Annotated in this window: 52 protein-coding genes and 2 tRNA genes (1 of these 54 running past the window's edge); 29 read left to right on the top strand and 25 right to left on the bottom strand. The window is 64.3% G+C overall.

Features of this window, described 5'->3' with window-relative positions; all coding sequences use genetic code 11:
- Window positions 1-298, bottom strand: partial view of an AfsR/SARP family transcriptional regulator gene (locus L0D16_RS06700; RefSeq protein ID WP_243030772.1) — the start only. Its footprint begins 1,508 nt before the window's first position; only the first 298 of its 1,806 coding nucleotides appear in the window; the start codon lies at window positions 296-298; its stop codon lies beyond the left edge, outside the window.
- Window positions 299-394: 96 nt separating this feature from the next.
- Between L0D16_RS06700 and L0D16_RS06695 the strand changes: the two genes are divergently transcribed.
- The 13 genes from L0D16_RS06695 to L0D16_RS06635 all read left to right on the top strand — a co-directional run bounded on the left by L0D16_RS06695 (window position 395) and on the right by L0D16_RS06635 (window position 14,204).
- Window positions 395-1,189, top strand: a complete 795-nt coding sequence (locus L0D16_RS06695) for a c-type cytochrome (RefSeq protein ID WP_243030771.1) — start codon at window positions 395-397, stop codon at window positions 1,187-1,189.
- A gap of 2 nt (window positions 1,190-1,191) precedes the next feature.
- Window positions 1,192-4,782 carry a nitrate reductase subunit alpha gene (locus L0D16_RS06690; protein ID WP_243030770.1) on the top strand — a complete coding sequence of 1,197 codons (3,591 nt, stop codon included), beginning with the start codon at window positions 1,192-1,194 and terminating at the stop codon, window positions 4,780-4,782.
- 12 nt (window positions 4,783-4,794) lie between these two features.
- Entirely contained in the window at window positions 4,795-6,330 is a 1,536-nt protein-coding gene (gene narH, locus L0D16_RS06685; protein WP_243030769.1) for a nitrate reductase subunit beta, read from the top strand.
- Between the two features lie 9 nt (window positions 6,331-6,339).
- Window positions 6,340-6,852 (top strand): nitrate reductase molybdenum cofactor assembly chaperone, encoded by a 513-nt coding sequence (locus L0D16_RS06680; protein WP_243030768.1) that lies wholly within the window; start codon window positions 6,340-6,342, stop codon window positions 6,850-6,852.
- Window positions 6,853-6,855: 3 nt separating this feature from the next.
- A complete protein-coding gene (gene narI / locus L0D16_RS06675; protein ID WP_243030767.1) occupies window positions 6,856-7,533 on the top strand; it encodes a respiratory nitrate reductase subunit gamma in 678 nt (225 codons plus the stop codon).
- A 3-nt stretch (window positions 7,534-7,536) separates the two neighbouring features.
- Window positions 7,537-8,868: an MFS transporter gene (locus L0D16_RS06670; RefSeq protein WP_243030766.1), complete on the top strand. Its 1,332-nt coding sequence runs from the start codon at window positions 7,537-7,539 to the stop codon at window positions 8,866-8,868.
- Window positions 8,862-10,193, top strand: a complete 1,332-nt coding sequence (locus tag L0D16_RS06665; RefSeq protein ID WP_243030765.1) for an MFS transporter — start codon at window positions 8,862-8,864, stop codon at window positions 10,191-10,193. Before L0D16_RS06670 ends, L0D16_RS06665 begins: the two co-directional genes overlap by 7 nt.
- A 193-nt stretch (window positions 10,194-10,386) precedes the next feature.
- Window positions 10,387-10,605, top strand: a complete 219-nt coding sequence (locus L0D16_RS06660; RefSeq protein ID WP_243030764.1) for a DUF2249 domain-containing protein — start codon at window positions 10,387-10,389, stop codon at window positions 10,603-10,605.
- Window positions 10,578-11,402, top strand: coding sequence for a DUF2249 domain-containing protein (locus L0D16_RS06655; RefSeq protein WP_243030763.1), 825 nt, complete (start codon window positions 10,578-10,580; stop codon window positions 11,400-11,402). Before L0D16_RS06660 ends, L0D16_RS06655 begins: the two co-directional genes overlap by 28 nt.
- Before the next feature lie 12 nt (window positions 11,403-11,414).
- A complete protein-coding gene (locus tag L0D16_RS06650) occupies window positions 11,415-11,852 on the top strand; it encodes a hypothetical protein (RefSeq protein WP_243030762.1) in 438 nt (145 codons plus the stop codon).
- Window positions 11,849-12,697 carry a protoglobin domain-containing protein gene (locus L0D16_RS06645; RefSeq protein ID WP_243030761.1) on the top strand — a complete coding sequence of 283 codons (849 nt, stop codon included), beginning with the start codon at window positions 11,849-11,851 and terminating at the stop codon, window positions 12,695-12,697. Before L0D16_RS06650 ends, L0D16_RS06645 begins: the two co-directional genes overlap by 4 nt.
- Window positions 12,698-12,753: 56 nt before the next feature.
- Window positions 12,754-13,905: a hypothetical protein gene (locus L0D16_RS06640; protein WP_243030760.1), complete on the top strand. Its 1,152-nt coding sequence runs from the start codon at window positions 12,754-12,756 to the stop codon at window positions 13,903-13,905.
- Entirely contained in the window at window positions 13,902-14,204 is a 303-nt protein-coding gene (locus L0D16_RS06635) for a metal-sulfur cluster assembly factor (RefSeq protein ID WP_243030759.1), read from the top strand. The genes L0D16_RS06640 and L0D16_RS06635 overlap by 4 nt, the downstream gene beginning before the upstream one ends.
- A 6-nt stretch (window positions 14,205-14,210) precedes the next feature.
- On the opposite strand, the gene L0D16_RS06630 is transcribed toward L0D16_RS06635, so the two are convergent.
- Genes L0D16_RS06630 through hemE form a run of 6 tightly spaced genes read right to left on the bottom strand, consistent with a single transcriptional unit; the run spans window position 14,211 to window position 26,112 of the window.
- Window positions 14,211-17,900 (bottom strand): PAS domain S-box protein, encoded by a 3,690-nt coding sequence (locus L0D16_RS06630; protein ID WP_243030758.1) that lies wholly within the window; start codon window positions 17,898-17,900, stop codon window positions 14,211-14,213.
- A 9-nt stretch (window positions 17,901-17,909) separates the two neighbouring features.
- On the bottom strand, window positions 17,910-20,477 hold the full coding sequence (locus L0D16_RS06625) for a bifunctional diguanylate cyclase/phosphodiesterase (protein ID WP_243030757.1): 2,568 nt from the start codon (window positions 20,475-20,477) through the stop codon (window positions 17,910-17,912).
- A gap of 39 nt (window positions 20,478-20,516) precedes the next feature.
- On the bottom strand, window positions 20,517-22,757 hold the full coding sequence (locus L0D16_RS06620; RefSeq protein WP_243030756.1) for a diguanylate cyclase: 2,241 nt from the start codon (window positions 22,755-22,757) through the stop codon (window positions 20,517-20,519).
- A 36-nt stretch (window positions 22,758-22,793) separates the two neighbouring features.
- Complete coding sequence (gene hemG / locus L0D16_RS06615; protein WP_243030755.1) at window positions 22,794-24,149, bottom strand: protoporphyrinogen oxidase; 1,356 nt, start codon at window positions 24,147-24,149, stop codon at window positions 22,794-22,796.
- Window positions 24,137-25,090 carry a ferrochelatase gene (hemH, locus tag L0D16_RS06610; RefSeq protein ID WP_243030754.1) on the bottom strand — a complete coding sequence of 318 codons (954 nt, stop codon included), beginning with the start codon at window positions 25,088-25,090 and terminating at the stop codon, window positions 24,137-24,139. The genes hemG and hemH overlap by 13 nt, the downstream gene beginning before the upstream one ends.
- Window positions 25,087-26,112, bottom strand: coding sequence for a uroporphyrinogen decarboxylase (gene hemE, locus L0D16_RS06605; RefSeq protein ID WP_243030783.1), 1,026 nt, complete (start codon window positions 26,110-26,112; stop codon window positions 25,087-25,089). Before hemE ends, hemH begins: the two co-directional genes overlap by 4 nt.
- Before the next feature lie 13 nt (window positions 26,113-26,125).
- Here hemE and L0D16_RS06600 point away from each other — a divergent pair, with 13 nt between their 5' ends.
- The gene (locus L0D16_RS06600) at window positions 26,126-27,061 is read left to right on the top strand and encodes a peptidylprolyl isomerase (protein WP_243030753.1); all 936 of its coding nucleotides are present in this window, start codon (window positions 26,126-26,128) and stop codon (window positions 27,059-27,061) included.
- Here the strand turns inward: L0D16_RS06600 and L0D16_RS06595 are convergent.
- From L0D16_RS06595 to L0D16_RS06580, 4 genes are all read right to left on the bottom strand, one after another.
- A complete protein-coding gene (locus L0D16_RS06595) occupies window positions 27,056-27,904 on the bottom strand; it encodes a carbon-nitrogen hydrolase family protein (protein WP_243030752.1) in 849 nt (282 codons plus the stop codon). The two genes, L0D16_RS06600 and L0D16_RS06595, sit on opposite strands and share 6 nt — an antisense overlap.
- A gap of 9 nt (window positions 27,905-27,913) precedes the next feature.
- Window positions 27,914-28,675, bottom strand: coding sequence for a sulfite exporter TauE/SafE family protein (locus L0D16_RS06590; protein ID WP_243030751.1), 762 nt, complete (start codon window positions 28,673-28,675; stop codon window positions 27,914-27,916).
- Window positions 28,672-29,331 (bottom strand): rhodanese-like domain-containing protein, encoded by a 660-nt coding sequence (locus L0D16_RS06585; RefSeq protein WP_243030750.1) that lies wholly within the window; start codon window positions 29,329-29,331, stop codon window positions 28,672-28,674. The genes L0D16_RS06590 and L0D16_RS06585 overlap by 4 nt, the downstream gene beginning before the upstream one ends.
- A 62-nt stretch (window positions 29,332-29,393) precedes the next feature.
- Window positions 29,394-30,830: an MBL fold metallo-hydrolase gene (locus L0D16_RS06580; protein WP_243030749.1), complete on the bottom strand. Its 1,437-nt coding sequence runs from the start codon at window positions 30,828-30,830 to the stop codon at window positions 29,394-29,396.
- Window positions 30,831-30,996: 166 nt separating this feature from the next.
- On the opposite strand from L0D16_RS06580, the gene pdo reads away from it, so the two are divergent.
- From pdo to L0D16_RS06565, 3 genes are read left to right on the top strand one after another with little or no spacing between them, the layout of a single operon-like run.
- Window positions 30,997-31,686: a protein disulfide oxidoreductase gene (gene pdo, locus L0D16_RS06575; RefSeq protein WP_243030748.1), complete on the top strand. Its 690-nt coding sequence runs from the start codon at window positions 30,997-30,999 to the stop codon at window positions 31,684-31,686.
- A gap of 1 nt (window position 31,687) precedes the next feature.
- Entirely contained in the window at window positions 31,688-32,062 is a 375-nt protein-coding gene (locus L0D16_RS06570; RefSeq protein ID WP_243030746.1) for a rhodanese-like domain-containing protein, read from the top strand.
- Window positions 32,063-32,854, top strand: coding sequence for a TlpA disulfide reductase family protein (locus L0D16_RS06565; protein WP_243030744.1), 792 nt, complete (start codon window positions 32,063-32,065; stop codon window positions 32,852-32,854).
- On the opposite strand, the gene L0D16_RS06560 is transcribed toward L0D16_RS06565, so the two are convergent.
- The 5 genes from L0D16_RS06560 to L0D16_RS06540 all read right to left on the bottom strand — a co-directional run bounded on the left by L0D16_RS06560 (window position 32,851) and on the right by L0D16_RS06540 (window position 38,659).
- Window positions 32,851-34,227, bottom strand: coding sequence for a SpoVR family protein (locus tag L0D16_RS06560; protein ID WP_243030742.1), 1,377 nt, complete (start codon window positions 34,225-34,227; stop codon window positions 32,851-32,853). The genes L0D16_RS06565 and L0D16_RS06560 overlap by 4 nt on opposite strands.
- 3 nt (window positions 34,228-34,230) lie before the next feature.
- Complete coding sequence (locus L0D16_RS06555; protein ID WP_243030740.1) at window positions 34,231-35,274, bottom strand: DUF444 family protein; 1,044 nt, start codon at window positions 35,272-35,274, stop codon at window positions 34,231-34,233.
- The gene (locus L0D16_RS06550) at window positions 35,271-37,283 is read right to left on the bottom strand and encodes a PrkA family serine protein kinase (RefSeq protein WP_243030738.1); all 2,013 of its coding nucleotides are present in this window, start codon (window positions 37,281-37,283) and stop codon (window positions 35,271-35,273) included. Before L0D16_RS06550 ends, L0D16_RS06555 begins: the two co-directional genes overlap by 4 nt.
- A gap of 123 nt (window positions 37,284-37,406) precedes the next feature.
- Complete coding sequence (locus L0D16_RS06545; protein WP_243030737.1) at window positions 37,407-37,976, bottom strand: CPBP family intramembrane glutamic endopeptidase; 570 nt, start codon at window positions 37,974-37,976, stop codon at window positions 37,407-37,409.
- Window positions 37,973-38,659, bottom strand: a complete 687-nt coding sequence (locus L0D16_RS06540; protein WP_243030735.1) for a metallophosphoesterase — start codon at window positions 38,657-38,659, stop codon at window positions 37,973-37,975. The genes L0D16_RS06545 and L0D16_RS06540 overlap by 4 nt, the downstream gene beginning before the upstream one ends.
- Before the next feature lie 17 nt (window positions 38,660-38,676).
- On the opposite strand from L0D16_RS06540, the gene L0D16_RS06535 reads away from it, so the two are divergent.
- The 6 genes from L0D16_RS06535 (at window position 38,677) to L0D16_RS06510 (ending at window position 42,468) form a co-directional block, all read left to right on the top strand.
- Window positions 38,677-39,117: a regulatory protein RecX gene (locus L0D16_RS06535; RefSeq protein ID WP_243030733.1), complete on the top strand. Its 441-nt coding sequence runs from the start codon at window positions 38,677-38,679 to the stop codon at window positions 39,115-39,117.
- Window positions 39,118-39,126: 9 nt separating this feature from the next.
- Window positions 39,127-39,564: a type II toxin-antitoxin system RatA family toxin gene (locus L0D16_RS06530; protein ID WP_243030732.1), complete on the top strand. Its 438-nt coding sequence runs from the start codon at window positions 39,127-39,129 to the stop codon at window positions 39,562-39,564.
- Between the two features lie 91 nt (window positions 39,565-39,655).
- Complete coding sequence (locus L0D16_RS06525) at window positions 39,656-39,928, top strand: stage V sporulation protein S (protein WP_014515944.1); 273 nt, start codon at window positions 39,656-39,658, stop codon at window positions 39,926-39,928.
- A complete protein-coding gene (locus L0D16_RS06520) occupies window positions 39,925-41,124 on the top strand; it encodes an RsmB/NOP family class I SAM-dependent RNA methyltransferase (protein WP_243030730.1) in 1,200 nt (399 codons plus the stop codon). Before L0D16_RS06525 ends, L0D16_RS06520 begins: the two co-directional genes overlap by 4 nt.
- A complete protein-coding gene (gene proC / locus L0D16_RS06515) occupies window positions 41,121-41,906 on the top strand; it encodes a pyrroline-5-carboxylate reductase (protein WP_243030729.1) in 786 nt (261 codons plus the stop codon). Before L0D16_RS06520 ends, proC begins: the two co-directional genes overlap by 4 nt.
- Before the next feature lie 7 nt (window positions 41,907-41,913).
- Complete coding sequence (locus L0D16_RS06510; protein ID WP_243030727.1) at window positions 41,914-42,468, top strand: hypothetical protein; 555 nt, start codon at window positions 41,914-41,916, stop codon at window positions 42,466-42,468.
- On the opposite strand, the gene L0D16_RS06505 is transcribed toward L0D16_RS06510, so the two are convergent.
- From L0D16_RS06505 to rpsB, 8 genes are all read right to left on the bottom strand, one after another.
- Window positions 42,465-43,094, bottom strand: coding sequence for a glycosyltransferase family 2 protein (locus L0D16_RS06505; protein WP_243030726.1), 630 nt, complete (start codon window positions 43,092-43,094; stop codon window positions 42,465-42,467). The genes L0D16_RS06510 and L0D16_RS06505 overlap by 4 nt on opposite strands.
- Window positions 43,095-44,105: a M50 family metallopeptidase gene (locus L0D16_RS06500; RefSeq protein ID WP_243030725.1), complete on the bottom strand. Its 1,011-nt coding sequence runs from the start codon at window positions 44,103-44,105 to the stop codon at window positions 43,095-43,097.
- Window positions 44,102-45,205, bottom strand: coding sequence for a 1-deoxy-D-xylulose-5-phosphate reductoisomerase (dxr, locus tag L0D16_RS06495; RefSeq protein WP_243030723.1), 1,104 nt, complete (start codon window positions 45,203-45,205; stop codon window positions 44,102-44,104). Before dxr ends, L0D16_RS06500 begins: the two co-directional genes overlap by 4 nt.
- Entirely contained in the window at window positions 45,202-46,032 is an 831-nt protein-coding gene (locus L0D16_RS06490; protein ID WP_243030722.1) for a phosphatidate cytidylyltransferase, read from the bottom strand. The genes dxr and L0D16_RS06490 overlap by 4 nt, the downstream gene beginning before the upstream one ends.
- A gap of 90 nt (window positions 46,033-46,122) precedes the next feature.
- Entirely contained in the window at window positions 46,123-46,680 is a 558-nt protein-coding gene (gene frr, locus L0D16_RS06485; RefSeq protein WP_114313410.1) for a ribosome recycling factor, read from the bottom strand.
- 10 nt (window positions 46,681-46,690) lie between these two features.
- Window positions 46,691-47,395, bottom strand: a complete 705-nt coding sequence (gene pyrH, locus L0D16_RS06480; RefSeq protein ID WP_243030720.1) for a UMP kinase — start codon at window positions 47,393-47,395, stop codon at window positions 46,691-46,693.
- 55 nt (window positions 47,396-47,450) lie between these two features.
- Window positions 47,451-48,041, bottom strand: coding sequence for a translation elongation factor Ts (gene tsf, locus L0D16_RS06475; RefSeq protein ID WP_114313408.1), 591 nt, complete (start codon window positions 48,039-48,041; stop codon window positions 47,451-47,453).
- Window positions 48,038-48,826: a 30S ribosomal protein S2 gene (rpsB, locus tag L0D16_RS06470; protein WP_243030718.1), complete on the bottom strand. Its 789-nt coding sequence runs from the start codon at window positions 48,824-48,826 to the stop codon at window positions 48,038-48,040. Before rpsB ends, tsf begins: the two co-directional genes overlap by 4 nt.
- 164 nt (window positions 48,827-48,990) lie before the next feature.
- Here rpsB and L0D16_RS06465 point away from each other — a divergent pair.
- Together L0D16_RS06465 and L0D16_RS06460 are read left to right on the top strand one after the other, a co-directional pair.
- Window positions 48,991-49,065, top strand: a tRNA-Ala gene (locus L0D16_RS06465).
- A gap of 148 nt (window positions 49,066-49,213) precedes the next feature.
- Window positions 49,214-50,461: a Gfo/Idh/MocA family protein gene (locus tag L0D16_RS06460; RefSeq protein ID WP_243030717.1), complete on the top strand. Its 1,248-nt coding sequence runs from the start codon at window positions 49,214-49,216 to the stop codon at window positions 50,459-50,461.
- Between the two features lie 15 nt (window positions 50,462-50,476).
- On the opposite strand, the gene L0D16_RS06455 is transcribed toward L0D16_RS06460, so the two are convergent.
- Window positions 50,477-50,570, bottom strand: a tRNA-Ser gene (locus L0D16_RS06455).
- Window positions 50,571-50,626: 56 nt separating this feature from the next.
- Here L0D16_RS06455 and L0D16_RS06450 point away from each other — a divergent pair.
- From L0D16_RS06450 to L0D16_RS06435, 4 genes are read left to right on the top strand one after another with little or no spacing between them, the layout of a single operon-like run.
- Complete coding sequence (locus L0D16_RS06450) at window positions 50,627-53,113, top strand: CBS domain-containing protein (RefSeq protein WP_243030716.1); 2,487 nt, start codon at window positions 50,627-50,629, stop codon at window positions 53,111-53,113.
- The gene (locus L0D16_RS06445; protein WP_243030714.1) at window positions 53,088-53,693 is read left to right on the top strand and encodes a zinc metalloprotease; all 606 of its coding nucleotides are present in this window, start codon (window positions 53,088-53,090) and stop codon (window positions 53,691-53,693) included. The genes L0D16_RS06450 and L0D16_RS06445 overlap by 26 nt, the downstream gene beginning before the upstream one ends.
- Window positions 53,690-54,349, top strand: a complete 660-nt coding sequence (locus L0D16_RS06440; RefSeq protein WP_243030713.1) for a site-2 protease family protein — start codon at window positions 53,690-53,692, stop codon at window positions 54,347-54,349. The genes L0D16_RS06445 and L0D16_RS06440 overlap by 4 nt, the downstream gene beginning before the upstream one ends.
- A 9-nt stretch (window positions 54,350-54,358) precedes the next feature.
- Window positions 54,359-54,595, top strand: coding sequence for a hypothetical protein (locus L0D16_RS06435; protein ID WP_243030712.1), 237 nt, complete (start codon window positions 54,359-54,361; stop codon window positions 54,593-54,595).
- The last annotated feature ends 64 nt before the right edge of the window (window positions 54,596-54,659 follow it).

Below are 54,659 nucleotides of genomic sequence, written 5' to 3'. Positions count from 1 at the left end.
GGTCCGGGGGTTCGGCCCGTTCGGGGTAAAGCTCCACCAAAAAGCTCCCTGCTTCCCGGTATCCCTGGCAACGGAGGCGTCGGCCCTTGACCAACAAGGGGGTACTGGCCCGGTAGGCGCCCCGCCTAAGCTCCCGCTGCACCGGGCAGCGGGGACAAAGAGGGCGGCCGAAGGGATCCTGTCCCTGGACCAAGAGGGCGCAGGGGAGGCCGCTTCCCTCCAGGCCTAGGGAGGGGTCGGCCTCGAGGACCGTGGCCACCCCTTTAGGGTCCAGCCGCAACCGGGCTAAGGGCTTCATCCCTTTTCAGGATACGGGGTTTCTTTTAGGACGAATGTCCCGGGAAGTGCCAGTGGGCGCCAGGTCCTCCCTCCAGACTGAAAACCGGAGGTGAGGATGAAGGGCAAAAGGTTCTTTCCCCTGGCCTTGCTCCTGGCCCTATCCGTGGCCCTGGCCCAAGATGGGAAGGCCCTTTACGGCCAGTACTGCGCCGCTTGCCATGGGCCTGAGGCGCAGGGCATCCCCGGGGCCATTCCCCCTTTAGCGGGGAACCCACGGGTACAGGAGGAGGCCTACGTGGTGAAGGCGGTGCGGGAGGGGATTTCTGGTCCCCTGGAGGTAGGGGGGGTGAGCTATAGCGGGGTCATGCCCCCCATGCCCCAGGTCTCCGAGGCCCAGGCCCGGGCCATCGCCCAGTATCTAAAGGGTTTATCCGGTGCCCAAGCTGAGGCTCCAGCGCCCGCGCCTCAGGTCCAAGGGGATCCTGCCTTAGGCCGGGCCCTGTACCTAGGTCAGAAAGCCTTGCAGAATGGCGGGGCCCCCTGCCAGGCCTGCCACACGGTGGCGGGGGTGGGCTTCCTCGGCGGGGGGTCCTTGGGCAGGGACCTCACGGATGCCGCTAAGCGCCTAGGAGGCGAGGCCGGGCTCAGCGCCCTTTTGCAGAACCCCGCTTTCCCCGTGATGCGGGAGGCCTACAAGGGTAGGCCCCTTACCGAGGCTGAGGCGGCGGCTTTGGCCGCGTTCTTGGTGCAGGTTTCCAATGAGGTTCCAAGGCCCGCTTCCCTGTATCTGGGCCGGTATTTGGTGGCCGGCATGGTGTTCCTCTCCATCCTTCTCCTTTACCAGGCCATCCTTTGGCAGCTCCGTCCCAAAAGCCTGGCGGAGCGCATCCAAAGCCAGCTTAGGAGGTAGACATGAGGGACTGGATCAAGGAAATAGAAAGCCCGGCGGAAAGGAAGTGGGAGGAGTTCTACCGTAACCGCTTCCAGCACGACAAGCGGGTGCGCACCACCCACGGGGTGAACTGCACCGGCTCTTGCTCCTGGGAGGTCTACGTCAAGGACGGCGTGGTCACCTGGGAGCTTCAGGCCACGGACTACCCCAGCCTCGAGGCCGGCCTTCCCCCCTACGAGCCCCGGGGTTGCCAGCGGGGCATCAGCTTCAGCTGGTACCTCTATAGCCCCATCCGGGTGAAGTACCCCTACGCTAAGGGGGCCCTTTTGGACCTATACCGGGAGGCCAAGAAGCGCTACCCCGACCCGGTGGCCGCCTGGGAGGCCATCCAGAGCGACCCTCATAAGCGTAAGCGCTACCAGAAGGCCAGGGGCAAGGGGGGTTTTAGGCGGGCCAGCTGGGATGAGGTCCTGGAGCTCATTGCTGCCGCCGTGGTCTCCACGGTGAAGCGCTATGGGCCGGACAGGGTCATCGGTTTCTCCCCCATCCCCGCCATGAGCCAGATCTCCTACGCTGCCGGCAGCCGCTTCCTCTCCCTTTTGGGCGGCGTGCCCATGAGCTTTTACGACTGGTACTGCGACCTGCCCAACGCCTCCCCCGAGATCTGGGGGGAGCAGACCGACGTCCACGAGTCCGCCGACTGGTACAACGCCCGTTTCATCGCGGTGATGGGCTCCAACCTCAACATGACCCGCACCCCCGACACCCATTTCATCTCTGAGGTGCGGCACGCCGGGGCCAAGCTCACCGTCTTCAGCCCCGACTTTTCCCAGGTTTCCAAGTACGCTGACTGGTGGATTCCCATTAACCCGGGTCAGGATGGAGCCTTCTGGATGGCGGTGAACCACGTGATCCTCAAGGAATACTACGCCGAGCGGGAGGTGCCCTATTTCCTGGACTACCTGAAGCGCTACACTGATGCCCCCCTTCTGATTGAGATTCGGGATGGGCGCCCTGGGCGGTACCTTCGGGCCAACCGCCTCGCGGACTACGCCGAGGAGGAAAACGGGGACTTCAAGCTCCTCCTCTGGGATGAGGATAAGGGTCCCAGGATGCCTGGGGGTACCATTGGCTTCCGCTGGCAGAAGGAGAAGGGCAAGTGGAACCTGAAGCTGGAAGACCCCAGGACCGGCGAGCCCTTAAACCCCCGCCTGAGCCTCCTGGGGGCGGAGGACGAGGTCCTTCTTCTGGAGTTTGACGACTTCGCCTCCGACCGGAAGCTTAAGCGGGGTGTACCGGTTAAGTACGTGGTCACCAAGGAGGGGGAAAGGGTGGCGGTGGCCACGGTCTTTGACCTCCTCATGGCCCAGTTCGGGGTGGGGCGGGGTTTGCCTGGGGACTATCCCAAGGGCTACGAGGACGATCTTCCGTACACCCCCGCCTGGCAGGAGAAGTGGACCGGGATTCACCGGGATACCCTCCTCAAGTACGCCCGTTCCTGGGCGGATAACGGCCTCAAGACCCGGGGGAAAAACCTCATCATCATTGGGGCGGGCATCAACCACTGGTACCACAACAACCTCCTCTACCGGGCGGGGATCGTGGCCCTCATGCTCACGGGAAGCGTGGGGGTGAACGGTGGGGGCCTCGCCCACTACGTGGGCCAGGAGAAGCTGGCCAACCAGGCCTCTTGGGGTCCCATCGCCTTTGCCACCGACTGGGGCTACCCCCCTAGGCAGCAGAACACCCCTAGCTTCCACTACGTCCACTCCGACCAGTGGCGCTACGAGCGGGGCTTTTCCGCCTACGACAAGACGGCGGCGGGTCTAACGGACCACACCATAGACCACCAGGTGCGGGCGGTGCGCAAGGGGTGGCTCCCCTTCTTCCCCCAGTTCAACAAAAGCCCCTTGGAGGTGGTCAAGGAGGCGGAGGCCAAAGGGGCCAAGACCGAGGCGGAGATCGTCCAGCATGTGGTGGAGGCCCTTAAGCGGGGGGAGCTGAGGTTTGCCGTGGAGGATCCCGACGCTCCCGAGAACTGGCCTAGGGTCTGGTTCATCTGGCGGGGGAACGCCATCGGCACCAGCGCTAAGGGGCACGAGTACTTCCTGAAGCACTACCTGGGTACCCACACCAACACCATTGCCGAGGAGAAGGCCGAGGGACAGGTCCAGGAGGTGGTCTACCGCAAGCCGGCCCCCGAGGGGAAGCTGGATCTGGTGGTGGACCTCAACTTCCGCATGGACACCAGTGCCCTCTACTCCGATATCGTCCTTCCCGCCGCCACCTGGTACGAGAAGGACGACATCAACACCACCGATCTCCACACCTTCATCAACCCCCTGCAGGCGGCTGTGCCCCCTGCCTGGGAGTCCAAGCCGGACTGGGAGATCTTTAAGGCCATCGCCAAGAAGGTTTCCGAACTGGCCCGGGTCCACCTGCCCATCCCGGTGAAGGACATTGTGATGATTCCCTTGCAGCACGACACCCCGGACGAGCTGGCCCAGGCCGAGGACCGGGACTGGAAAAAGGGCGAGGTGGAGCCCATCCCCGGCAAGACCATGCCCAAGTTCCGGGTGGTGGAGCGGGACTACACCCAGCTTTACGAGAAGATGGTGACCCTAGGGCCGGTGGTGGAAAAGGTGGGAGTGGGGATGCACGGGCTTACCATCCCGGTGGAGGACTTCTATAAGGAGTTGGCGGAACGCCAGCCCAGGGTTTTCCAAGGGGAGAAGCGGCCCAGCCTCGAGGAGGCCCGCCAGGTGGCCGAGGCTATCCTCCTCCTGGACCCAGTTTCCAACGGGGAGTTGGCCTACCGGGCTTTCTTGGACGAGGAGAAGAAGACCGGGGTCAGGCTCACCGACCTGGCCGAGGGTAACCGCCACGTGCGCATTTCCTTTAAGGACATCGTGGCCCAGCCCCGCCGCCAGCTCACCACCCCCACCTGGAGCGCCGTCATCAACCAGGGCCGGGCCTATAGCCCCTACACCCTAAACGTGGAGCGCCTCATCCCCTGGCGCACCCTCACCGGCCGGCAACACTTCTACCTGGACCACCCCAACTACCTGGCCTTTGGGGAACACCTTCCCACCTACAAACCCCGGCCGGACGTCCATATGCTCCAGGAGACGGAGAGGAGCCTCAAGGAGGCTCAGGGCAAGCTCCTCAACTACATCACCCCCCACGGGAAGTGGTCCATCCACTCCACCTACTCGGAAAACCACCGCATGATGACCCTTTCCCGGGGTGGGTACCCGGTCTGGCTCAACGATAAGGATGCCGCGGAACTGGGCATTAGGGACAATGACTGGGTGGAGCTTTTCAACGACAACGGGGTCTTCGTGCAAAGGGCCATCGTCTCCGCCCGGATTCCCAAGGGAACGGTTTTCGTTTATCACGCCACCGAGCGCACGGTGGGCATTCCTAAAAGCCCCTTAAGGGGCAAGCGGGCCGGCATGAACAACTCCATCACCCGTGCCCGCCTCAAGCCCGTGCTGATGTCGGGCGGCTACGCCCAGTTCACCTACGCCTTCAACTACTGGGGGCCGGTGGGGGTGAACCGGGACACCTGGGTCTTCGTGCGCAAGCTGGAGCGGCCCCCAGAGTGGTAAAGGAGGAACGCCATGAAGGTTAGAACCCACATGTCCATGCTCTTCCACTTGGACAAGTGCATCGGTTGCCACACCTGCTCCATCGCCTGCAAGAACATCTGGACCGACCGCAAGGGCGCGGAGTACATGTGGTGGAACAATGTGGAAACCCGGCCTGGTGCCGGCTATCCCACGGGCTGGGAGGACCAGGACCGCTTCAAGGGGGGTTGGGAGTATAAGGACGGCCACCTGGACCTTCGCCTGCACTCCCGCACCCAGGGGCTTTTCCGCCTCTTCTTCAACCCCGCCTTGCCTTCCATAGACGACTACTACGATCCCTACACCTTCCGTTATAGCGACCTCTTCACCAGCCCAGAAGGGGAGGACCAGCCCACGGCGGTTCCCGTTTCCATGATCACCGGGGAGGTGATGACCCCCGCCTCCGGTCCCAACTGGGACGATGACCTGGGGGGAAGCCCCCTTTACGCCCAAAACGACCCCAACCTGAAGGGTTTGGACCCCGGGGTGCGCGCCCAGCTTTCCGAGATCGAGGGGGTGGTCTTCCAGTACCTGCCCCGCATCTGCAACCACTGCCTGAACCCGGGTTGCGTGGCCGCCTGCCCCACGGGGGCCATCTACAAGCGGGCGGAGGACGGGGTGGTGCTGGTCAACGAGAACAAGTGCAAGGCCTGGCGGATGTGCGTGGCCGCCTGTCCTTACAAGAAGGTCTACTACAACTGGGCCACCGGGAAGAGCGAGAAGTGCATCCTCTGCTTCCCTCGGCTGGAAACTGGTCAGGCCCCGGCCTGCGCCCACTCCTGCGTGGGGCGGATCCGCTACATGGGGGTCCTCCTCTACGATGCCGACCGCATTCCCGAGGCGGCCATGGTGCCCGACGACCAGCTTGTGGAGTCCCAGCTTGGGATCATCCTAGACCCCTTTGACCCCGAGGTCATCGCTGCCGCCAAGGCCGAAGGGATTGACGACGGCTGGATCAAGGCTGCCCAGAACTCCCCCATCTACAAGTTCGTGAAGGTCTGGCGGCTCGCCTTCCCCTTGCACCCTGAGTACCGGACCCTGGCCATGATGTTCTACGTCCCGCCCCTTTCCCCGGTGGTGTCCACCCTGGAGAAGGCCTTGAGGGCCAGTCAGGGGAAAGAGGGGCTGGTGCGGCTGGACATTCCGGAAACCGACTTGGACTTTGAGGTCTACGAAAGCCTAGAAAGGGCCCGTATGCCGGTAAAGTACCTGGCCAACCTCTTCACCGCCGGCAACGAAAGCCTGGTCGTGCCCGCCCTTAAGAAGATGCTGGCGGTGCGCATCCTGAAAAGACAGGAGAGCCTGGAGGGGGGCGTGACGGAAAAGGCCCTGAGGGTCTTGCAGGATGCTGGGCTCACCCTCGAGGAGGCCGAAGCCATCTACCGCCTCACCACCCTGCCCACCCTGGAGGAGCGCTTCGTGCTGCCCCCTTACCACCGGGAGATGGCGGCAGAGGTGTGGAAGGACCCCCTGGCCCACAAAGGGGAGACGGGCTTCGGCTATATCCAGCCGCCCTTGAGGGGGGAGTAGGAGGAAGCCATGGGCAAGGCCACCCTTCTGGAAACCCTGGCCCTGGCCTTGGACTACCCCATGCCGGGCCGCTTGGAGGAGCTTTGGCGGCGCTGGATCGCCTGCCCCAGGGGCCAGGCCAAGCAGAAACTGGAGCGCTTTTTGCGCCAAGTGGAGGAGCTTTCCTTAGGGGAGTGGGAGGAGCTTTACACCCGCACCCTGGACCTCACCCCCACCACCGCCCCCTATGTGGGCTTTGCCGTCTATGGGGAAAGCTACCAGCGGGGGGAACTGTTGGCGGCTTTGGTGCGGGCCTACCGGGAGATCTCCTTGGACCCGGGAAGCGAGCTTCCCGACCACCTGGCCAATGTGCTTCGCTACCTGGCCCGGTGTGAAAACCCCCTTCCCGAGCTTTTGGAGATCCTGCCCAAGGCCCTTAGCGAGATGCACAAGACCCTTAAGACCCTGGATGCCAAGAACCCTTATCTCCTGGTCCTCGAGGGGGTCCAGGAGGCTTTGCAGGGGGATTTGGCGAGGAGGTGAAGGATGAACTGGAACACCCTTCTCTTTGGCGTCTTCCCCTACATCGCCCTCACCTTGGCGGTGGTGGTCACCGCCTACCGCATGGCCTATAGGCCCTTTTCCGTTTCCGCCCAGTCCAGCCAGCTTCTGGAGCAGAAGCGCCTCTTCTATGGCTCCATCGCCATGCACTGGGGGCTGGTTCTGGTGCTTCTTGGCCATTTGCTGGCCCTTCTCATCCCCAAGGGGCTTCTCCTTTGGAACGCGGTGCCCTTAAGGCTCTACCTTTTGGAGATCACCGGGCTTGGCCTAGGGCTTTGGGCCTTGGTGGGGACCTGGGTGCTTCTTACCCGCAGGCTTTCCGTGGCCCGGGTGCGGGCGGCTTCCACCTCCATGGATTACCTGGTCTTGGTGGTAATCCTCGTGTCTGCCCTTTCCGGGGTCCTCACCGCCCTTCTTTACCGCTTTGGCAGCTACTGGTTTCCCGCGGTCATGACCCCTTACCTCTGGTCCATCTTTACCCTGCAACCCAGGCCGGAACTCATCGCCGACCTTCCCTTTTGGACCCAGCTGCACGTCTTTAACTTCTGGGTCTTCCTGGCGGTCTTCCCCTTCTCCCGGTTGGTGCACATCATTACCGTTCCCCTGGGCTACGTCCTTAGGCCCTGGCAGATCGTCATCTGGGTGCGCAAGTTGGCGAGGTGACCCATGGTCCATGATCCCGACCAGCTGGAAAAGGAACGGCCCGCTCGCCTGCGGGTGCTTTGGCTCTCCACCATCGGCTTCACCGTGATGTTTGCGGTCTGGCTGATGTTTGGGGTGCTGGGAGTGCCCATCCGCAAGGAGTTTGGCCTCACGGACGTGCAGCTTTCCTGGCTCTCGGCCGTAGCCATTCTGAATGGCTCCCTGTGGCGGCTTTTCGCCGGCATCCTCACCGACCGGTATGGGGGGCGGCTGGTTTTCACCCTTATGCTCTTCTTCACCGCCATTCCCGCCTACCTGGTTTCCCGAGCGGGAAGCTACGAGGAGCTTCTCCTCTACGCCTTTCTGGTGGGCTTTGCCGGCAACTCCTTTAGCGTGGGCATCGCCTGGAACTCCGCCTGGTTCCCCAAGGACCAGCAGGGCTTCGCCTTGGGCCTCTTCGGGGCGGGGAACGTGGGGGCCAGCGTCACCAAGTTCATCGGCCCTGCCCTCATTGCCAGCGTGCCCACAGCGGGCTACCTGGGAGGCTTGATCCCCGGGGGTTGGCGCTTCATTCCCTTCCTCTATGCGGTGCTTTTGGTGCTGATGGGGTTGGTCATGTGGTTCGCCACCCCCAGGCAGGATAAGCGCCCGGGGCAGGGAAGGCCCTTCTTGGAGATGCTGGCGCCCCTTAAACACATACGGGTGTGGCGCTTCAGCCTCTATTACGTGGTGGTCTTTGGGGCCTATGTGGCCTTAAGCGCCTGGCTTCCCAAGTACTACGTGGATGTCTTTAGCTTACCCTTGCACGAAGCCGCTCTCCTTACCGCCCTTTTCATTTTCCCCGCAAGCCTCCTAAGGCCCCTTGGGGGCTACCTTTCCGACCGTTATGGGGCCCGGCGGGTCATGTACTGGACCTTTGGCATCATCGGACTGGCCTCGGGGATCCTCATGATGCCCGAGGGGCATATCGTTCTTTACACCAAGCAGGGAACAAAGGAGGTCATGCAGTTCACCATGAACGTCTGGCTCTTCACCGCTTTGGTCTTCCTGATCGGTGTGGGAATGGGGGTCGGCAAGGCGGCGGTCTACAAGCACATCCCCACCTACTTCCCCAAGGACGTGGGGGCGGTGGGGGGCCTGGTGGGGATGCTGGGGGCCTTGGGGGGCTTCTTCCTGCCGCCCCTGTTCGCCTACGCCCAGGCCTGGACGGGCCTACCCCAGATGACCTTCTTTGTGCTTTTCCTGCTCACGGCCATCAGCTTCCTGTGGATGCACATCACCGTGCTGCAACTTCTGCAACAAGAGGCCAAGCACCTGAAGAACGAGTTTGAGCTGAAAGGAGACCGCCCATGCTGAAGACCCACAAGGGCACCTGGATTCCCGAATGGAACCCCGAGGATCCCAAGCGCTGGGATTCCGCCTTAGCCTGGCGCACCCTCTGGATCACCACCTTTAACCTCACCCTGGCCTTCATCACCTGGTTCGTGGTGAGCGCCCTGGTGGTGCGCCTGCCCAAGGTGGGCTTTGAGCTTTCCACCCTCCAGCTCTTTTGGCTTACGGCCATGCCGGGGCTTGCGGGGGGTACCTTGCGCATCATCTGGACCTTTTTGCCCCCCATCCTGGGCACCCGTCATTTGGTGACCTTTTCTACCCTCCTCCTCCTGATCCCCCTTTTGGGCTGGAGCTTCGCGGTGCAAAACCCCCAGACCCCCTACTGGATCCTTCTCCTTTTGGCCTTTTTGGCGGGGATCGGCGGGGGGAACTTTTCCGGTTTCATGCCCTCCACCAGCTACTTCTTCCCCAAGCGGCTCCAGGGGACGGCCCTGGGGTTGCAGGCGGGGATCGGCAACTTTGGCGTGTCCGTGGTCCAGTTCGTGACCCCCTGGGTCATCGGCTTCGCCCTCTTTGGCTCCCTTTTAGGTGAGCCCCAGACCTTTGCCCCCAAGCCCGGGGTGTCCCAGCCCATCTGGCTTCAGAACGCCACTTTCCTCTGGGTGCCCTTTGTGCTGGCGGGGTCTTTGCTTGCGTGGGTGTACTTAAGAAGCGTTCCGGTCCGGGCTAACCTCCGCGAGCAGTTTGACATCTTCCGCGACAAGCACACCTGGATCATGACCAGCCTCTACATCATGACCTTCGGCTCCTTCTCCGGGTTTTCCGCCATCTTTCCCCTTTTGATCCGGGAGGTCTACGGGAAGTTTGAAGGGGCCCCGGATCCCTTGAAGTACGCCTTTCTGGGCCCACTGGTGGGCTCTTTGGCCCGAATTATCGCCGGCCCCATCTCGGACCGCTTCGGTGGGGCTGTCGTAACCCAGGTTTCCGCCATCGGCATCTTCTTTTCCGCCCTGTTGGTTACCCTTTTCACCCGGCCCACCTCTTTGGACCAGTTTCCTTTCTTTGTCTTGGCCATGCTTCTGGTTTTCTTCTTTAGCGGGGTGGGAAATGCCAGCACCTTCAAGCAGATGCCCATGATCTTCCCGCCCCGGCAGGCGGGAGGGGTTATCGGTTGGACGGCGGCCATCGCCGCCTATGGGCCTTTTATCTTCTCCACCCTGGCCGGTTACACCCAGAAGGCCACCGGGAGCTTCACCGCCTTCTTCTATGGCCTCATGGTCTTCTACGCCTTGAACCTCTTCCTTAACTGGTACTACTACGCCCGCAAGGGGGCGGAGAAGCCCTGCTGATGCCACCCCACCCTGGCCCTGCCAGGGTGGGGGTCCCGATAAGGCTTTGCCGCAAGGTCTACCTCAGAGTGGTCGGAAAGTAAGCCAGAGCGAGGATCGGCTAGAGAAAGCTCCCGGGCAAGGGCGTCTTGGCCCGGGTATTCCCTTGACCCAGGTCATGGCAGGGAAGGGAGAGGCAGGCGAGGCTTAAAGCATGGAGCTGGATGTGCGCACGCTACCCCCGCGGGAACGGCACCCCAGGATTTTTGCCCTTTTTGACAGCCTAAGGCCTGGGGAGGGTTTTGTCCTGATCAACGACCATGACCCTAAGCCCCTTTACTACCAGCTTCTGGCGGAAAGGCCGGGGCAGGTGGACTGGGCGTACCTGGAGGAGGGCCCGGAGGTATGGCGGGTGAGGATCGGCAAGAGGTAGTCCGGCCCGAGATGAAGGTGGCCGAGGTCTTGAGGCGTTGGCCAGAGCTCCTTCCGGTTCTGGTGGAGGCAAGCCCGGCCTTCCAAAAGCTCAGGAACCCCATCCTGCGCAAGACCATGCCCAACCTGGTCACCGTGGCCCAGGCGGCCAGGATGGGGGGGTTAGAGCCGGAGGAGCTGGTGGCCCGGTTAAACCGGGCCCTAGGGGTGGAGGCCAGGCCAGAAGTGCTGGAGGCCAAGGATGTGGAAAGCCTCCTTGGCACCCCACCTCCTTCCTGGGTTTCCGCTCCCGTGGGATTTCGGTTGGATGTGCGGCCCATCCTGGAACAGGGTGGGGAGCCCTTCCAGGCCATCATGACGGCGGCCCAGGAGGCAAAGCCCGGGGAGAGGCTGGTTTTGGAGGTGCTTTTCGAGCCCATTCCCCTTTACAGGGTCCTGGGGAAGCAAGGCTTTTTGGCTTGGTGCGAACGGCTTGGGGAAAAGCACTACCGGGTCCACTTTTACCGCCAGGAGGGGGGTGAGGGCTGGGAGACGCTTCCCGGCCCTACCTCCTTAAGCGAGGCCGATTGGGCAAGCTATCAGGCGGAGGTCTACATTGAGGAGAACCTCGAGCCCCCCTTGCCCATGATGCGGGTGCTGGAGGCCCTCGCCCAGCTAAAGCCGGGGGAGAAGCTTCTGGTCCACCACGTGCGCCGCCCCGTGCACCTCCTGGCCCGCCTCGAGGAGGAAGGGCACGCCTACTTGCTCAAGGACCTGGGCCCGGGGCAGGTGAAGATCCTGATCCGAAAAGGGGGATAGGCCCCAAGGCCCATGGGCTTCTGGCACTTCCTCTTCGTTCGGGCGGCACTCCTGTACCTCATCTACACCGCCCTCTTGGGGACGCTCTTCTACTTCTTCCCAGGGCTGGTGGGGCCCTTCAGGCCCTCCCACGTGCACGCTGGGCTGGTGGGCTTCTTCCTGCAGATGGTCATGGGGGTAGCTTATTGGATGATGCCGAGGCCCGGGGGCTTGAGGCAGGAGGCCCTTGAGGCCCTCACCTTCTTCCTCCTCAACGCAGGCCTCCTTCTTAGGCTGGTCCTAGAACCCCTCCACCTGCTGGGCCAGGAGGGACTGCGCCCTTGGCTTGGGCTTTCCGCTTTCTTTCAGCTTCTCGCCACCTTGGTCTTTGCCTTGGCCATGCGTAGGCGGGTGGTCACGGGGGATATGCTGAGGAAAATGCGCGAGGAGAGGGAAAGGAGGGGAGGATGAAGCCAGCGGTTACCTTTTCCGAGGTGGAGGTCCTCATCCTGGACCTGCCGCCTCTGCCCGAGGAGGTCTTGGCTGACCTGCTGGCCTTCGGCGGGTTGGGGGAGGAGGAGAAGAAGGCTATGCGCCTGGATGCGGAGAGGCTTCTCGAGGGCGCCGCTTCCTTTGTGGCCGGGGTCTACGACCACCTCAGCCGCCATCCCGGCACCGCCCGGGCCCTGGGATGGGAGGGGAGGGTTAGGGAAGAGGAACTCTACCTAAGGCGGGCCTTTTTCGCCACCTGGCTGGCGCGTACCATCGGGGTGGACACCTCGGTGGAGTTCGCCCGGGAGGTGTACCGGGCGGGGCTCTGGCACGGGGGCTTGGGCCCCAAGGAGGCTCTGATTCCCCCTGAATACGTGGGCCTTTCCTTCGCCCAGGTAGGGCGCTATGTGGCGGAAAGGGTGCGGGATGTGCGTCCCTGGCTGGTTTACCTCGCCGCCCAGGAGGAGGTGATGCGCAAAGGATTTGACGCTGCCTCGGCCCTGAGGGAGGGTAAGACGGCGGTGCGCTTTCAGGCTTTGGGCCTGGCCCACCCCGCCTTGCCCAGGCCCCTTTCCTTGCGGGCGGGAAGCGTGGGAGAGGCGCTCTTCAAGGCTTTCGCCGTGAACCCCGTCCTCAGGGACCTGGCCCTGGAGGCCCTGGCCGCCGAGGAGGAGGCGGGGCTTTGGTTGGAACCCAAGACCCTCTGGCGTCTTCGGCCTCGTTGGACGGTCCTCCTCAACGGCCGGGATGTGCGCTACCTCGAGGGCCTGGCCACCCCGTTGCGGGAGGGGGACCTCCTCACCCTTCTGCCCCCGGGCCGCTGAGGGGGCATTGACCTGGGTCATGGCCAATCCCCAGGGGGTGGCTCAGGATTAAGCCGATGTGGGTGACCGCCCATAACCGTGTGATCCCCCTCTCCATCCCCGCCGGCTTTGTCTTCTTGGGGGAGGGGTTCTTCTTGGTGTCCGGCTTCCTCCTGGCCCTTCACCCCGAGGCCCTTTCCTTACCCCGGCATCCTTGGGGTTTGGCCCTAGCCCACCTCTTCCTTTTGGGCTTCGGGGTGGGGGTACTCCTTGGGGCCATGCATCAGCTTTTGCCCGTGGTCCTCGAGGCGCCCCTTTACCGCCCGGAGTGGGGGTATCCGGTGATGGCCCTTTGGGGGCTTGGGATCGCCTTGCTGGCCTGGGGCTTTGCCCAGGCTCCTTCCCTGGTGCCTGCCGGCGGGGCCTTGGTGCTTTTGGCCCTCTTCCTTTTTGCCTACCACGCCTACCTCACCTTCCGCCAGGCTCCCCGCTGGAACCGGGTGGCCACCGCCTTGGCCTGGGTGGTCTTTTACCTGATCCTCACCCCACTCTTGGGGCTTTTGCAGGCCCTTTCCCAGCGCTATGGCTTCTACGACCCGGAAAGGCTTGCTTGGCACCTCCTGGCGGGCTTAGGTGGGGTTTTCCTCCTTTCCATCCTGGGGGTAGGGTACAAACTTGTGTCCATGTTCACGCTCACCCATGGTGTGGACGAGCGCATCCTGGGGCTCTTTCTTTTGGCCGCCAACCTGGGGCTTCTGGGTCTGGCCATGGGGGAGAGGTTGGGCTATCTCCTCCTCCTTCTGGCCTATGCCCTCGCCCTCTACGACACCTGGCGCATCCTCAGAAACCGCATGAAGAAGGCCCTGGATATCGGGGTGCGGCACTACCTCCTGGGCCTCTTCTTCCTGGGCCTGGCCCTCCTGGCCCTGCCCTTTGACCCTGTCTGGGCTGCCCTTTGGTTCGCCTTGGGCTTCGTGGGGCTGGTGGTAACGGGAATGCTCTACAAGATCCTGCCCTTTTTGGTCTGGACCCACCGGTATGCTCCCAAGGCAGGAAAGGAGAAGGTCCCCATGCTCAAGGAGATGCTGCCCGAGAAGGCGGGGTATCTGGCGGGGGGGCTTCTGGCCCTAGGGGCCTTGCTTATTCCCTTCCTGCCTTGGGCGGGGTGGGTCTACTTCATGGGGGTTTTCCCCCATGCCTATGCCCTGGTGGAGGTGATGCGGCGATGAACCCGTTGGAGGAACAGGCTTGGAACCTATTGCGGACGGTTTACGACCCGGAGCTGGGCTTGGACGTGGTGAACCTGGGGCTCATCTACGAGCTCAAGGTGGAGCCGCCCAGGGCCTACGTGCGCATGACCCTGACCACCCCAGGCTGCCCCTTGCACGACAGCATGGGGGATGCGGTGCGCCAGGCCCTAAGCCGGCTTCCTGGGGTGGAGGCGGTGGAGGTAGAGCTCACCTTTGAACCCCCCTGGACTCCCGACCGCCTTTCCCCGGAAGCCAGGCAACTCTTGGGCTGGGTTTGATCCTGCTCAGGAGGTGAGGCCTTCGCTTTCCTCTATGGCCCGCAAGAAGGCTTCCATCACCACGGGATCAAACTGCCGGCCTGCTTGCTCTTGGAGGTAGGCCAGGGCCCTTTCCTTGGGCCAGGCCTTCCGGTACGGACGGTCGGAGGTGAGGGCGTCGTAAACGTCCACCACGGCGAAGATGCGGGCGGAAAGGGGTATTTCCAGGCCCTTTAGCCCCCTGGGGTAGCCCGAGCCATCCCAGCGCTCGTGGTGGGCGTAGGGAATCTCCAGGGCCTTCTTTAGGAAGGGGATGCCGGAAAGCCACTCGTAAGCGTAAACGGGATGCTTTTTCATGATGGCCCACTCCTCCTCGGTGAGGGGGCCAGGCTTGAGAAGAACGCTGTCAGGGATGGCAATCTTGCCCACGTCGTGTAGGATGGCCCCGCGCCGGATGTGCTCTATATCCTCCTCGGGTACCCCCAGCACCCGGGCCAGGCGTAGGGTGAGTTCCGTGACCCGCTCGGTGTGGCCAGCGGTCTCCTGGTCCCGGAGCTCCACCGCCTTGGCCCAGCCCCAAAGGGTTAGGTCGTAGGCGGCTTCCAACTCCCGCTGGCTTCTTAGGAGCTCCTGGAAGGTGAGGGCGTTGTCCAGGGCCACGGCACCTTGGGATACCAGGGATTCCAGAAACTCTTCGTCTTCGGGGGAGAGGTTCCAGGGCTTGCGGGTGAAGGCCGCAAGAACCCCAAGGAGCCGTCCTTTGGCGAAGAGGGGGTAGACCTTTTCCGCCACCAGATCCTCCTTGAAGGTGAACTCGGGCTCGGCCCCAGGGTCTTGGGTGAGATCGGGGACGAAGACCACCTCTCCTGTGAGGGCGGCCTTGCCCAGGTGGCCCTGGCCCAGGAGAATGCGGCGGGGAATGGCCCGCTTGGGGGTATAGAACCCCCTTAGGCCCCGGAGCTCCAGGGCCTTTTCCTTGGGGTCGTATAGGAAAAGGGCTGCGGCATCCAGGGGAAGGCGCATCACCTGGTTGAAGAAGACCTCCAGGGTGGGCTCCAGTTCCAGGGAAGCGGCGATGGCCTGGTCCACGGCCCGCAAGGCCTCTAGTTGTTCCACCCGCCGCGCCAACTTGCGCCGAAGGCTGGCCCGGCGGACGGCGTTGCCTATGGCCTCGACCAGAAAGAGGATCCGGTCCACTTCAGAAGCCGTGGGTGTGCGGGGATGGGGCCAAGCCACGGTGAGGGCGCCCACCGGCTCTTTCCCTGCCAAAAGGGGGGCCACCACCCCGCTCCACCCCTCGGGGACCAAGGGCTTGGCCCCAAGGCGCACCCTTGGATCCCCTTTTAGGTCCAGGCTTACCACCACCTCACCCCGGAAGGCCCTAGCCACCAGCCCTTCTTCCTGCAGGGTTTCGGGAGTAGGGATTTCCTTAAGCCAGCCCCGGCTCGCCGCTTCCTCCAGGTGCCCCGTTTCGGCGTCGTAAAGGAGGATGCTGCCCACCGGGGCCTCGAGGGCTTTGAGGCATGTATCCAGAGCGGCCTCCATCATCTCCTTCAACTGCTCGCTTTGTCGGAGGGCCACGCTAACCTGGGCGAAGGCCTCCAGGGCCAGTTCCCGTTCCTTGGCCTCGGTGATGTCCAATCCCACGCCCAAGACGGCGGGTTTACCGCCGATCTCCACCCGGGCGGCGGAGTAGTCCAGCCAACGCATCTCCCCCTCCTTGGTGAGGATGCGGAAGGTGTAGCGGCTGGGAGGGGTTCCCCCGCGGATCCGGGCCAGGCCCCGCCCCCGGACCAGCGCCCGGTCGGCGGGGTGGACGAACTCCCAGATAGGGCGGTTGTTAAGCTCCTCCCGGGTGTAGCCGGTGAGGCGCAGGACTTCTTCGTTGGCAAAGGTGAGACGCTCTTCCTGCCACAAAAGGATCAAGGCGGGTGCGGTTTCCGCCAGGGTACGGAAGAGGGCCTCCGACTCCCTTAAGGCTCTTTCCCGGGCTTTTTCCTGGGTGATGTCCCGCTTGATGGCGATGAAGTAGCGGACCTCACCCGCTTCCCGTACCGGGGTTATGGTCATGTACTCGGTATAAAGGGTGCCGTCCTTACGGCGGTTGACGATTTCTCCTTCCCATACCCTTCCCGAGAGAATGGTATCCCAAAGGTCTTGGTAGAACGCTTGGTCCTGGACACCGGACTTCAGGATGCGGGGGTTTTTGCCCAAGGCCTCCTCCGCAGGGTATCCGGTAAGGCGGCTGAAGGCGGGGTTCACCCACGCGATACGCCCTGTGCGATCCGTGAGGACCACGCCCTCGTGGGCGGCCTCCAGGGCATTTTGAAGGAGGCGCATGGTGGCTTCGGTCTGGAGCTTCTCGGTTACATCCAGGGCCACCACCAACACGGCGGATCGGTGGTTGTAGGTGAGGGTATGGGAAAAGATTTCCACTTGGATTTCCCGTCCGTCCCTGAGGCGGTGGATCCAGGGACCGGAGTGCTTTAGGGGTGGCCTGGGGTTCCTGAGCTCCTGTAAGAGCCGGGGACGTTCCCCTTCCGGGCGGATATCCAAGATGGTTATACTTAGGAACTCTTCCCGGGTATACCCGTACTTTTCCACCGCCGCTTGGTTGACCTCTAAAAAACGAAGGGTTTCCAGATCGTAGACCCACATGGGCAGGGGATGGGCCTGGAAGAGAACGCGGAAGCGTTCCTCTTGGGCCTCGAGGGCCCGCTGTGCCTCTATTTCTTGGGTTATGTCCCGGGTATACCCGGTGAGGCTCTGGGTTTCGCTATCATACACTAGGTTGTGCTCAAGCCACAGCCAACGGCTTTGGCCGTTGTCGTCCAAGCGGAATCGGAAGACCACTTTCTGAACGGCGGCCGGCTCGGCAATAGCCTTGTGGAAGGCTTTTTCCAAAGCGTCCAGGTCCTCGGGGTGAACGTGCTTTAGGTAAAGCCCAGGATCCCTCAGGAAGGCCTCCAGGGGGTATCCGGAGCGTTTGGCTTGGGGTCCCAAGTAGAGGATCGGGGCGCGGAGCAGGTCTGCATCCGGGGTTGCTTGTACCTGCCAGGGTATCCCGGGAAGGGTTTCCAGCAGGTTCTGAAAGAGGTGGCGCTGGGCCTCCAGCGCTTGTTTCAGCCAGACCTCCTCGGTTTCGTCCCGCACATTCAGGACAATTCCCTGAACAGAAAGGTCATGCAGGAGGTTTTTGCCCCAGACCCGTACCCAGCGCACCTCACCCTTTGGATCCAGAATGCGCAGGCTGTACTCTTGGGTGGCTCCGGGGTGGCGGAGGAGGTCCTCCAGGGCGGCCTCGGCGTAGAAGCGGTCCTCGGGGTGAACAAAGGAAAGTATGGTAATGCGCTCTCTGGTGTACCCCAGGGGATCGTAGCCCAGGACGTGGTCTACGTTGGGGGAAACGTAGCGGATATACCCTTCGGGGTCCACAATGTAGATGAGTTCACGGCTGTTTTCCACTAAGGTGCGGAACCGTTTTTCTGAGGCCTCGAGGGCCTTTTGGCTAGTTCGCTCCGTGATCTGTAGCCCTTTGGCCAGGAGGTAAATCAGCAGGGAGGACAAGACCACATAAAGTCCCCCCTGGAGGAAGTGCCAGTGGATATAGCCAGAGGGGTTCTGGCTACGGAGCAGGAGGATCCAGTCGCTACCCAGAACCCACAGGAGGGAGAAAAGACCGTAGAGAAGTGCGACTTCTCGGGGGCTTAGCTTCACGTGCGACCATTATATCCGGCGGGGCTTGCCAAGAAGGTATCCTTGACCCAAGGGGAAACCCAGACCTCTCAGATACGCCAGCACCGCATCGTTTTCTATCCCCTCGGCCACCGCCTGTAGGCTTAGGGCCTGGGCCAGGGCCAGGACCGCCGCTATAAGGCGGGCCGTGGGGCTTTGGGGGTCGGGAGGGTTTCCCAGCCGCTGAGTGAAGGCCTGACCCAGCTTCAGCCCGTCTACAGGAAGCTCCGCTAGCCGTTCTAGGCTGGAGTAGCCCGAGCCAAAGTCGTCCAGGAAGATACCCACCCCCAGTTCCCTGAGGGCCTGGAGGGCCCGGGTGGCATCCCGCCCCCGCTCGTCGGGGATCAGGGAGTTTTCGGTGATCTCCAGGGCCAGGTTTTCGGGTGGACAGGCGGTTTCCTCCAGGATCTCCGCTACCTGGTAGGAGTAGGAGGGGTTCAAAAGCTCCTGGGGGCTTACGTTCACATGCACCGTAAGGCCGTGGAGGGGTTGCTCCTGGCAGGCACGGCGCAGGACCCAGCGGCCTAGTTCCGGCATAAGGCGGTGATGTTCGGCAATGGGGATGAGCTCGGAAGGAGGGGCGTGCTGCCAGCGCAAGAGGGCCTCGAGGGCCACCTCTTTTCCGCTGTGCAGATCCACGATGGGTTGATAGACCAGCCAAAGCCCTTTACCCTGCTCCAGGTCCTTTCTTAAGGCCTCGATTAGGTGGGTTTCCCGTCGCAGGGCTTCTTGCAGATGGGGTTCAAAGAAGGCTAAGCGGTCCTTTCCTTCCCCCTTGGCCCGGTATAGGGCCAGGTCCGCGCGAGCAAGAAGTTCCCCGGGTGAGAGTCCCTCTTCCCCCAGGGCGATACCCAGGGAGGTGGAAAGGCGGTAGACCCGCTCCCCCACGGGGCAGGGCATGCGGGCTACCTGCAAAAGCCTTTCCGCCACGGCAATAACCTCCCCCGAACCCTTGATGCCGCTGAGGAGCACCAAGAACTCATCCCCCCCTTGCCGGGCCACCAGGTCCCGAGGACGGAGGGCGGCCCGGAAGCGGGCGGCCATCACCCTCAGCACCTCGTCCCCGGTGGCATGCCCATCCAGGTCGTTCACCAACTTGAGCCCATCCAGGTCCAGGTACAGGACGGCGATGTTCTGGGCCTCCTTGCGCAGGGCCTGGGCCAGCTTCTCTAGGAAGAAAAGGCGGTTGGGGAGGCCCGTTAGGGGGTCGTGGTAGGCCAGGTGCTGGATTCGCCCCTCCAGCTCCATGCGGCGCAGGAGCAGACCCAGCTGGCTGGCGAAGGCCTGGGCCACTTCCAGGTCAAAAGGGGAAAAGGCGTCTTCTCGCTCAAAGTTATCCAGGTACAAGAAGGCCTTGCGTTCCCCGGCCAGGTACACGGGGACGGAGAGGATGGCCTGGATCTCCCGCACCCTGCCCGCTTCCTCCAGTATCTTGCGCCTTTTTTCATCCAGCCGGGCATTGAAGCGCTCCAGGTCCCGCCAGGTGAAAACTTGGGCTTCCCGGTGGCCGGTAAGGGAAAGGGGTTCCTCCGGGCGCAGGCATACTTGCCGCAGGGCATTCAGGTGGTACCCTTTGGCGGCCACGAAATGGTAGCAGCCGTCCTCCTTGAGCACGGTGACGCTTCCCGCCTGGGCGGCGGGGAGGGTTTCCAGGGCGGCGTCGAGGATCAGCCCAAAGATAGACTCGGAAAGCCCCTCGGCCATAAGGGTTTCGTAAACCTGCAGGAGGTTTTTGCGAAACAGGCTCCAGCGGGCCTCCCGGATTTCCGCTTCCTTCCGGTCCGTTACGTCCAACCCCAGGGCCAAGACCTCCAGTACCTCCTCTCCCGGTCCCGGTACCGCCAGCAGGGTCCACTCCACCACCCGGCCATCTTGGGAAAGGTGGGCGTGGGGGCGGTTCGGGGCCTTCAGGGCTTCGGCCACAGGGAGGGAGGGCCCTTGGGGAAAGGCCCTTTGCAAGGCAGGGTTGGCGTAAAGGAGGCGGCCTTCCTTGTCCAACCGGGCCAGGTAGAAGGGGGAAGACTCCAGCAGGGTTTCCAGCCAACGGTCCCTTTCCCAAAGCTCCAGGATCCGGGCCAGGGCCTCGGCCACCGTGCGCAAGGAAGCTTCCTCCTCCGGGGTGAAGACCCTATCCCGCTGGCAGTCGTCCACCCCCAAAAACCCCCAAAGCTTTCCCTCTACCCAGATGGGTACCACCAGGAGGCTTTGGATATCCTGGGCCTCCAAAAGGGGCCGCTCCTCCTTGGGGAAGGAGGCCACAGGTCCCGCCACAGCCCGGCCTTCCAGGAAAAGGTCCAACCAGCGGCCATAGCCCGCTTCCCGCATGGGAAGGTTTTGCAGTAGAGGGTTTTGCAGCTGGGGGGTGGTGCCCGATTCCGCCCACTCCGCAAGCTGGCTGGTGTACCAGGTGCCCTGGCGCTCCTCGAGGCGGAAGAGGTAGGCCCGGTGGACCTTTAGGACCCGGCCCGTTCGTTCCAGGGATTGGGGCAGGCCCTCGAGGCCCAGGCGCAAGAGGGGAAGAAGCGCTTGGGAAAGGTCTGGACTCCAGATGGCGTCCATGGTTAGGTCTGGTCCAGTATACTCCCTAACGGGGAGGCTTCAAGCAAACAGGACCAATCCCCGGGCCTTGGCCTCGTACATGCGGGTGTCGGCGGCGGAAAGGAGGGCGTCCGGGGTATGGCCGTCTTCCGGGTAGCTGGCCACCCCGATGTTCACCCCCAGGCAGAGCCCGTCAAAGCAAAGGCCCCGGATGGCTTTGGCGTAACGAAGGACGGCGCTTACGGCACCCCCTTTGGGGGTATGGGGAAAGATGGCCGCGAACTCATCCCCGCCCCAGCGGAAAAGGCGGTCCCCGTTGCGCCTTTCCCCTTCCAGGGCCTCAGCTACCTTGATAAGGGCCAGGTCCCCCACGGCATGCCCAAGCCGGTCGTTTACCGCCTTGAACCCTGTTAGGTCTAAGACAGCGAGGGAAAGGGGATGGCCGTAGCGCTCGGCCCGTTTGAGCTCTTCCTGGAGGAAGCGCTCAAAAGCCCGGCGGTTGCCCAGGCCCGTAAGGGGGTCGGTGAGGGCGGCTTCCTCCAGGAGCTTGCGGGTGCGGCTTTCGTGGAGCAGGGTGGCCAGGGGGGCGGCGAAAAAGTGGGCAGCCTCCAAAGAGTCTTCGCCGAAGGCCTGGGGATCGTGGAGGTTATCCAGGTTCAAATAGGCCAAGACCTCCCCTTTGTAGGGGATCGGCAGGCACAGGTTGGCCTGGATCTCCTGGACCCGGCCAGCGGTGTCCATAATCTCCGGCGGGGCGGTTTCGTGGCTGATGGCGGCAATGGGCTCGTGTTCTAGACTAAGGATGCGGGGCTCCCCCTTTTGGGCCTTCTCGGGGCCCAGGCGGTACCAAAGGAGCTGCTCCTCCTGGCTGAAGGCCACGGTTCTCAGGCCCTCCAAGCGGTATCCGAAAGCCGCCTTGTAATGGTAGGCCCCGTTTTCCCAGACCAAGAGGCTTCCAGCCTCTGCCCCTGGGACCTGGCGGATCGCCTCCAGCAGGATACGCCCGTAAAGCTCTTCCAGGGGCTTCTCTAAAAGCTCTAGGAAGAGCCGGTTCACCCCTTCATGGCGGGCCTTTTCCGCAAGGCGCTCTAGCCCAAGGCCCAAGGTGCGGCTGGCCAGGAGGAGGAGCTCCACCTCAGCCCTTCGCCATAAGCGCGCTTCCTTTTGCCCTACCACCATCACCCGACGGCTCCGAGGGGCCTTGGGGGAGGGAATGGGCAAGGCGGCCAGGGTGTGCCAGCCAAGGGCCTTAAGGGGGGGTATGGCCTGGGCCTCCTCGGCATAGCGGGCGGTAAAGAGCGGGCTTTGCCCACGGTATACCTCCCAGGCCAGACCCTGCCCGTAGGGGAGGCCCTTTCTTAGAACCTCTAGGAGGGTGGGTTCCTCTACACCCCGGTAAGCCAGGGCCACCATGCGCTCGCCCTGCACCTCCCAAAGGGTACCGGCCTCCAGGTGGAGGGCCTCCAGGAGGAGGGCCAAGGCTTTTTCCGCCGCTTCCCTCAGGATGGTAGCGCTTTGCAGGCGTAGGGAGAGCTCGGCCAGAAGCCTTCGTTCCTCCAGGTCGGCAAGCCGGTCCAACTGGAGGCTTACCGCCTGGGCAAAGCGGGTAAGCCCCTCCACTTCCTCCGGGGTGAAGGGGGCAGGGCGCTCCAGGTTGAGGATGGCCACCACCTCGCCCCGCTGCCAAAGGGGCAGGGCCAGTTCCGAGAGGACGTTTAAGCCGGGGGCGGGGATGTAACCGGGCTCCTGGCGCACGTCGGGCACGTGAACCGGCTGGGCTTCCTGTAGGGCGCGGCCCAGGACTCCGCTGGCCGGGACCTCCTCAAGGGCCAAGGGGGGGATGCTGGAAAGAAGGCGGAAGCCGCGCTCTACGGGTACCCAGACCCCCACGTGCCCACCTTCGCCCAAGGCGGCCAGGCGCTCGGGGAGGGAGGCGAGGAGGATTTCCCGGTTTGCCGCCTGGGGCAGGGCCTCGAGGGCCTCGGTAAGGAGCCTTTGGCCCTTAGCTAGAGCCTTGGCCCGGCGGTGGGCCCTTCTCAGGCTTTCCCCAATGCTGTGGGCAAGCCAGGCGGAAAGGAGGAGAAGGGCCAGGGCCATGATGTTGAAGCCGGGAAAGAGGAGGAGAACCCCAGCCGAGAAGAGGGCCGCCAGCAATCCCCAAGCGAGCCCGTGGAGGCTGGCGGTGGCGGCGGTGAAGATCATGAACCAGGGGAGGATGTAGGGATCGGAGTAGCCCAAAAACCCTGCCAATAGGCCTATGAGAAGGGAGCCTAGGGCGAGGGCGGGGTAGGGCAAAACCATGTTTGGCCTATCCTAATCGGGCCACCCCTCCTTTGCCTAGGGGGTGGGGGTGAGGGCGAGGTAGCCCAAGGCCCGCCCAGCGGCCTTTCTCCCTGAGCGCACCACCTCGGGGAGGCCCACCCCTTCCAGGTAGTTCCCCGCCAGAAAGAGCCCCGGGGCTTTAAGGAGGGCCAGGTCTAGCCTTTCCATGCGCTCCAGGTGGCCTACCCGGTAGGCGGGCATGCCCTCGGGGAAGCGGAAGGCAAAGGTGCGCTCTGGCCTTACCTCCTGGCCCAGGAAGCGGCGGAGGTCCTCCAGGGCCACCTTGGCCAGCTCGCCTTCCGAGAGCCGGGCCACCTCCCCGGAGAAGTAGGCCCGCACCAAGGACCAGCCCTCGGGGGCCCTTCCCGGCCACTTCCCGTGGGTCCAGGTGAAGCCCCTTGCCCGGTACCCTTCCCCCTGGGCGATGAGGAGCCCGTGCCCCTCCACGGGCAAGGCCTCGGAAAAGGCCAGGCTCACGGTGGCCGCAGGGGTGTGGGGAATACCCTTGAGAAGCGCGGTGGCCTCGGGAAGAAAGGGCCTTAAAAGCTGGGCGGCCACCGGGGCAGGGGTGGCCAGAATCACCGCCTCCGCTTCCCAGGTGCCCCTAGGGGTATGGAGGCGGTAGCGGCTCCCCAGGGGCTCCAGGGCCAGGACAGGGGTACCCAGGAGGGTCTTCTCTACCACCTCCTCCTTTAGCCTCTGGGTCAGGGCGGAAAGCCCCTCCTGGAAGGAGAAGAAGAGGCTTCCCCCCTCGCGGCTTCCCCGGGCCTTTTGGGTGCGCATGGCCCCCAGGATGAGGCTGCGGTGCCTTCTTTCCAGCTCCAGAAGCTGGGGGAAAGCGGCCTTCAGGGAAAGCTCGTCCGGCTCCCCCCCGTAGATGCCCCCCGCCAAGGGGGCCACCAGGGCGGCAAAGACCTCGGGACCCAGCCTTCTCTCCACAAACTCCCTGAGGCTCTCGTCTTCCTTGCTCCCCCGGGGGAGGAAGAGATCGTAGAGGGCCCTAAGCTTCCCGGAAAAGGAGAGGAGGGAGGTGCGGGCTAGGCCCTTGAGGTTGCCGGGGACGATTTGCAGAAGCCCCTCGGGGAGGGGATGGGCCTTTCCCCGGCGCAGGATGTAGGCCGCAGGCTTGGCAGGAAGGGTGCCGATGGGGGTTAGGCCGAAGCGTTCCCCCAGTTCCAGCACCTCCTTTTTGTAGCGCACGCTGGCATCGGGGCCCCCTTCCACCAAAAACCCTTCCCCCTTGTGGGTGCGCACCTTCCCTCCCAGGCGGAGGCTGGCCTCAAAGAGCCGGAAGTCCACCCCGGCCTCCTTCACGGCCAAGGCGGCGGAAAGCCCCGCCCATCCTCCCCCTACCACAGCTACTTGAGCCACGCCGCCTCCACCAGGTCCTTGAGCACCTGGATATAGTCCAAGTCGGCGTTGAGGCTCCGGGCCCTGAGGAGCCTTAGGCCCACCTCCTGGGCGGTGGCTTGGGCCTCGAGGTCCAGGTCGTAGTAGACCTCCAGATGGTCGGCGGGGAAGCCCACCGCCTGCACCACCACCTCTTCAAAGCCCTCTTCCCTTAGGGCCCTCAGGTGCTCGTTGATGTCGGGGCCCAGCCAAGGTTCGGGGGTCCGCCCCGCCGACTGGTAGGCCACGCTATACCGGGGGAGGGCCAGCCTTTTGGCGATGAGCTCCGCCGTCCTTTCCACTTGGCGCGGGTAGGGGTCGCCCCGTTCCACGGCGGCGAGGGGGATGGAATGGGCGGTGAAGACGTAGGCCGCCTTCCTGGGCTCCCGTAGCCTCCAGATGGCCTCCTCCAGCCTTCTGGCATAGGCGGCGATGAGGCCGGGGTGGGCCTCGTAGCTTTGCACCCAGACCACCTCTATGGGCTCAGGGAGGGCCTTGAGGGCCTGGTCCACCTTTTCCTGGTACTCGGCCACGCTTCTCAGGGAGTAGTGGGGAGCGGCCACGATGGCCACCGCCCGCCGCACCCCATCCTCGTGCATGGCGGCCAAGGCCTCTCCGATGGAAGGGTGCCAGTGCTTGGTGCCCACGTAGACCCGGGCGGGGCCCTGGGGGGTACGGGGGCCAAAGGGGCCGAGAAGGCGCTTGGGATAGACGGGGGCCTCGAGGTTCAAAAGCGCCTGGAGCCTTATGGCCTGCACCAGGGTGATCTCGTTCAGGGGGCTCTTGCCAATGGCGGCGTAACGTTCTTCCAGTTCCTTGATGAGCTCTTCCGAGGGGCGCCTTCCCCGGCGGATGTCGGTGTAATAGGGCTCAATCTCTTCCGGGGTATAGGGGGTGCCGTAGGCCATGAGGAGTACGTTCATGCTTCCGCCTCCTTTAGGAGTTCTACCACGTAGCGCACGTGGTCCACGGGGGTCTGGGGCAGAATGCCGTGGCCCAGGTTGAAGATATGCCCTGCTCTGCCGGCGTTTTCCTCCAGGATGCGCCTCACCTCCCGCCGGATCACTTCCTTAGGGGCGAAGAGGACCACGGGGTCCAGGTTACCCTGGACGGGGGTTTCCCCCAAGACCTCCCGGGCCCAGGGAAGGGGGGTGTGGTGGTCCAGGCCGAGCACATCCCCGCCCGCTTCCCGCATGTCCTCCAGTAGGCCCATGGTCCCCACCCCGAAATGGATCACCGGCACCCCTAGGGGCTTTAGCTCCTGGAAGAGCCGTTCCATGTGGGGCTTCACGTACCGGCGGTAGTCCGAAGGGGAAAGGGCCCCTACCCAGGAGTCAAAGACCTGGAGGAGGTCGGCCCCCGCCTCCACCTGGGCCTTCAGGTACCTGGCCATGGCCTCGGTGAGCTTTGCCAGGAGGCGGTGCCAGAGGGCCTCTTCCCGGTACATGAAGGTCTTCACCTCCCGGAAGTGGCGGCTGGGCCCGCCTTCTATGAGGTAGCTGGCCAAGGTGAAGGGCGCCCCGGCGAAACCGATTAGGGGAACCCTCAGGTCCTTTTTTAGAATACGGATGGTGTCCAGCACAAAGGGCACGGCCTCTTCCGGTTCCAAGGGCCTTAAGGCCTCCACCCCCCTTTCGTTGCGGATGGGGTTAGGGATCACCGGGCCCTTGCCCTCCACCAGGTCCAGCTCCACCCCCATGCCGTAGAGGGGGGTGGTGATGTCGGCGAAGAGGATGGCGGCGTCCACCCCCAGCTGCCGCACGGGCAAGAGGGTGACCTCAGCGCAGACCTCGGGGTTTTGCACGATCTCCGGGAGGGAGTAGCGCTTGCGGATCTCCTGGTATTCCTTTTGGTAACGGCCCGCCTGGCGCATGAACCACACGGGGGGCCTAGGGGTGGGCTCCCCGCGAGCGGCCTTGAGGATGAGGTCGTTCACGCCCTCCATGCTAGCATGGGGCATGCGCCTTCTTTTTTCCCGCAACCCCTTGTGGGGGCTTTTCCTTCTGGCCCTGGGCCTTCTGGCCTTTGCTCAAGAGGATCCGGTGGTGGCCCAGGTGGGGTCCGAAAGCCTCACGAGAAGCCAGTTTGAGCTACGCTTTGGCCTCTTCGCCAAAGGCGCCCTTCGCCAACTGGGCCTTCCCGACAACCAGGACACCCGGGCCCTTCTGGCCCAGTACCGGGCCCCTTACTTGGAGGCCTTGGCGGAGGAACGGGCTCTTCTGCAGGTGGCCCGGAAAAGGGGGTTTTGGCCAAAGGAGGAAGCGGTGGCCAAGAAGGTCTGGGAACTCTCCGAGGCCTTTCCTTCCCAGGAGGCCCTGCTCCAGGCGCTTTTGCAAGCCGGGATACCCGACCTGGATGCCTACCGCCTCTTGCTTTCTGAGGCCATGGCCCTCGAGGCCCTGGAGGCCCATTACCGGCAAGCCCTAAGGGTGTCTCCCGCCGCCCTAAAGGCCCTTTGGCTCCTTTCCCCGGAGTACCGCCACCCCACCCTTTACTGCGCCCGGCACATTTTGGTGCCTACCCTGGAGGCAGCCAAGGAAGTGTTCGCCCGCCTGGCGAAGGGGGAGGCCTTTGCCCAGGTGGCCCAGGAGGTTTCCCAGGACCCGGGCTCCAAGGAGGCGGGTGGGGACCTGGGATGCGAGCCGAAAGGCACCTATATTCCCGCCTTTGAAAAGGCCCTTCTCGGCCTCAAGCCGGGGGAGGTTTCCCCTCCCGTGGGTACGGAGTTCGGCTTCCACGTGATCCTTTTGGAAAAGACGGTGCCGCCTGGACGCTACCCCTTGGAGGAGGTGGCGGAGGAGATCGCCCAGGGGGTGAAGGACCTGGCATGGGAACGGCTGGCCAAGGCTTTGATCCGCCCTTATCCCATCACCCTTTTCCCCGAGCGTCTATAGGACCAGGAGAAGGGATTCATCCCCACGGGGGGCCTTGGCCAGGACCAGGGCCTCCCCAGGGGCATAGATGCCGCTTTGCCCCTCAAAGCTTAGGCCCAGGATTGTTCCGTTCAGCATGGGGTTAAGGAGGAGCCTTAGGTTCTCGCGGTCCCTTAGCCGTTCCCTGGCGGAGGCGAGCCACACCTCGCCCTCTTTCCTGGACCTATCCCAAGGCCAAGGCCTTTCCCAGGGGGCGGGGTTGGCGGAGGGTTGCAGGAGGATTTCCGCCCCCAGGGCATCCAGGCGGGCCAGGTGATTTTCAAAAAATCCGTCCAGACAGATTAGGACTCCCACCCGGCCCGCTTGGGTTTGGACCAGGTGGGGCCCGAAGCTTCCGCGCCTAAGCCAGCGCTCCGGGGGGGTAAGCTCCATCTTAGGCACCTGGGCCAGAAGGCGGCCATGGGGATTGAAGAAGAGGGCCAGGTTCTGGAAGAAAGGGCTCCTGGCGAAGCGCCCTCGGGCCAGCTCCTCCTCGTAAGGCGGGGAAAGGAGGGTGCCGGAGAGGAGGTAGGTACCGAAGGCCCTGGCGGCCTCGGCCATGGTCCGGTGAAAGACCTCGTAGGCCTTCCGCGCCCGTTTCCAGGGGGATAGGGGAGAGCGGAGGAGCTCCCGGGGGTGGAAATCCCCTCCCAGGTGGAGGAGCAGGGGAAGCCCGAAAAGCTCGGGGAAGGCGGACAGGCGGGGGGAGGGGGTGCCCTGTAAGGGCCTTAAGAGGGAAAAGACCCGTTTGCGAAAGGCTTCTTCCGTGCGGTAGTGCTCCGGCCTGGTTTCCGCTTGGATGGCCAGGAGGGTGCGGAAGGGCACCCCTTTAGTCTAATGTCCCTGGACCAGGTTCTGGCCCAGGATGAAAACCCCCATGACCACCAGGAAAAGGGCGAAGCCCCGCCTCAGGCTCTCCTGGGGCAGGCGCACGGCAAGCCGCCCACCCCAAAAACTCCCCAGGGTGCCCACGGCGATGAAGAGAAGGGCCACGGGGTAGTCCACCCCTAGGCCGTACTGGGGCAGGAGGTGCAGGTACTTGTAGAAGCCGGTGAAGGATTTAAGGGCGATGATGAGAAGGCTTGTGCCCACCGCCAGGTGCATGGGAAGCCCCCCCAGGAGGACCAAGGCGGGGACGATGAGAAACCCTCCCCCCACGCCTACAAATCCGGTAAGGGCTCCCACGGCTAGGCCATCCAGGACCACCTTCCAGGCTTTGCGGGAGGCCCTTTTGGCCGAGGATAAGGGGGTGGGCCGGGCCATGGAGTAGGCGGCTAGGAGCATCACCATGGCGAAGGTGAGAAGCTGCACCTCCCCGGAGACGAAGCGGGAAAGCCAGGCTCCCAGGTAGGTGCCCGCCATGCCCGGAAGGCCAAAGAAGAGCACGTTGCGCCAATCCACAAGACCCCTGAGGGCGTAGGGGATCGCCCCCAAAAGGGCGATCCCCCCCACGATGAGGAGGCTTTCGGCGATGGCCTGTTTGGGAGGTTCGCCCAGGAGGTAGACCAAGACGGGCACCGTGAGGATGGACCCCCCCGAACCCAAAAGACCCAAGGAAAGCCCTATGAGAAGGGCTCCGATCAGGGCGAGGATCATCGCTCCACCGGGAGGCCTGCTCCCATCCAGGCGTAGGTGCCGCCCTCGAGGTTGAACACCTTGTCCCCCGGGAAGCCCTGACCTACCAGGAAGTCCGCCGCCACCCCCGAGCGGTTGCCGGAGTTGCAGACCAGGAGGATGGGCCGGTCCTGGGGAAGCTCGGCCAGGCGTTGCGGCAGGGAGGAGAGGGGAATGTTGATGGCCCCGGGCACATGCCCTTCCGCGTACTCCCAAGGCTCCCGGACATCCACCACCAGGGCCTCCTGCAAGAGTTTTTCCGCCTCATGGGGGCCTACTTCCTGGTAGGGGGTGGCGGCGTAGCCCACCTCCACCGGGGTGGTGTCCACGGGAAGGCCTGAGCGGTACCAGTGAACAATCCCCCCTTCTAAGTTGTAGATGTTCCCGTAACCTTGGGCGGAAAGCCAGGCGGCCGCTTGCCAAGAGCGGTTTCCCGTGCGGCAGTAGAGGACCACAGGCCGGTCCTTGGGGATCTCCCCATAGCGGGCCATGAACTCGGAAAGGGGGAGGAGGCCCGCCCCCGGGATCCGGGCCTGGGCGTACTCCTCCACCTCCCGCACGTCTATGAAGGGCACACCTTGGTCGTAAAGCTCTTTGGCATCTTCTGGGCTTAGGTCCTTGACTTGCGCTTCGTACATGGTTGGCCTCCCCTAGATGCCCTGGGGAACCGGGGTATGGCCCCAGCTCCCCAGCGGGCTACTCACGCTTGGACCAGCTCTTCCCCCTTCACCACCGGGAAGCCCGCCTCCTGCCAGGCCTTGATCCCCCCGGTGAGGTTGAGGGCGTTCTTAAAGCCATGGGACAAGAGGGCGCTGATGGCGGTGCTGGAGCGGTCCCCGCCCACACAGTGAACGATGAGGGGCTTGTCCTGGGGAAGCTTGTCCAGGTGGGCCAGGACGCGGCCCGCGTGGATGTTCATGGCCCCGGGGATGTGCCCGGCCAGGTACTCGTCCCGGCCCCGCACGTCCAGGATCACCGCCTCGCCCTTTTGCCAGAAGGCATGGGCCTCCTTGGCGGTAATCTGGGGCACGGTTTCCAGTTCCCCGTCGGCGTAGCCCTCGAGGCCCGGTATGTACCCCACCACCTCGTCCAGGCCGATGCGGATCAGGGCCCGGGTCAGGGCCTCCACCTCGGAAGGGTGGGCCAGGAGGATGAGGGGCCGCTCATAGGGCAGAAGCCACCCCGCCCAGGTGGAGAAGTTCTTGCCCGCAGGGATGTTGATGGCCCCCCGGAGGTGCCCGCCCGCAAAGGCGAACTTGTCCCGGGTGTCCACCAGAATAGCCCCCTCTGCCAGGTAGCGCTCAAACTGCGCCTTGGTGAGGCGGCCCGGGTGAGGGATGCCCCCCAGGATGGGCATGCCATCCCGGTTGAGCCGCTTCATCTCCTTGAAGTAGGTGGGGGCCTCCGGCTGGCCTTCCAGCAGAGCCTTGACAAAGCCTTCCTCGTCGTTTCGGTCCAGGTACCCCGCCCACCAGGCGTACCGCCTTTCGTAGCCCACGGTGGTGGCGGGAAGGGCCCCCAGGGCCTTGCCGCAGGCGGAACCCGCCCCGTGCCCGGGCCAGACCTGGACGTGGTCGGGAAGGGTCAGGAACTTCTCCTTGAGGCTTTGGAACATGCGCTTGGCCCCGGGCAAAGCGGTGCCCTTGATGCCTGCGGCTTCCTCTAGAAGGTCCGGCCGGCCAATGTCCCCCACAAAGACGAAGTCCCCGGTGAGGAAAAGGAGAGGCTCATCGGTGACGGCCCCATCGGCCACCAGGAAGGAGATGTGCTCCGGGGTGTGGCCAGGGGTGTGCACGGCCTTGACCCGAATATTCCCCACCTTAAACTCGTCCCCATCCTTGAGGAGGACGTAGCTGAAGCCCTCCAACCCCTGGTACTTCCAGTTCTCATCCACCTCGTCGGAAAGGTAGAGGGTGGCTCCCGTGGCCTTGGCCAGTTCCCTGGCCCCCGAGAGGTAGTCGGCGTGGATGTGGGTCTCGGCCACGGCCACGATGCGCATGCCGAAGCTCTGGGCCATCTCCAGGTAGGTGTCAATGTCCCGCTTGGGGTCCACCACCAAGGCCTCCCCCGTGGCGGCGCAACCGAGGAAGTAGCTCATCTGGGCTAGACCTTCTTCGTAGACTTGGCGGAAAACCATGCTTCACCTCCAGATAGGGACATCTGCCCCCACGGTCCGCAGTATACCCATGTGGGGTATATGGGTCAAGCGGGGGGATGGAGATAATGGGCACATTCTCCTGGCGTCCCTTCTTTGCTATAGTGGTGAAAGGATGTACCCCGATAGGGGTATCCGGGAGGATACGATGGCGCTACTGGGACCCAAGGAACAGGAGATTGTACGCGAGCGGCTTGCCAACCTAGAGCGGGACGTGGAGCTGGTGCTTTTCACCGATACCTCCACCCTGATCGCCCCGGGGAAGGAGCCCTGCCTCTACTGCAAGGAGACCAAGCAGCTTCTGGAGGAACTGGCGGGTCTCTCCCCTAGGCTGCACCTGGTGGTCTACGACCTGGCCACCCCGGAGGGGAAGGAGAAGGCCAAGGAATACCGGGTGGAGGCTCCCCCTACCCTGATCCTGCGGGAGAAGGGTTCAGAGGCCATCAACCTGCGCTACCGGGGGATTCCGGCAGGGTATGAGTTCGCCAGCCTCCTCGAGGACATTGAGATGCTGGGCCGCGATGGCCACGGCCTGCCGGAGAACGTGGTCCAGGAGCTTAACAACCTCCCCGAGGAAGTGGTGCTCCAGGTCTTCGTCACCCCCACCTGCCCCTACTGCCCCCAGGCGGTGCGCACCGCCCACCGCATGGCCTACGCTTCCCCCAAGGTGTGGGGCGAGATGATCGAGGCCAACGAGTTCCCCGAGCTCTCCAGCCGCTACCACATCCACGGCGTTCCCGACACCATCGTGAACCACGGCAAGGAAAGGGTTCTTGGGGCCCAGCCCCTTTCCCAGTTCCTGCAGGCCATCCGCAAGGCGGTGGGGGTGAGCGCCTAGCATGACCCGGCGCGCGCTCATAGGTCTTTTCGCCCTCTGGGCTCTGGCCGCCTGTGGGCCCAAGGGGAGCTACACCAATGTGGGTCCCGAGGAGCTCTACCAGGCGGTGGAGAGGGGGGCGGTGATCGTGGACGTACGTACCCCCCAGGAGTTCGCTGGGGGGCACGTGCCCGGGGCCATCAACCTGCCCGTGGAGGCCATCGCCCAGTGGGGGGACACCCTGCCCAAGGACAAGCCCGTGTACCTCTATTGCCGTAGCGGCAACCGCAGCCGCCAAGCGGCGGAATACTTGAAGCGGAAGGGGTACACCAACCTCTACAACCTGGAGGGAGGGGTTTTGGCCATTGAAAGGGCGGGCTTCCCCTTGGTTCGCTAGATGGATGCTTTCCAGATCGGGCCTTTTGCCATCCCCTGGGCCAGGTTTCAGGTCTTCCTGGCCCTTTTGGCCATGGTGCTCCTGGCGGAGGCCTGGGCCCGGAAGGTGGACCGCAGGCTTGGCCCTTGGGCCTATAACGCCATCCTCCTGGGCTTTGTGGGGGCGCGGCTGGGTTTCGTCATGGAAAACGCCTCGGTATTTGCTCGGGATCCCCTTTCCGCCCTTTACATCTGGCAAGGGGGGTTTAGCCCCGTGTGGGGTATCCTGGCTGCGGGAGGGTACACGCTGATGGCACTGCCCAAAAACCTTTGGCGGTATGCCCTGTTCTCCGCGTTGGCGGCGGGCTTGGTCTTCGGGGTTTTCCTGGTGCAGAGGCGAGGGGGGGAGGAGGTGCGGCTGCCCTCGGTGACCCTGGCCACCCTCGGGGGTACCCCGGTCAGCCTCCAGGATTTCCGCGGGAAGCCCTTGGTCTTAAACCTTTGGGCCACCTGGTGCCCCCCTTGCCGGCGGGAGCTTCCCATGATGGTGCGCCTGAGCCAGGAAAATCCCGAGGTGCGCTTCGCCTTCGTGAGCCAAGGGGAGGGGCCAGCGGTGGTGCGGAGCTTTTTGGAGGAGCAGAAGCTGGCCCCCGAATGGGTCCTTTTGGACCCGGAAACCCAGCTTTCCCAGGCCCTGAAGACCCAGGGCCTCCCCACCACCTTCTTCTTTGACCGGGAAGGGCGGCTGGTGGCCCGGCACATGGGGGAGCTTTCCGAGGCCTTGCTTCTGGGGTACCTTAGGGTTTTGCGCTAAGCCCCTGCCGAGAGCAAGGCCTCCTTGCCTTCCACCACCGTTTTCAGGTGCACGGGCCGGCCCCAGAGGCGGTGCAGGTTCTCCAGCACCGCCTTGGTCTTTTTGAGGTCCAGCCCCACCCCCTCGTAGGCGTGTTCCAGAAGGAGCTCCCCGCGATTCCCATAGTTGGCATCCACCAGCTCCACGATGGGGTAGCCGGCGTTGGTGAGGCGGAAGAGGAGGGCCTGTTTGGCCTCGGCGAACCGGGGGAGGTCCTCAGGGGAGATTAGCCTCTGCCTTAAGGCGAACTCCGGGGTCAAGAAGCTATCCAAAAAGCCCAGGTCCGTGTGGATGGTGCGCACCTGAAAGAGTTTTTTCAGGCCTTCCCCGGTGGGCCTCTCGTAGGTGAGCCGTTCCCCTAGGGGCAGGGCCTCGTACTCCGGGCCGAACCGCCCCTTGTCCCAGCGGTCCTCCACTTCCTTGAGGAGCAGGTAGCCCAGGCGGTAGGGGTTAAGCCCCTGGGGGGCCAGAAGCCCCGCCTGGAGCTCGGCGAACTCCAGGGCCTCCGCCGGGGAGAGGAGGGGGAGGAGAAGCCGGGTGTGCCAGTAGGTGGCCCAGCCTTCGTTCAGGATCTTGGTGGCGGCTTGGGGAACGTAGTACAGGCTCTCCTCCCGGATGATCTCCAGGATGCCTTTCTGCCAAGGGGCCAGGGGGGCGTGCCGGGCCAGGAAGCCCAGGATATCCCGGGTGGGCCGGGGAGGGAGAGGGGAGGGGCTTGCCCCCTCCTCGGCCTCCTTGGGGGGCTCGGGTGGGGGGTTCACGTAGGGGTCCAGGTAGGGGCGTACCCGCAGGCGGTCGGGGGGTCTTTCCTTGGGGGAGGCGTCCTCTTCCCTTTGGATGTAAAGGGCTTGGGGGTCGATGAGGTTTTCCAGGGAGAGGGCCAGGTCCAAGAACTCCTCCACGCTTCTCGCCCCGTGCCGCTCCATAGCCTTTTCCACAAAGGCCGCATGGTGAGCCATCTCCTCATGCATATCCTTGGGGATGGGCTTGAAGGCCAGGTTGTTCTGGAAAAAGTCCGCGTGGGCGTAGACGTGGGCCATGACCAGCTTTTGGGCGAGGAGGGTGTTCCCCCTCAGGAGGTAGGCCCGTACGGGGTGGGTGTTCACCACCAGCTCGTAGATGCGCCCAAGCCCATAACGGTAGGTTTCCCGGTAGCGCAAATACTCGCTGCCGAAGCGCCAGTGAGGGTAGCGCCGGGGAAACCCCCCGTAGGCGGCCAGCATGGCCATCTCCTCCGGGCCCACCTCTTCAAAGAGGACCGGGGGAAAGGAGAGGCCTTCGGCCAAAGCGCGCTCCCGTAAGCGTTCGGCCCAGCGGCGAAGCTCCTTGCGCATCCTCTACCCTCCCAAAAGCCGCCTCAGGGCCAGGGGTAGGTCCTCCTTCCCCCGCACCTCGGTGGCGGCCAGCCCTTCCTCCTCGCCCAAGGTCTCCTTCAGGTCCTCGAGGAAATGCCCTTGGCCGTAAGGTCCTTGCACCTGGGCGTAGCCGTATAGGGCCAGGGTGGGAAGGAGGCGCCTTAGGGCCTCGAGGGCCACCGCGGTATCCCCTTGCCAGTTTTCCCCATCGGAGAAGTGGTAGAGGTAGCGGTTGTAAAAGGCCTCGGGGTAGGGTTTCAGGATCTCCTCCGCCAGGAGGAGGGCGCTGGAAAGCCTCGTTCCCCCTCCTTCCCGGGCGCGGAAGAACTCTTCCTCGCTCACCTCCCAGGCCTCGGCGTCGTGCAGGAGGTAGCGCCTTTCCAACCGGGGGAAGTGGCGCTTGATCCACAGGGTGATCCAGAAGGAGAGGGTCTTCACCAGCCTAAGCTCCTCCTCCCGCATGCTCCCCGAGACATCCAAGGCGAAAAGGACTACCGCCTGGGCGTGGGGGCGGGGCTTGGTCTTGGGGGCCTTGTAGCGGAGGTCCTCCCGCTCGGGGACCAGGAGGGGTTCCTCCGGGCGGTATTCCCCGGTGATGAGGGCCCGCTTGAGGCTTTCCTTAAGGGTGCGGCGTACGTGGCGTAGGCCCCTAGGGCCTTTGCGGGCAATGGTGGTGTAGCGGAAGGCCTCCTCGGTAACCTCCCCCTCCCCCTTGGGCCTGAGCCGGGGAAGCCTTAGGGCCTCGCCCATGAGGTCCAAAAACTCCTCCAGCTCCAGCTCGGCCACGGGCACGTGCCCCCCGGGGCCCAGGCTCTCTGTCCCTGGGCCCCCAAGGCCCAGGCCTTCCCCCAGGGGCTCCCCGTAGACGATCTTGGGGAGCTCCAGCTGGGGCAGGGGAATGGAGACCAGGCGGCCTTCCACCTGGCCGAAGAGCTCCTCCCGGGTCAGAAACTCCCGCGCCCTTTTCTTTACCTCCCCGCGCACGATCTCCTTAAAGCGCAGGAGGTCGCGCTCAATGGGCCTCATCGTTCGCTCCGGGCAAAGATGGAGGCGGCGAACTCCAGAACCCCGCTGGCGCAGTGCTCACAGTAGCCGTGGTCGCGGATGAGGCGGGCCTTGACCACGTCGATCTTGGCCTGGGTTTCCGGGTCCACCACCCCCGAGACCAGGGCGGAAAGGCGGATGGTGTCCTTCTGGTCGTCAAAGAGCTTGAGCTCCAGAGCCCGGCGTAGCCGGTCGTTGTCCTTGTAGGTGAACTGCCTCCCTTCCAGGGCTAAGGCGCCGATGTAGTTCATGATCTCCCGACGGAAGTCGTCCTTGCGGGACTCGGGGATCTCGATCCGCTCCTCAATGGAGCGCATGAGCCTCTCGTTGGGGGGTTCGGGGGCGCCGGTGTAGGGGTTTTTCACCTTCTCCCCCAGGACGTAGGCCTTCACGTGGTCAATGTAGTTGTGGAAGAGGCGGTTTAAGGCCTCCTCGTCGGCGGCGATGGCCCTTTGCACCTCGTTTTTCACGATCTCCGCGTACTCCGCCTTTACCTCCTGCAAGAGGGCCTTGTACCGCTCCTTGGTCTTCTCGTCGGAGATGAGGGAGTGGTGCTTGAGGCCCTCCTCCAGCTCGTTCATCACCATGAAGGGGTTGATGCAGGGCTCCTCCGAGGTGACCAGGACGTTGGAGATCTTGTCCTGGATGTACCGGGGGCTGATGCCTTCCAGGCCCTCCCGCTTGGCCTCGGCCATGAGTTCCCGCACCGCCTCCTCCGTCCAGCCGGGAAGGAGCCTGCCGTCGTAGAGCTTCAGCTTTTGCATCAGGGTAAGCCCCGCCCGCTTGGGGGGTTCCAGCCGGGTGAGGACCGCCCAGGTGGCGGCCATCTCCAGGGTGTGGGGGGCGATGTGCTTGGCCCTGACCTTGCTGAAGTCCCGGCGGTAGATCTTCACCTCGTCGGAAACCCGCAGGATGTAGGGGACGTCTATTTTGATGGTGCGGTCCCTCAGGGCCTCCATGTACTCGTTGGCCTGGAGCTTTCGGTATTCAGGCTCATTGGTGTGCCCAAGGATGATCTCGTCTATATCCGTCTGGGCAAACTTCTTGGATTTGATCTTGTGCTCCTGGCTGGCGGTGAGGAGGTCGTAGAGGAAGGCCACGTCCAGCTTGAGGATCTCTATGAACTCCACCAGGCCCCGGTTGGCGATGTTGAGCTCCCCGTCAAAGTTGAAGGCCCGAGGGTCGGAGTCGGAGCCGTAGATGGCCACCTTGCGGTAGTTGATGTCCCCGGTGAGCTCGGTGGAGTCCTGGTTCTTCTCGTCCTTGGGCTGGAAGGTGCCGATGCCGATGCGGTCCTTCTCGGAGAGGACCAGGCGCTTGACCACGACCTCCTCCTCCAAGACCGCCGCCAAATCCCCCCCGTGCCGGGCTAAGGCCTCCCGCATCTGGAAGCGGCAGACCGGGCAGAGGTCCCCTTCCACCTCGAGGGGATAGGGGTAGTCGGGGTGGAGGTGCCTTAGCTCCCCTAAAAACTCCTCCCGGAGCTCCCTGGGCAGGAGGTGAAGGGGTTCCTCGTGCATGGGGCAGGGGAGGGGGCCTTCGGGGGTTTTCCAGTAAAAGGTGAAAAGCTTGCCCTCCTCCCTGCGGCTATAGGCCTCGAGGCCCTTCTTGAGAAGCCGGGCGATGGTGCTTTTGGCCGAGCCCACGGGCCCGTGCAGGAGGAGGATCCGCCTTTCCGGCCCCAGGCGGTGGGCGGCGGCCTTTATGGTGGCCACCAGGCGCATGAGGGGTTTATCCAGCCCAAAGATGGCGTCCTTGCCCTCCTCAAAGGGGTCGTCAAAGAAGCGGTAGTGGAGAAGCCTCTCCTTGAAGAGGGTGTACTCCTCCACCCCCTGGGCCAGGATCATGTCGTGGACCCGCTGGAAGCTGGTCCTGAGGGGCTTGGGGTCCTGCTTTAGGAGGCTTAGGTAATCGGCGAAGGAGCCTTCCCAGCTAAGAGCCCGGTAGGCCTCGAGGTCTTGACGGCGGCGGATGCGCTCCAGTTCGTTCATGGACGCCCTCCTCCATAGGGGCCTAGGAATGGGTTTTCATAGCTTTGCCTCTATTGTAGCAGGTTTTGCGCCAAGAGTGTGGTGCTGGTTCTAGCGAAGAGGGGGATCTTGCGCTAAAGTTTTTTAGGTTCGCGATATCTCGTAGAATCCCCGGGCGTTATGGAGGAAATGGGCCAGGATGCCGGGGAGGAGGCTTCCCGTGAGGAGGTAGGCTAGCCCAAACAACACCCCGGCAAGCCCGGTATAAAGGGGATAGGCAAAGGCCCGCTTGGGGGCGGGATGCAGGAGGGCGAAGACCAGGGCCTGAAGGAAGACCCCCCATGGCCCCAGCCAGGCTACGAGGAGGCTTTGCAGGAGGCCCCGGAAGAAGACCTCCTCCGCTACCCCCGAGAGGAGGGCCAGGAGGAGCAAGAGGGAAGGATCTGCCCCTGCCTGGCGTAGGGCTTGGCCCAAGGTGCGGTGGAGCCTTTCCGCTTCCGGGAAGGAGGAGGGGAAAAGCCGGCGGAAGGCTTCTTCCAAAAGGGCCAGGGCTAGGAGAAGGCCCAGGGCTAAGGCTAGCCCCCCTAGGCTCCCTTGGCCAAAGGGCAGCCCCAAAAGGAGCATGCCCGAGGCCCCAACGAGGAGAAGGAGCCCTTGGAGGATAAAGAGGAGGCCCAGAGGTGCGGGAAGCCAGGACCCAGGCCACCTTTTCATTCCACCTCCAGGACCAGCTTGGGCCGGAAGCCCAGGGCGTCGGCGGCCACCAGGTGGAGGGGGATGCCCTGGTACTCCTGGGGAAGCTTTTCCGGATCCGCCCCGTGTAGGTGGCCGTAGACGATGGCCTGGGGCCGGGCCTGGGCAGCCAGCTCCAAAAGGGGGGTGGCCTCTCCCTTAGGGCCAAAGGGGGGGAAGTGAAAGGCCACCACCAGCTGGCGGTAGGGCTTGCCCTTCAGATCCTGCAAGGAGAGCTTAAGCCTTTCCACCTCTCGGGCGAAGATCCTTTCGTCCTCCGGGGTAGGGGGCGGGTACTGCCAGCCCCTAGTGCCCGCCACCCCCACCCCTTCCAACACCAGGGCGTCGTGTTGTAGGGCATACATACCCTGGGGCAGGACCGCCCTTAAGCGGCTTATGGAGGGCCACCAGTAGTCGTGGTTGCCCTTTAGAAGCACTTTTTTCCCCGGTAAGGCGGCCAGGTCTAGAAGGTCGGGTAAGGCCTCCCCTAGGCGCATGGCCCAGGAGATATCCCCGGGTACGATCACCAGGTCTTCCGGGCCCACCACCTCCCGCCAGCCCCGAAAGAAGGCCTCCGGGTGGCCCTGCCAGCTTTGCCCGAAGATGGTCATGGGCTTGGGGTGGAGGCGGGAGAGGTGGGGATCGGCGATGGCGAAGACCCGCATGGGCCATAGCGTACCCTATGGGTATGGAAAAGGCGGAGGCTATGGCCTACGCCCTCAGGCTCTTGGCCAGGCAGGCCTTGAGCCGGGCCCGCTTGCGGGAGAAGCTTCGGGACCGCTTTCCCGAAGGGGAGGTGGAAGGGGTCCTGGCCCGCCTCGAGGCCATGGGCTACCTGGATGACCGGGCCTTTGCGGAGGCCTTTGTGGCCAGTAGGCGGAAGTACGGTCCCCATAAGCTCCGCCACCTCCTAAGGGCCCAGGGGGTGGCGGAGGAGGTGGTGGAGGAAGTCCTTAGCGCCTATGGGGAAGAGGAGAACCTGGAGGCGGCCCTAAAGGTCCTCCGCCGCTACCCCCGCCGCCAGGACAAGGCCAAGGCGGTGCGCTTCCTCCAGGGCCGGGGTTTCCCCCTTTCCGTGGCCTTGGAGGCCTACCGGCTTGTCATGGAGGAGGAAACGGGGTAAAAAGAGCCCATGCCCGAGGTGCGTGCGGAACGCTTCATCCAGGCCCCGCCGGAAAAGGTCTATGCCCTGGCCAAGGACCTAGAGGGCCTTAAGCCCTACCTCAAGGAGGTGGAAAGCCTCAAGGTCCTTTCCCAAGAGGGAAACCGCACCAAAAGCGAGTGGGTGGCGGTGGCCATGGGAAAGAAGGTGCGCTGGCTGGAGGAGGAGGAGTGGGACGACCAAAACCTCCGGAACCGCTTCTACTCCCCCGAGGGGGACTTTGACCGCTACGAGGGCACCTGGGTCTTCCTGCCGGAGGGGGAGGGCACCCGGGTGGTCTTGAGCCTCACCTACGAGCTCACCATACCCATCTTTGGTGGTCTTTTGCAGAAGCTGGTGCAAAAGCTCATGCAGGAGAACGTGGAAAGCCTTCTCAAGGGCTTGGAGGAGCGGGTTCTGGCCTCCTAGTTGCGCACGGGGCCCTTTTGCTCTACCATGGGCCTGAAGCCGCCCCTGTCCTTCCAAAGCAGGGTGGCCCAGGAGCTTTCAGGAGGTCAAAGTGGAAACGTTGCGCGTGTCTTCTAAGTCCCGCCCCAACTCCGTGGCCGGCGCCATTGCGGCGCTTTTGCGCACCAAGGGGGAGGTGGAGGTGCAGGCCATCGGTCCCCAGGCGGTGAACCAGGCGGTGAAGGCCATCGCCATCGCCCGGGGTTACATCGCCCCCGATAACCTGGACCTGGTGGTCAAGCCCGCCTTCGTCAAGCTGGACCTGGAGAACGAGGAGCGGACCGCCCTTAAGTTCAGCATCAAGGCCCATCCCCTGGAGTCTTGAGGCCGGAAAGCCCCCGGGCCCTGGCCGTTCGCCTCCTCCTCGAGGTGGAGCGGGGTGGCAGGGCCCAGCTGCTTCTGGACCGGGCCTTAGACCGCCTGGATTGGCCAGAGCGGGACAAGGCCTACACCACCCATTTGCTCTACGGGACGCTGCGGCATCTCCGGCTTTTGGACTTTTTCCTGGAGCCCCTTCTGCCTAGGCCCGAGGGGCTTCCACCCACCGTGCGCTGGATCCTGCGCCTGGGAGCCTGGGAATGGCTGGCCGGCAAGCCCGACCATGCCCGGGTTAGCCCCTGGGTGGAGGAGACCAAGAGGGTGGCGCCCCGCCTGGCGGGCTTGGTCAACGCCGTGCTCCGGCACCTCCAGCCCCGGGAGGCCCCGCAGTGCGTGCGCCTAAGCCTCCCCGAATGGCTTTGCCAGGCCTGGCGGACGTATTTTGGGAGTCTGGACTTCGCCCAGGGGTTCAACGAACCCGCCCCCCTCTTCGTCACCGCCTACCGTCCGGTGCCAGGACTAAGGCCTGGCCCCCTTCCCGACAGTTACCTTTGGGAGGGCCCTAAGACGGACTTTTCCGCTTTGGGCCTTCAGCCGCAGAACCCGGCTTCCCTCTTTGCCGTCCAGCTCCTAAACCCAGCCCCAGGGGAGAAGGTTTTGGACCTTTGCGGGGGTGCGGGGCTGAAGGCCTTCTACCTCGCTGCCAAAGGGGCCGAGGTGGTCTCCTATGATCTGAACCCTAAACGTCAGGAGGCGGGTAGGAGGACGGCGGCCAAGCTGGGCCTAAGGGTGGCCTACCGCACCCAGGATCTGAGGGAACCCCTTCCGGAAAAGGCGAAAAAGGTCCTTTTGGATGCCCCCTGCACCGGTACCGGCACCTTTCGCAGCCATCCCGAGCTGCGCTATCGCCTGGCTCCCCAAGACCCCAGGTGTATGGCGAAGTTGCAGCTCATGCTCCTGGAGACTGCCGCCCAGGCCACGGAGGAAGGAGGGGTGCTGGTCTATAGCGTGTGCACCCTAACGGAGGAGGAAGGGGAAGGGGTGGCCAGGGCCTTCCTTGCGGACCACCCGGAGTTTGTGCCCGAGCCCATCCTGTGCCCCTTGCCGGTGCTTAAGGCGGGGCTTGGGGTCTACGTGGCCCCGGAAGGGGGGTTGGATGGGTTCTATTACCTCCGCCTGAGGAAGGTAAACTCTAGGGCATGAAGCTGGCGTTTGTGGGCCTGGGCAAGATGGGGAAGAGCATCCTGAAGGGGGCCTTGGACCGGGGCTTCCTGAGGCCGGAGGAGGTGGGGGTGGTAGGCCGGACCCCGGAGCGCACCCGGGAGCTGGCCGAGGCCTTCGGCCTCCGCCCCCTGACCCTGAAGGAACTCGCCCAGGCGGAACGGGTGCTTCTTGCCGTCCAACCCCGGGATTTTCCCCATCTGGCCCCGGAGATGGCCCATGCCGGGGTGGGGTACATCTCCATCATGGCCGGGGTGTCCACCGCGGTGTTGGCCCGCAGGCTGGACACCCGGCGGGTGGTGCGGGCCATGCCCAACCTGGCGGCGGTGATCGGGGAAAGCTCCACCGCCCTCACCGCCTTAAAGGAGGCCAGGGAGGCCGGGGATTTGGCCTTCGCCCGGGCCCTCTTCGCCACGGTGGGGGATGTGTACGAGATCCCTGAGCACCTCTTTGACCCCTTTACCGCCATGTCCGCCTCGGCCCCCGCCTATCTGGCCCTGGTGGCCGAGGCCCTGGCGGATGCCGGGGTGAAGATGGGCATGCCTCGGGCCCTGGCCTTGCGCCTGGCGGCGGAGGCCTTGGCGGCCACGGGGGAGCTCCTAAAGGGCCGCCATCCCGCCCAGCTGAAGGATGAGGTGGCAAGCCCTGGGGGCACCACCATCCACGGCCTTCATGCCCTCGAGGCCCGGGCCTTAAGGGCCGCCTTCTACGAGGCGGTGGAGGCGGCCACCCGGCGGGGGCACGAGTTGGGGGAGGCGGAGTAGAAAGGCCATGGAGCGCTCCGGGAGGCCGCAGGGGTTCCGGTGTCTTTTGGCGCTGGTGGTCCTCCTTTCCTTGGCCCTGGGCCAGGTCCTTCCCCAGGCGGGTGGGCGGTACCGGTATTCCGACGGCGTGGTGCAGGAGCTGGTGCCCACCCCGGAGGGCTTCCGCCTCCGCTACCTAAGGGAAGGGCGGGTCTTTCGGGAAGACCGGCTCAAGGGGGGATCCGAGGGGCTTGTTCTCCTCGGGGTGGGGTTGCCCGAGGGGTACTTCCCCTTTACGCCCCCTCTCCTGGTCTACCCCTCAAGGTTGGAGGTGGGGCTGGCCTGGGGGGGAAGCGCCCAGTTCCGTGGGCAACGGGTGGCCCTTTCCGCCCGGGTGGAGGGGATAGAAGGCGTGAGGGTAAAGGCCGGAGCCTTCAACGCCTACAGGGTGCGGGTGGCCTTTACCACGGAAAGGGGCGGCACGGACCTCAAGGAGCTCTTCTTGGTCCCGGGCCTGGGGGTGGTGGCCTACCGCACGGGAGGGTCCTGGGTGGAACTCTTAAGGCTTCCCGAGGCTCCCTAGGGCTGGGCCCTGAGGTAGTAGCGGAGGATCTCCCGGTACATGCGCAGGCGGTGAAGGAAGCCCGGTATGAGCCCCCGCTTTTCCTCCTTCATCACCTGGCTCACCCCGGTTAGGGGCAGATAAAGGACCCGCCAGCCCTCCCTTTTGCCGTGGCGGGTGAGGAGGAGTTCCAGGTCGTAGCGGGCCGCCTCGAGGCCCGGCACCCTCCTTAGCGCCTCCGTCCTTAGGGCCCGCTGCCCGGAAAGGAAGGGGGTGAGGCGCATGGCGAGATCCGTGGAAAACCGGCCCCCTTGGAAGACCCCCACGGTCATCTCCGCCTTACCCTCCAAAACCGGGGCCAGAAGGGCATGGAGGTGCTCTGCCCTTAGCCCCACCAGGTCGGCGTCCAGGAGGAGGACGAAGGGGGTGGCAACCTCCTTAAGCCCTTGGGCCACGGCGCCCCCTTTGCCCCGGTTTTGGCCAAGGCGCACCACCTGGGCCCCGGCCTTGGCGGCTTCCTCAGAGGTGGCGTCCTGGGAACCGTCGTCGGCCACCACCACGGGAAACCCCGCCTCCTTGGCCACCTCTACCACCCGGGCCACGGTGGCCTCTTCGTTGTAGGCGGGGATGAGGACCGTGGCCTCCATCTAGCCTCCCAGTAGCCTTCTGAGGTCCTGGAAGGTGACCAGGATGACCAGGAGGATGAGGAAGAGAAAGCCCAGGTAGTGGACGATGGCCTCCTGTTCAGGCCGGATGCGGAGGAAGCGGGAGAGGAAGAGGATCAGGATCCGCCCTCCATCCAAGGCGGGGATGGGCAGGAGGTTGAAAAGGGCCAAGGAGAGGTTGATGGCCACGGTGAGCTCCAGGAGCCGGAAAAGCCCTTCCTGGGCGGCCCGGCCCGTTTCCGCCACGATGCCCACGGGCCCCACCACCCCGCTATCCGGGTTTCCGGCAAGCACCCCCAAAAGCCCCCCCACCAGGGCCTTCACCATCTGGGGCCCAAAGGCCAGGGTGCGGCCCACGGCAAGGCCCAGCCCCTCCAGGAAACCCACCTTGCGGAAGGCCACCTCCGGCTGGTACACCACCCCCAGCCGCTCCATCCCCTCTTGCCAGGTAAGGGAAAGGCTCACCTCCTTGCCCTCCCGCAGGACCGTGAGGGTATGGGTCCCCGGGGTCTTCACCCGCTCAATCTCTTGGGCCCGGGTGAGGGGTTGGCCATTCACGGCCAGCAGGAGGTCCCCGGGTTTTAGACCGGCCACCTCCGCCACGCTTCCCGGAAGGACTTCCATGATGGCCGCTCTGCCCGTGGCCTGGGGTACCCCTTGGGCACTAAAGAGGAAGGCCAGAAGCCCCCAGGCCAAGAGGACGTTCATCACCACCCCAGCCACCAGGACCAAGAGCTTCCCCGCAAAGGGAAGGGCGTCGTACCCCCGGCCCCGCTCCTCGGGGAGGAGGCCCTCGATGTCCGCATACCCCCCCAGGGGAATGGCGGAAAGCCGCCACTCCGTGCCCCAGGCCTGGCGCTTCCACAGGATGGGACCGAAGCCCAGGCTGAAGGCCTTGACCCGCACCCCTTGGACCCGGGCCGCCAGGTAGTGTCCCAGTTCGTGCACAAAGATGCTGACCCCGATGATGATCAGAAACCAGATCAAGCTCATGTCCACCTCTTGGCCTCCTCCCGGGCCCAGGCGTCCACGGCGAAGAGGTTCTCCCATGTTAGGGGAAGGGAAGGGGTGTTTTCCAGGACCTGGGCCAGGATTTTGGGGATGCGGGGGAAGGGGATCCGGCCGGCCAAAAATGCCTCCACCGCCACCTCGTCGGCGGCGGAAACGGCCACCTGGGCCACCCCGCCCCGCCTTCCCGCCTCGTAGGCCACCTCTAGGGCGGGGAAGCGGTTTAGGTCTGGCTCCAAAAACTCCAGCTCCCCGGGGAGGGGAAGGTTCTTTAGAGGGGTTTCCGCCCGCTCGGGGTAGGTGAGGGCGTACTGGATGGGAAGGCGCATGTCCGTGGGGCCCAGTTGGGCCTTAAGGCTTCCGTCCACGAAGCGCACCAGGCCGTGCACGTAGGCCTGAGGGTGGACCAAGACTTTGATCCCCTCCAAGGGAAAGCGGAAGAGCTCCTTGGCCTCGAGGACCTCCAGGCCCTTGTTGAAGAGGGTGGCGGAGTCTACCGTCACCTTGGGGCCCATGCGCCAGCGAGGGTGGTTGAGGGCCATCTCCGGCGTGACCCGGGAGAGGTCTTGCGGCTCCCTTAGGAAGGGTCCGCCGCTGGCCGTGAGGATGAGCTCGGCCACGTCCTCCCGCCTCTCGCCCAAAAGGGCCTGGAAGAGGGCCGAGTGCTCCGAGTCCACGGGGAGGATCTCGGCCCCATGGGCCTCCACCTCCTGCCAGAGGAGGGGCCCGGCGGCCACCATGGCCTCCTTGTTGGCCAGGGCGATGCGCTTGCCCGTCTGGGCCGCCACCCGGGTGGGGGAAAGCCCCGCAAGCCCGGGGATGGCGGCTACCGCTACCTCGGCCTCCAAGGCGGCCACTTCCTCGGGGGAGGCCAGCTTAAGCCAGGGGAAACGGGACTTGAGCTCCCCGTGAAGGCTTTTGTCCGCCGCCACCAGGGAAGGCCGCCACTCGGCGATCTGCTGGGAAAGCGTCTCCAGGTTCTTCCCAGCGGCCAGGCCCACCACCCGGTAGCCCTGCCAGCGGCAGACCTCGAGGGCCTGCCGCCCGATGGAGCCTGTGGAGCCCAAAACGATGACCCGTTTCATGTGAAGAGCACCACCAGAAAGTAGGTGAGGGGGAAGGTAAAGAGGAGGCTGTCAATCCGATCCAAAAGCCCCCCATGCCCCGGCAGGAAGCGCCCCGAGTCCTTGACCCCGCAGTAGCGCTTCAGCATGGACTCCACCAGGTCCCCAAGCTGGGCCGCCAGGGAGAGGAGGAGGCTGAAAAGCCAAAGCTCCAAAAGCCCGAAGGGAAATACCTCCCGCACCAGGCTCGTGTAGAGGACCAGGGCCAAAAAGCTCACGGCGATGCCCCCCAAGGAGCCCTCCACCGTTTTCCCAGGGGAGATCTCCGGGGCCAGCTTCTGCCGGCCCAAGGTTCGGCCCACGAAGTAGGCCCCGATGTCGGTGGCGAAGCTGGCCACCAAAGGGAGGGAGAGGGTCCAAAGGCCCAGGGTACTGTCTGGGAGCTCCCGCAACAGGGGGACGTATCCCAGGGTCCAGGGCAGGTACAAGAAGGCGAATAGGGTAAAGGCAAAGCGGGTGAGGTCTGCGCCCTTGAGGAGCTCATAGCTGAAACTGCCCAAGAGAAAGAGCCCCAGGGCCACCTCCCGCCAGGGCACCTGGGGGAAGTGCCAGTGGAGTGGGGGCAAGGAGAAAAGGAAGAGGAGCACCCCTCCGCCCAGCAAAAAGGGCAGGTTCAGCCGGATGCCCCTTTTGCCCAGCATATCCCGAAGCTCCAGACTCCCCAGCCAAAGGACGAAAACCAGGGTGGGGAGGATTAAGGGCAAGCCGGCCCACAGCACCCATAGGAGGATAAGGGCCCCTACCAGGGCGGAAAGGACCCGGGTGGGAAGGTTCTCCTTCCCCTCCATCACCCCTCCTTCCCTAGGGGCCCGGGGGCGAGGGGGCGATGCCCTTTGGGCAAACCGGCCACAGCAGACCAAAGATGGGACCCCGGGCTCTTAGCCCAGGATCTCCTCTTCCTTCTTCTCCAAAAGCTCGTCCACCTTGGCGATGAACTCGTCGGTGATCTTTTGGATTTCGGCTTCGGCTCGCTTGGTGTCGTCCTCGGAAAGGTGGAGTTCCTTGGAAAGTTTCTTGAGTTTTTCCAAGGCCTCGCGCCGGAGGTTGCGGATGGCGATCCGGCCCTCCTCGGCGTAGTGGCGGGCGGTCTTCACCAGCTCCTTGCGCCTTTCCTCGGTGAGGGGAGGGATGTTGATGTACAGGGCATCCCCCTTGTTGGCGGGGTTCAGGCCCAGATCGGAGTCGCGGATGGCCTTTTCTATGGCCTTTAGGGCGTTTTGGTCCCAGGACTGCACCACCAGGGTCTTGGCGTCGGGAGCGGTGACGGTGGCGATCTGGTTCAGGGGCACATGGGTGCCGTAGTACTCCACCTTGAGGTGGAGGAGAAGGGCGGGGTTGGCCCGCCCGGTGCGCAGGCCCGCCAGGTTGTGCTCCAGGGCCTCGAGGCTCTTTTGCATGTGCGCCCTTGTTTCCGCATAAAGCTCTTTCAGGCTCATGGCACCTCCTTCAGGTGTGGATCAGGGTACCCACCTTTTCCCCCTGGATGATACCCACCAGAGCGCCAGGTTTAAAGATGTCAAAGACCACGATGGGAAGCCCGGCCTCCATGCACAGGGTGATGGCGGTGGTGTCCATGACCTGTAGACCCCGGTTCAAGACCTCCAGGTAGGTGAGCTCATCAAAACGCACGGCATCGGGGTTTTTACGGGGGTCATCGGAGTAGACCCCGTCCACCTTGTTCTTGGCCATGAGGACCACCTCGGCCCCCACCTCCAAGGCCCTTAGGGCGGCGGCGGTGTCCGTGGAGAAGAAGGGGTTGCCCGTTCCCCCGCCGAAGATGACGATGCGCTCCTTCTCCAGGTGGCGCAGGGCCCGCCTGCGGATGTAGGGCTCGGCCACCTGGGTGATGGTGAGGGCGGTCTGGACCCGGGTGGGAATGCCCAGGGATTCCAGGGCGTCCTGGAGGGCCAGGGCGTTCATGATGGTGGCCAGCATGCCGATGTAGTCGGCGGTGGCCCGGTCCATCCCCACGCCCTGCCTCGCCCCCCGCCAGAGGTTCCCCGCCCCGATCACGATGGCCAGTTGGACCCCGGTGTCGTAGGCGGCCTTGATCTCCTTGGCCAAGGCCTTGGTGGCCTCGGGCTCAATGCCGAAGCCGTTTGCGGTCAGAAACTCGCCGGAAAGCTTAAGGAGAACCCTCTTGTACTTCATGGCAAGGGAAAAACCGGGGTCCCTTGGCTAAAGGACCCCGGGTGTCCAGCATAGCCTATGCCCCCAGCTCAAAGCGGCAGAAGCGCCGCACCACGATGTTTTCCCCAGTCTTGGCGATGGCCTCTTGGATCAGCTCCTTGACCCGGACCTTGTCGTCCTTGACAAAGGGCTGTTCCAGAAGGGCCACCTCCTCCAGGTACTTCTTCAGGCGGCCTTCGGCGATCTTCTCGGCAATCTGGGCGGGCTTACCCTCGTTGAGGGCGGCCTGGATGTAGATCTGCCGCTCCTTTTCCAGCTCCTCGGCGGGGATCTCTTCGGCGGAAACGTAGCGGGGGTTCATCATGGCGATGTGCATGGCCAGATCCCGGGCCAGGTTCTGGAAGATCTCGTTCCGGGCCACGAAGTCCGTTTCGCAGTTGAGCTCCACCAGGACCCCCACCCGTTGGTTGTGGTGGATGTAGTGGCCGATGACCCCTTCCCTAGCCTCCCGTTCCGCCTTTTTGGCCGCCTTCATGGCTCCCCGCTCCCGGAGGAGCTGCACGGCCTTTTCCTCGTTCCAACCGGCGTCCTCGAGGGCCTTCTTCACGTCCATCATGCCGGCCCCCGTGGCCTCGCGCAGCTTTTTGATGAGTTCCATCTGGCTCATGCTTCCACCTCGTCCTCACCAGGGTCGGATGCCCCCTGGACCTGGGCTTCGGCCCTCTCGGCCTCCTCCACCAGGGCGTAGGAGGGGGAGGGCTCCACCACCCCGCCCCGGGCCTGGATGATGAGGTCCACCGCCCGGGAGACGATGAGCTGGATGGAACGGATGGCGTCGTCGTTGCCGGGGATGATGTAGTCCACCAGCTCGGGATCGGAGTCGGTATCCGCCAGGGCCACCACGGGGATGAAGAGCTTGCGGGCTTCCCGGACGGCGATGGCCTCCTTGGTGGGGTCCACCACGAAGACGGCGTCAGGAAGGCGCTTCAGACGCCGGAAACCCGAAAGGTACTTCTGCAGGCGCTCCAGCTCGTGCTTCAGACGTACCTGTTCCTTCTTGGGCCGGTCCTGGATCTCCGGGGAAGCGAAGAGGTTCTCCAGCTCCTCCAGGCGGTTTACCCGCTGGGAGATGGTCTTGAAGTTGGTGAGCATCCCACCCAGCCAGCGCTGGTTCACGTAGGGCATCCCCGCCCGTTCCGCTTCCATGCGGATGATGTCCTGGGCCTGTTTCTTGGTGCCCACGAAGAGGATGGTGCCTCCCCGCATGGCCAGGTCCTCGAGGAAGCGGAAGGTGCGCTCCAGCTCCACCATGGTCTTCTGCAGGTCAATGATGTGGATGCCGTTGCGCTCCGCGTAGATGTAGCGCCCGAACTTGGGGTTCCAGCGCTTACGCTCGTGACCGAAGTGAACCCCTGCCTCAAGAAGCTCCTTAACGCTGATGTTTACTGGCATATTCCTCCCGTTCGGGGAAGGTTGGGCTTGGCGTTTCCCGTGCACCGGCCTCTTTCCCACGGGACCTTCCCCTGCCCGTGGGCTGGCCCGGCACACCTCTCCGATTATAGAGGGAAGAGGGGCTTTGCGTAACCCCCCCTTTTGGGCTATACTCCCCTAGGCTTGGGGCGGTAGCTCAGAGGGAGAGCACCCGCCTTGCAAGCGGGAGGTCAGGGGTTCAAATCCCCTCCGCTCCACCAAGTCCAGGACACGATGCTTTGCCCCCCGGTAGCAGGGCTGGGGGGTACTTTTTACTGCTTACGGGGTGGGAGGCCCGGGGTGCGGACATCCCTGGGGTGGCGTTCTTTTGGTCTTCCCCCAGGGGGTAGGCCATGGCAGGATGGGGCCATGGGGCCCAGCCTGGTCTTCCTGGGAGCGGGAAACCGGGGTCTAGCCTATGCGCGTCACGCCCACGCCCTGGGCGCCCGCATCGTGGCGGTGGCGGACCCCCGGCCGGGGCGCCTGGCGGCCTTTCGCCAGGCCTTCGGGGTGGAAAGGACCTTTGCCGATTGGCGGGAGCTTTTGCAGGCCCCTCTTTTCGGGGAGGCTGCGGTGGTGGCCTTACCCGACCGCCTGCACGCCGAGGCAGCGGTGGCCCTCATGGAAAAGGGCTACCACCTTCTCCTGGAGAAGCCCATCGCCCCCACCTGGCGGGAGGTGGAAGGGGTGGCCGAGGCCAAGAGGCGCACGGGGCGCATGGTGGCCGTGGCCCACGTGCTGCGCTACACTCCCTATGCCCGGGCCCTGAGGGAACGGCTCAGGGAAGGGGCGGTGGGCCAGGTGGTTTCCGTCCAGCACCTGGAGCCGGTGGGCCACTGGCACTACGCCCACAGCTTCGTACGGGGAAACTGGCGGAAGGAGGCGGAGTCTAGCCCCTTTCTTCTGGCCAAGAGCGTCCACGACCTGGACTGGATCCTCTTCCTGCTGCCGGGGGAGGTGGCCCGGGTGGCCTCCTTCGGGGGGCTGTACCACTTCCGCCCCGAGAACCGGCCTCAGGGGGCGGCCAGCCGGTGCCTGGAATGCCCCAAGGAGGTGGAGGGGTCCTGCCCCTTTTCCGCCAAGCGCATTTATCTGGAGGCCTACGAAAAGGGGGAGCGCGGCTGGCCCCTGGACGTGGTGGCCTACCCGGTGACCTGGGAGAACCTGATGCAGGCCTTGAAGGAGGGCCCCTACGGGGAGTGTGTGTACCTGGGGAAGAACGACGTGGCGGACCATCAGGTGGTGGTGTTGGAATACCAGGACGGACGCACGGCCAGCCTGCATGTGGAGGGGTTGAGCCGGATGCGGTTTCGGGAGACCCGCATCTTTGGCACCCGGGGGGAGCTTTTGGGGGACGGTCGGTACCTCAGGCTCTACCGGTTCGGGGAGGGGGAGAGGGTTTATGACCTGGAGACGGAGGCGGAGGGTTCCCTCCGCAGCGGGCACGGGGGTGGGGACTTTGGGCTGGTCCAGGCCTTCTTACAAGCCCTGATCCGGGGTGACGAAGGCCCCCTGGAGCCCTTCTCCGAGGCGGTCCAGGCCCACCGGCTCACCTTCTTGGCGGAAGAGGCCAGGAGGGCCCGTAAGGTGGTCCAAGTGGAAATCCCCTTGCCCTAGAGGGCAAGGGGCCTTTGGCGGAGAGGGCGGGATTCGAACCCGCGAGGCAGGTTTAAGCCCGCCTACACGATTTCCAGTCGTGTCCCTTCAGCCACTCGGGCACCTCTCCAAGTGCCAAGCCTGAGTTTAACAAGGCCCGTTTTTAACGTCAAGTAAGCTGGTGGTGTGCGGGTGGTGGTGGCCCACGAGAACCTGGACTTTGACGCCCTGGGCTCCATGGTCCTGGCAGGAAGGCTATTCCCGGGGAGCGTTCTGGCCTTGGTGGGGGGCCTCGAGGGGCCTCTAAAGGAGATCGCTCCCCTTTTGGAGGATCGTTTGGATCTGGTCCCGGCTGGGGAGCTCCCCTTGGGGAGGGTGGGCGAGGTCATCCTGGTGGACAACGCCCGGCCCGAGCGCATCGGGCCCTTCAAGGCCTTGGTGGGCCGGGTTCCTTTTCTGGTGTTTGACCACCACCCCCGGGCCCCTGGGGATGTGCCGGCGGTGGGGGGTAGGGTGGCCCAGGTGGGGGCTACGGTGAGCCTTTTGGTGCCCCTTATTCGGGAGCGGGGCCTGACGCTTACGCCTTTGGAGGCCACCTTGGCCTATGCGGGGATCTGGGAGGACACCGGGGGGTTTAGCTTTCCCTCCACCACGCCTCTGGACCTCGAGGCCGCCCATTTCCTGGCCCAGCAGGGTGCGGAGATCCCAAGGGTTCGGCAGTGGGTGCGGCCCCATATGGGGGAGGAAGCCCGGGAGGTGCTGAAGGCCCTGATGCGCACCGCCCGGGTGGTGGAGCGGGAAGGCTTCCGCCTCCTCCTTTGCCAGGCCAAGGAGGAAGGGTACGTGCCCGCTTTGGCTCCTCTCGCCCATACTCTATTGGACCTGCACGAGGCCGATGGGGTCCTTTTGGTCCTGAAGCTGGGGCGGGAGGTTCTCCTCATTGCCCGGAGCCGGGAGCGGCTGGATGTGGGCCGTTGGCTTTCCCAGGTGGGGGGCGGGGGGCACCCTCGGGCGGCCTTCGCCCGGGTGCGGGGGGTGCGGAATGCGGTGAGGCGCCTTGTGGAGAGCCTTCCCCGGTACCTGGAGCCTGAGCCTACCTTGGGCGAGGTCATGACCTCGCCCGTGGAAACCCTGCGCCCCACCACGGTGCGGGAGGCCCTCCGGGTTCTGGAGGACCGCGGGTACGGGGCCATGCCGGTGGTGGTGCCCTTGGGGGGGGAAGGGGTGCGGATTCTGGGCCTAGCCCGCAGGCGGGACCTGAGGAAGGCGGAAAGGCTAGGTTTGGCAGAGCATCCCGTGGAAGGGTTTCTGGCCCGGGCCGTGGTCCTGCCCCCGGAAACCCCCCTTTCCCAGGTGGGGCCCTACTTGAAGGAGGGAGGAGGGCGGGTCCTGGTGGGAAAGCGGCATGGGGAGGGAGTGAGGCTTTTAGGCATCTTTACCCGGACCGACCTCTACCGGAAGAAGCCTTCTTCCGAGAAGCCCTTGGGGGAGCGGATTCTGGAGGCTTTACCCGAGGGGGCCAGGCAGGTGGTCCTGGCCCTTAAGGAAGCCTTTCCCCAAGGGGTGTACCTGGTGGGCGGCGTGGTGCGGGATGCCCTTCTGGGCCGCTCTGGGCCGGATATAGACCTGGTTCTGGAACCGGGGGTAAAGGTGGGGGAGGTGGCCCGCTTCCTGGTGGAGCGCTTTGGAGGGAGCTTTGGCCTGCACTATGCCTTCGGCACCGCGCGGGTGCGCCTCTCTTTCGGCCTAGCCGTGGACCTGGCGGAAAGCCGGGAGGAGGTGTACCCCTACCCCGGGGCCCTGCCCCAGGTGCGCCCAGCCCCCATCGCCAAGGACCTGGAGAGGCGGGATTACACGGTGAACGCCATGGCTTTGTCCCTGGCCACCCTGGAGCTTTTGGATCCTTACGGGGGCCTCGAGGATCTCCAGGCCCGCCTGCTTCGTCCCCTTCACCCCCTCTCCTTCGTGGAGGACCCTAGCCGCATCGTCCGGGGGGCACGCCTGGCGGCCCGCCTGGCCTTCCGCTTTTCCGAGGAGGCCTTGAAGGCCCTGCCTCCGGCCCTCCTGCCCGAGGTGCTGAGGACGGCCAGCAAAAGCCGCCTGAGGGACGAGCTTTGGCTCACGCTGGAGGAGGATACCTTCCTCGATGCCCTCTCCCTCCTGGAGGAACTGGGGGCCCTGGGTCCCCTCTATGGGCTTAGGCTTCCGCCGCGGGAGCCCTTTGCCCGGCTTAGGTGGAGCTACCCCGAGGAGGAGGGAATCCCTGCAGAGCGGCTGAGGGTGGAAGCCCGCTTCCTCTTGCTCCTCTACTTCCAGGAAAATCCCCTGGAGAAGGCCTTTGCCCTGGGGCTTCCCAAGCGGCTTCAGGAGGCCTTAGCCCTCTTGCTGAAGGGTTCCTGGAATGAGGTGGAAAAGGAAGCCCTGGCGAAGGAGCCCCTGCGGAGCGTTTTTTTGGCCCTCTTCCCCGAGAAGGAGGGCTGGCTTATGGAGAAGAGGCGAGTCCTCATGGGGCGGGACCTTTTGCAACTGGGCCTTAAGCCGGGCCCCAGGGTGGGGGAGATCCTGCGCCAGGTGGCCGAGGCCCGGGCTCGAGGCGAGGTGAGGACCTTTGAGGAGGAGCTGGCATTAGCCCGTAGACTGATAGGCGATGGGTCTTTTTCCGTACCTCAATGACCCCCCGGTCTTCCTGGTGGCCTTCGCCTTTGCCGTTTTTGGCCTCGTGATCCACAACCTTTTCCAAGCCCACCTGGCAGACCGGTACGGGGATACGGCCCCCCGGCGCTACGGTTTCCTTTCCCTGGACCTCCGGGCCCACCTGGAGCCCTTGGGCCTGGTCCTGTTGGTCCTTCTGGGCTTTGGCTGGCCTCGGTTCGTGCCCACCGGCCTTCCGGGGAGGAAGGGGGCCATGGTGGCCCTCATGGGCCCGTTGGGTTTCTTTGTGGCCGCCTTCCTGTACGGCCTTCTCGCCCGCTTTTTGCCCTACCCCTTTGGGGAGGGGCTTTGGGTGGCCCAAAGGCTCATGCTCCTGCACGCCGCCATTTACCTTTTCCCCGTGCCCCCTTTGGATGGGGCCAAGGCCCTTTATGCGGTGGGCGGGTATGAAGCCCGGCGTTTTCTGGATCAGGTGGCCTCATACGGGCCCCTGGGCTTTATCCTCATCTTCCTGGTTCTCTCGTTTACCGGGGTCACGGGCTCGGTGGTCCGGGGGCTGGCGGGGCTTCTGGAAACCTTTTATCGGGCTTTAGGGCTATGATCGGGCTTTGGCAGCAAGACCCCTTGGCCTTCGTACTGGCCTTTGCCGCCTTGGTCTTCAGCCTGGTTTTGCATGAGCTGGGCCACGCCTACGCCGCCTACCTCTTCGGTGATACCACGGCGAAGCGCCAAGGGCGGCTTACCCTTAACCCCTTGAAGCACCTGGACCCCTTGGGCACGGTGCTTCTTCTCCTGGTGGGCTCTGGCTGGGCCAGGCCGGTGCCCATCCATCCCCCGGCCTTCCGCTCCTACCGGCTGGGCCTTTTCGTGGTCTCCATAGCCGGGATCGTCATCAACCTGGTTTTGGCCGTGCTCTTCGCCCTTGTGGTGCGGGGGATCTTTGCCCTGGATCCTGTGGGGGTGGTCCTGACCCTAACGGGAGAAGAGCAGACCCTATGGGGACTTTTGGCGCTGGCCGCTTTCTTCGCCAGCTCCATCAACCTGGTCCTGGCGGTCTTCAACCTCCTGCCCATTCCTCCCTTGGACGGCTCCAAAATCCTGCAAAGCCTTTTGCCCCTTTCCTGGCAACCCCTCCTTTGGCGGCTGGAGCAGTACGCCTGGCTTTCCTTCCTCCTTATCCTTACGGTGTTGCGGGAACCCATTCAGGAGGTGTTGCGTTTTGCCCGCAGGGTGTTCTTTGGTTTTTTCTTTGGCTAGACTGGGGCTATGCGCACCCTGAGCCTAGTGCTGGCCGTGCTCTCCCTTTTGTTACTGCTTCCGGCCCTTTTGCCCCTTGTGGGCTGGCTCAACTGGCTGGTTCTGCCCCTGGCCCTTTTGGCCGCCGGGCTTGGGGTGTTAGCTGGGGAGGAGCGAGCCTCTAGAGAAAAGGGGGGCGTGGGGGGCTACAGTCCCCCGGTTTGCAAACCGGGGATACATGGACCCCCCACATCCGCCGGGGGCTGATTTGGGGCAGGGGCCCCAAAACGGCAGACGTGCTACCATGAGATAGAAGTACGGTGATCCGCAA

Origin of the sequence: Thermus altitudinis (assembly GCF_022760835.1) — a bacterium.
In the GTDB taxonomy this organism is placed as follows: domain Bacteria; phylum Deinococcota; class Deinococci; order Deinococcales; family Thermaceae; genus Thermus; species Thermus altitudinis.
Note: the sequence above shows the minus strand (reverse complement) of the source record. Positions and strands in the feature narration are given on the sequence as shown.

What these genes read in the sequence shown, in the direction of transcription:
- L0D16_RS06695 (WP_243030771.1), top strand. Translation starts at nt 395, where the DNA reads ATGAAGGGCAAAAGGTTCTTTCCCCTGGCCTTGCTCCTGGCCCTATCC.
- L0D16_RS06435 (WP_243030712.1), top strand. Translation starts at nt 54,359, where the DNA reads ATGCGCACCCTGAGCCTAGTGCTGGCCGTGCTCTCCCTTTTGTTACTG.
- L0D16_RS06680 (WP_243030768.1), top strand. Translation starts at nt 6,340, where the DNA reads ATGGGCAAGGCCACCCTTCTGGAAACCCTGGCCCTGGCCTTGGACTAC.
- L0D16_RS06580 (WP_243030749.1), bottom strand. Translation starts at nt 30,830, where the DNA reads ATGGTTTTCCGCCAAGTCTACGAAGAAGGTCTAGCCCAGATGAGCTAC.
- narH (WP_243030769.1), top strand. Translation starts at nt 4,795, where the DNA reads ATGAAGGTTAGAACCCACATGTCCATGCTCTTCCACTTGGACAAGTGC.
- hemE (WP_243030783.1), bottom strand. Translation starts at nt 26,112, where the DNA reads ATGGAGGGCGTGAACGACCTCATCCTCAAGGCCGCTCGCGGGGAGCCC.
- L0D16_RS06545 (WP_243030737.1), bottom strand. Translation starts at nt 37,976, where the DNA reads ATGAAAAGGTGGCCTGGGTCCTGGCTTCCCGCACCTCTGGGCCTCCTC.
- L0D16_RS06570 (WP_243030746.1), top strand. Translation starts at nt 31,688, where the DNA reads ATGACCCGGCGCGCGCTCATAGGTCTTTTCGCCCTCTGGGCTCTGGCC.
- L0D16_RS06490 (WP_243030722.1), bottom strand. Translation starts at nt 46,032, where the DNA reads ATGGAGGGGAAGGAGAACCTTCCCACCCGGGTCCTTTCCGCCCTGGTA.
- tsf (WP_114313408.1), bottom strand. Translation starts at nt 48,041, where the DNA reads ATGAGCCAGATGGAACTCATCAAAAAGCTGCGCGAGGCCACGGGGGCC.
- L0D16_RS06505 (WP_243030726.1), bottom strand. Translation starts at nt 43,094, where the DNA reads ATGGAGGCCACGGTCCTCATCCCCGCCTACAACGAAGAGGCCACCGTG.
- L0D16_RS06690 (WP_243030770.1), top strand. Translation starts at nt 1,192, where the DNA reads ATGAGGGACTGGATCAAGGAAATAGAAAGCCCGGCGGAAAGGAAGTGG.
- L0D16_RS06565 (WP_243030744.1), top strand. Translation starts at nt 32,063, where the DNA reads ATGGATGCTTTCCAGATCGGGCCTTTTGCCATCCCCTGGGCCAGGTTT.
- L0D16_RS06645 (WP_243030761.1), top strand. Translation starts at nt 11,849, where the DNA reads ATGAAGCCAGCGGTTACCTTTTCCGAGGTGGAGGTCCTCATCCTGGAC.
- L0D16_RS06670 (WP_243030766.1), top strand. Translation starts at nt 7,537, where the DNA reads ATGGTCCATGATCCCGACCAGCTGGAAAAGGAACGGCCCGCTCGCCTG.
- L0D16_RS06625 (WP_243030757.1), bottom strand. Translation starts at nt 20,477, where the DNA reads ATGGACGCCATCTGGAGTCCAGACCTTTCCCAAGCGCTTCTTCCCCTC.
- L0D16_RS06650 (WP_243030762.1), top strand. Translation starts at nt 11,415, where the DNA reads ATGGGCTTCTGGCACTTCCTCTTCGTTCGGGCGGCACTCCTGTACCTC.
- L0D16_RS06540 (WP_243030735.1), bottom strand. Translation starts at nt 38,659, where the DNA reads ATGCGGGTCTTCGCCATCGCCGATCCCCACCTCTCCCGCCTCCACCCC.
- dxr (WP_243030723.1), bottom strand. Translation starts at nt 45,205, where the DNA reads ATGAAACGGGTCATCGTTTTGGGCTCCACAGGCTCCATCGGGCGGCAG.
- narI (WP_243030767.1), top strand. Translation starts at nt 6,856, where the DNA reads ATGAACTGGAACACCCTTCTCTTTGGCGTCTTCCCCTACATCGCCCTC.
- L0D16_RS06550 (WP_243030738.1), bottom strand. Translation starts at nt 37,283, where the DNA reads ATGAACGAACTGGAGCGCATCCGCCGCCGTCAAGACCTCGAGGCCTAC.
- pyrH (WP_243030720.1), bottom strand. Translation starts at nt 47,395, where the DNA reads ATGAAGTACAAGAGGGTTCTCCTTAAGCTTTCCGGCGAGTTTCTGACC.
- pdo (WP_243030748.1), top strand. Translation starts at nt 30,997, where the DNA reads ATGGCGCTACTGGGACCCAAGGAACAGGAGATTGTACGCGAGCGGCTT.
- L0D16_RS06585 (WP_243030750.1), bottom strand. Translation starts at nt 29,331, where the DNA reads ATGTACGAAGCGCAAGTCAAGGACCTAAGCCCAGAAGATGCCAAAGAG.
- L0D16_RS06635 (WP_243030759.1), top strand. Translation starts at nt 13,902, where the DNA reads ATGAACCCGTTGGAGGAACAGGCTTGGAACCTATTGCGGACGGTTTAC.
- L0D16_RS06640 (WP_243030760.1), top strand. Translation starts at nt 12,754, where the DNA reads ATGTGGGTGACCGCCCATAACCGTGTGATCCCCCTCTCCATCCCCGCC.
- L0D16_RS06460 (WP_243030717.1), top strand. Translation starts at nt 49,214, where the DNA reads ATGGGGCCCAGCCTGGTCTTCCTGGGAGCGGGAAACCGGGGTCTAGCC.
- L0D16_RS06510 (WP_243030727.1), top strand. Translation starts at nt 41,914, where the DNA reads ATGGAGCGCTCCGGGAGGCCGCAGGGGTTCCGGTGTCTTTTGGCGCTG.
- L0D16_RS06660 (WP_243030764.1), top strand. Translation starts at nt 10,387, where the DNA reads ATGGAGCTGGATGTGCGCACGCTACCCCCGCGGGAACGGCACCCCAGG.
- L0D16_RS06620 (WP_243030756.1), bottom strand. Translation starts at nt 22,757, where the DNA reads ATGGTTTTGCCCTACCCCGCCCTCGCCCTAGGCTCCCTTCTCATAGGC.
- L0D16_RS06445 (WP_243030714.1), top strand. Translation starts at nt 53,088, where the DNA reads ATGGGTCTTTTTCCGTACCTCAATGACCCCCCGGTCTTCCTGGTGGCC.
- L0D16_RS06665 (WP_243030765.1), top strand. Translation starts at nt 8,862, where the DNA reads ATGCTGAAGACCCACAAGGGCACCTGGATTCCCGAATGGAACCCCGAG.
- L0D16_RS06535 (WP_243030733.1), top strand. Translation starts at nt 38,677, where the DNA reads ATGGGTATGGAAAAGGCGGAGGCTATGGCCTACGCCCTCAGGCTCTTG.
- L0D16_RS06555 (WP_243030740.1), bottom strand. Translation starts at nt 35,274, where the DNA reads ATGAGGCCCATTGAGCGCGACCTCCTGCGCTTTAAGGAGATCGTGCGC.
- L0D16_RS06655 (WP_243030763.1), top strand. Translation starts at nt 10,578, where the DNA reads ATGGCGGGTGAGGATCGGCAAGAGGTAGTCCGGCCCGAGATGAAGGTG.
- L0D16_RS06560 (WP_243030742.1), bottom strand. Translation starts at nt 34,227, where the DNA reads ATGCGCAAGGAGCTTCGCCGCTGGGCCGAACGCTTACGGGAGCGCGCT.
- L0D16_RS06500 (WP_243030725.1), bottom strand. Translation starts at nt 44,105, where the DNA reads ATGAGCTTGATCTGGTTTCTGATCATCATCGGGGTCAGCATCTTTGTG.
- rpsB (WP_243030718.1), bottom strand. Translation starts at nt 48,826, where the DNA reads ATGCCAGTAAACATCAGCGTTAAGGAGCTTCTTGAGGCAGGGGTTCAC.
- frr (WP_114313410.1), bottom strand. Translation starts at nt 46,680, where the DNA reads ATGAGCCTGAAAGAGCTTTATGCGGAAACAAGGGCGCACATGCAAAAG.
- L0D16_RS06440 (WP_243030713.1), top strand. Translation starts at nt 53,690, where the DNA reads ATGATCGGGCTTTGGCAGCAAGACCCCTTGGCCTTCGTACTGGCCTTT.
- proC (WP_243030729.1), top strand. Translation starts at nt 41,121, where the DNA reads ATGAAGCTGGCGTTTGTGGGCCTGGGCAAGATGGGGAAGAGCATCCTG.
- L0D16_RS06600 (WP_243030753.1), top strand. Translation starts at nt 26,126, where the DNA reads ATGCGCCTTCTTTTTTCCCGCAACCCCTTGTGGGGGCTTTTCCTTCTG.
- L0D16_RS06530 (WP_243030732.1), top strand. Translation starts at nt 39,127, where the DNA reads ATGCCCGAGGTGCGTGCGGAACGCTTCATCCAGGCCCCGCCGGAAAAG.
- hemH (WP_243030754.1), bottom strand. Translation starts at nt 25,090, where the DNA reads ATGAACGTACTCCTCATGGCCTACGGCACCCCCTATACCCCGGAAGAG.
- L0D16_RS06590 (WP_243030751.1), bottom strand. Translation starts at nt 28,675, where the DNA reads ATGATCCTCGCCCTGATCGGAGCCCTTCTCATAGGGCTTTCCTTGGGT.